At 65.8% G+C, this 57671-nt stretch carries 45 protein-coding genes (2 of these 45 running past the window's edge); 9 read left to right on the top strand and 36 right to left on the bottom strand.

What is annotated here, in order from left to right; translation table 11 throughout:
* The 4 genes from galK to SOM61_RS07825 all read right to left on the bottom strand — a co-directional run.
* Nucleotides 1-729, bottom strand: the 5' portion of a protein-coding gene (gene galK / locus SOM61_RS07840; protein WP_320473562.1) for a galactokinase. Its footprint begins 372 nt before the window's first position; the window shows 729 of its 1101 coding nt (coding positions 1-729); it begins with the start codon at nt 727-729; the stop codon falls past the left edge of the window.
* Complete coding sequence (locus SOM61_RS07835; RefSeq protein ID WP_320473561.1) at nt 726-1814, bottom strand: M24 family metallopeptidase; 1089 nt, start codon at nt 1812-1814, stop codon at nt 726-728. The genes galK and SOM61_RS07835 overlap by 4 nt, the downstream gene beginning before the upstream one ends.
* 11 nt (nt 1815-1825) lie before the next feature.
* The gene (gene galT, locus SOM61_RS07830) at nt 1826-2920 is read right to left on the bottom strand and encodes a galactose-1-phosphate uridylyltransferase (RefSeq protein WP_320473560.1); all 1095 of its coding nucleotides are present in this window, start codon (nt 2918-2920) and stop codon (nt 1826-1828) included.
* 427 nt (nt 2921-3347) lie between these two features.
* On the bottom strand, nt 3348-4877 hold the full coding sequence (locus SOM61_RS07825) for a dipeptidase (protein WP_320473559.1): 1530 nt from the start codon (nt 4875-4877) through the stop codon (nt 3348-3350).
* Nucleotides 4878-5003: 126 nt separating this feature from the next.
* Between SOM61_RS07825 and SOM61_RS07820 the strand changes: the two genes are divergently transcribed.
* Nucleotides 5004-5870, top strand: coding sequence for a pirin family protein (locus SOM61_RS07820; RefSeq protein ID WP_320473558.1), 867 nt, complete (start codon nt 5004-5006; stop codon nt 5868-5870).
* Here SOM61_RS07820 and SOM61_RS07815 read toward each other — a convergent pair.
* Nucleotides 5856-6233, bottom strand: a complete 378-nt coding sequence (locus tag SOM61_RS07815; RefSeq protein ID WP_320473557.1) for a hypothetical protein — start codon at nt 6231-6233, stop codon at nt 5856-5858. The genes SOM61_RS07820 and SOM61_RS07815 overlap by 15 nt on opposite strands.
* A gap of 35 nt (nt 6234-6268) precedes the next feature.
* Entirely contained in the window at nt 6269-6667 is a 399-nt protein-coding gene (locus SOM61_RS07810) for a hypothetical protein (protein ID WP_320473556.1), read from the bottom strand.
* Nucleotides 6668-7088: 421 nt separating this feature from the next.
* Here SOM61_RS07810 and SOM61_RS07805 point away from each other — a divergent pair, with 421 nt between their 5' ends.
* Nucleotides 7089-8126 (top strand): asparaginase, encoded by a 1038-nt coding sequence (locus SOM61_RS07805; RefSeq protein WP_320473555.1) that lies wholly within the window; start codon nt 7089-7091, stop codon nt 8124-8126.
* A 130-nt stretch (nt 8127-8256) separates the two neighbouring features.
* Nucleotides 8257-9858, top strand: coding sequence for a methyl-accepting chemotaxis protein (locus SOM61_RS07800; protein ID WP_320473554.1), 1602 nt, complete (start codon nt 8257-8259; stop codon nt 9856-9858).
* 422 nt (nt 9859-10280) lie between these two features.
* On the opposite strand, the gene SOM61_RS07795 is transcribed toward SOM61_RS07800, so the two are convergent.
* The 10 genes from SOM61_RS07795 to SOM61_RS07750 form a co-directional block, all read right to left on the bottom strand.
* The gene (locus SOM61_RS07795; protein ID WP_320473553.1) at nt 10281-11138 is read right to left on the bottom strand and encodes a hypothetical protein; all 858 of its coding nucleotides are present in this window, start codon (nt 11136-11138) and stop codon (nt 10281-10283) included.
* 294 nt (nt 11139-11432) lie between these two features.
* Nucleotides 11433-12122, bottom strand: coding sequence for a fumarylacetoacetate hydrolase family protein (locus tag SOM61_RS07790; RefSeq protein ID WP_320473552.1), 690 nt, complete (start codon nt 12120-12122; stop codon nt 11433-11435).
* A 68-nt stretch (nt 12123-12190) separates the two neighbouring features.
* The gene (locus SOM61_RS07785; RefSeq protein ID WP_320473551.1) at nt 12191-14419 is read right to left on the bottom strand and encodes a hybrid sensor histidine kinase/response regulator; all 2229 of its coding nucleotides are present in this window, start codon (nt 14417-14419) and stop codon (nt 12191-12193) included.
* 182 nt (nt 14420-14601) lie between these two features.
* Nucleotides 14602-15543 (bottom strand): LysR family transcriptional regulator, encoded by a 942-nt coding sequence (locus SOM61_RS07780; RefSeq protein ID WP_320473550.1) that lies wholly within the window; start codon nt 15541-15543, stop codon nt 14602-14604.
* Nucleotides 15544-15598: 55 nt separating this feature from the next.
* Entirely contained in the window at nt 15599-16549 is a 951-nt protein-coding gene (locus tag SOM61_RS07775; protein WP_320473549.1) for a glycoside hydrolase family 43 protein, read from the bottom strand.
* Between the two features lie 16 nt (nt 16550-16565).
* Complete coding sequence (gene yjfF, locus SOM61_RS07770) at nt 16566-17546, bottom strand: galactofuranose ABC transporter, permease protein YjfF (RefSeq protein WP_320473548.1); 981 nt, start codon at nt 17544-17546, stop codon at nt 16566-16568.
* Complete coding sequence (locus tag SOM61_RS07765) at nt 17543-18637, bottom strand: ABC transporter permease (protein WP_320473547.1); 1095 nt, start codon at nt 18635-18637, stop codon at nt 17543-17545. Before SOM61_RS07765 ends, yjfF begins: the two co-directional genes overlap by 4 nt.
* Nucleotides 18634-20157, bottom strand: coding sequence for a sugar ABC transporter ATP-binding protein (locus tag SOM61_RS07760; RefSeq protein WP_320473546.1), 1524 nt, complete (start codon nt 20155-20157; stop codon nt 18634-18636). The genes SOM61_RS07765 and SOM61_RS07760 overlap by 4 nt, the downstream gene beginning before the upstream one ends.
* 7 nt (nt 20158-20164) lie before the next feature.
* Nucleotides 20165-21136 carry an ABC transporter substrate-binding protein gene (locus SOM61_RS07755; protein ID WP_320473545.1) on the bottom strand — a complete coding sequence of 324 codons (972 nt, stop codon included), beginning with the start codon at nt 21134-21136 and terminating at the stop codon, nt 20165-20167.
* A gap of 144 nt (nt 21137-21280) precedes the next feature.
* Nucleotides 21281-22258, bottom strand: coding sequence for a ferritin-like domain-containing protein (locus SOM61_RS07750; RefSeq protein WP_320473544.1), 978 nt, complete (start codon nt 22256-22258; stop codon nt 21281-21283).
* Between the two features lie 241 nt (nt 22259-22499).
* Here SOM61_RS07750 and SOM61_RS07745 point away from each other — a divergent pair, with 241 nt between their 5' ends.
* Entirely contained in the window at nt 22500-23087 is a 588-nt protein-coding gene (locus tag SOM61_RS07745) for a sigma-70 family RNA polymerase sigma factor (protein ID WP_320473543.1), read from the top strand.
* Nucleotides 23084-23788 carry an anti-sigma factor gene (locus SOM61_RS07740; RefSeq protein WP_320473542.1) on the top strand — a complete coding sequence of 235 codons (705 nt, stop codon included), beginning with the start codon at nt 23084-23086 and terminating at the stop codon, nt 23786-23788. The genes SOM61_RS07745 and SOM61_RS07740 overlap by 4 nt, the downstream gene beginning before the upstream one ends.
* 10 nt (nt 23789-23798) lie before the next feature.
* Here SOM61_RS07740 and SOM61_RS07735 read toward each other — a convergent pair whose 3' ends face one another.
* From SOM61_RS07735 to SOM61_RS07680, 12 genes are all read right to left on the bottom strand, one after another.
* Nucleotides 23799-26144 (bottom strand): glycoside hydrolase family 127 protein, encoded by a 2346-nt coding sequence (locus SOM61_RS07735; protein WP_320473541.1) that lies wholly within the window; start codon nt 26142-26144, stop codon nt 23799-23801.
* Nucleotides 26141-27160, bottom strand: coding sequence for an arabinan endo-1,5-alpha-L-arabinosidase (locus SOM61_RS07730; RefSeq protein WP_320473540.1), 1020 nt, complete (start codon nt 27158-27160; stop codon nt 26141-26143). The genes SOM61_RS07735 and SOM61_RS07730 overlap by 4 nt, the downstream gene beginning before the upstream one ends.
* 1 nt (nt 27161) lies before the next feature.
* Nucleotides 27162-28709, bottom strand: coding sequence for an alpha-N-arabinofuranosidase (locus SOM61_RS07725; RefSeq protein ID WP_320473539.1), 1548 nt, complete (start codon nt 28707-28709; stop codon nt 27162-27164).
* Nucleotides 28710-28748: 39 nt separating this feature from the next.
* Complete coding sequence (locus SOM61_RS07720; RefSeq protein WP_320473538.1) at nt 28749-30665, bottom strand: glycoside hydrolase family 97 protein; 1917 nt, start codon at nt 30663-30665, stop codon at nt 28749-28751.
* Nucleotides 30666-30817: 152 nt separating this feature from the next.
* On the bottom strand, nt 30818-31573 hold the full coding sequence (locus SOM61_RS07715; protein ID WP_320473537.1) for an SDR family NAD(P)-dependent oxidoreductase: 756 nt from the start codon (nt 31571-31573) through the stop codon (nt 30818-30820).
* Nucleotides 31574-31628: 55 nt separating this feature from the next.
* Entirely contained in the window at nt 31629-32621 is a 993-nt protein-coding gene (araD1, locus tag SOM61_RS07710; RefSeq protein WP_320473536.1) for an AraD1 family protein, read from the bottom strand.
* Nucleotides 32622-32667: 46 nt separating this feature from the next.
* Complete coding sequence (locus SOM61_RS07705; RefSeq protein WP_320473535.1) at nt 32668-34410, bottom strand: IlvD/Edd family dehydratase; 1743 nt, start codon at nt 34408-34410, stop codon at nt 32668-32670.
* A 195-nt stretch (nt 34411-34605) separates the two neighbouring features.
* Nucleotides 34606-35487, bottom strand: coding sequence for an SMP-30/gluconolactonase/LRE family protein (locus SOM61_RS07700; RefSeq protein WP_320473534.1), 882 nt, complete (start codon nt 35485-35487; stop codon nt 34606-34608).
* Nucleotides 35484-36539, bottom strand: a complete 1056-nt coding sequence (locus SOM61_RS07695) for an aldose epimerase family protein (protein WP_320473533.1) — start codon at nt 36537-36539, stop codon at nt 35484-35486. The genes SOM61_RS07700 and SOM61_RS07695 overlap by 4 nt, the downstream gene beginning before the upstream one ends.
* A 25-nt stretch (nt 36540-36564) precedes the next feature.
* Nucleotides 36565-37515 carry a glycoside hydrolase family 43 protein gene (locus SOM61_RS07690; protein WP_320473532.1) on the bottom strand — a complete coding sequence of 317 codons (951 nt, stop codon included), beginning with the start codon at nt 37513-37515 and terminating at the stop codon, nt 36565-36567.
* A gap of 20 nt (nt 37516-37535) precedes the next feature.
* Nucleotides 37536-38894: an MFS transporter gene (locus SOM61_RS07685; protein ID WP_320473531.1), complete on the bottom strand. Its 1359-nt coding sequence runs from the start codon at nt 38892-38894 to the stop codon at nt 37536-37538.
* Nucleotides 38895-38900: 6 nt separating this feature from the next.
* Nucleotides 38901-41594, bottom strand: a complete 2694-nt coding sequence (locus tag SOM61_RS07680) for a TonB-dependent receptor (protein ID WP_320473530.1) — start codon at nt 41592-41594, stop codon at nt 38901-38903.
* A 614-nt stretch (nt 41595-42208) separates the two neighbouring features.
* Here SOM61_RS07680 and SOM61_RS07675 point away from each other — a divergent pair.
* Nucleotides 42209-43243: a porin gene (locus SOM61_RS07675; RefSeq protein WP_320473529.1), complete on the top strand. Its 1035-nt coding sequence runs from the start codon at nt 42209-42211 to the stop codon at nt 43241-43243.
* A gap of 117 nt (nt 43244-43360) precedes the next feature.
* Here SOM61_RS07675 and SOM61_RS07670 read toward each other — a convergent pair whose 3' ends face one another.
* From SOM61_RS07670 to SOM61_RS07655, 4 genes are all read right to left on the bottom strand, one after another.
* A complete protein-coding gene (locus SOM61_RS07670) occupies nt 43361-44329 on the bottom strand; it encodes an IS1595 family transposase (protein WP_320473528.1) in 969 nt (322 codons plus the stop codon).
* A 94-nt stretch (nt 44330-44423) separates the two neighbouring features.
* Nucleotides 44424-46064: a methyl-accepting chemotaxis protein gene (locus tag SOM61_RS07665; protein WP_320473527.1), complete on the bottom strand. Its 1641-nt coding sequence runs from the start codon at nt 46062-46064 to the stop codon at nt 44424-44426.
* Nucleotides 46065-46782: 718 nt separating this feature from the next.
* Entirely contained in the window at nt 46783-48492 is a 1710-nt protein-coding gene (locus SOM61_RS07660) for a methyl-accepting chemotaxis protein (protein ID WP_320473526.1), read from the bottom strand.
* A gap of 13 nt (nt 48493-48505) precedes the next feature.
* A complete protein-coding gene (locus tag SOM61_RS07655) occupies nt 48506-48976 on the bottom strand; it encodes a chemotaxis protein CheW (RefSeq protein WP_320473525.1) in 471 nt (156 codons plus the stop codon).
* Nucleotides 48977-49237: 261 nt separating this feature from the next.
* Here SOM61_RS07655 and SOM61_RS07650 point away from each other — a divergent pair, with 261 nt between their 5' ends.
* Both SOM61_RS07650 and SOM61_RS07645 read left to right on the top strand, forming a co-directional pair.
* Nucleotides 49238-49768, top strand: coding sequence for a GNAT family N-acetyltransferase (locus SOM61_RS07650; RefSeq protein ID WP_320473524.1), 531 nt, complete (start codon nt 49238-49240; stop codon nt 49766-49768).
* 125 nt (nt 49769-49893) lie between these two features.
* Nucleotides 49894-52491, top strand: a complete 2598-nt coding sequence (locus SOM61_RS07645; protein ID WP_320473523.1) for a hybrid sensor histidine kinase/response regulator — start codon at nt 49894-49896, stop codon at nt 52489-52491.
* Between the two features lie 14 nt (nt 52492-52505).
* Here SOM61_RS07645 and SOM61_RS07640 read toward each other — a convergent pair whose 3' ends face one another.
* A complete protein-coding gene (locus SOM61_RS07640; protein ID WP_320473522.1) occupies nt 52506-54140 on the bottom strand; it encodes a M28 family peptidase in 1635 nt (544 codons plus the stop codon).
* A gap of 95 nt (nt 54141-54235) precedes the next feature.
* On the opposite strand from SOM61_RS07640, the gene SOM61_RS07635 reads away from it, so the two are divergent.
* Nucleotides 54236-54643, top strand: coding sequence for a putative quinol monooxygenase (locus SOM61_RS07635; protein ID WP_320473521.1), 408 nt, complete (start codon nt 54236-54238; stop codon nt 54641-54643).
* A 35-nt stretch (nt 54644-54678) separates the two neighbouring features.
* Here SOM61_RS07635 and SOM61_RS07630 read toward each other — a convergent pair whose 3' ends face one another.
* The 3 genes from SOM61_RS07630 to SOM61_RS07620 form a co-directional block, all read right to left on the bottom strand.
* Entirely contained in the window at nt 54679-54951 is a 273-nt protein-coding gene (locus SOM61_RS07630; RefSeq protein WP_320473520.1) for a HigA family addiction module antitoxin, read from the bottom strand.
* Between the two features lie 85 nt (nt 54952-55036).
* Nucleotides 55037-55729: a two-component system response regulator KdpE gene (kdpE, locus tag SOM61_RS07625; RefSeq protein ID WP_320473519.1), complete on the bottom strand. Its 693-nt coding sequence runs from the start codon at nt 55727-55729 to the stop codon at nt 55037-55039.
* Nucleotides 55722-57671, bottom strand: partial view of a DUF4118 domain-containing protein gene (locus tag SOM61_RS07620; RefSeq protein ID WP_320473518.1) — the 3' portion only. 759 nt of this gene lie beyond the right edge of the window; the window shows 1950 of its 2709 coding nt (coding positions 760-2709); its start codon lies beyond the right edge, outside the window — the gene reads right to left on this strand; the stop codon is at nt 55722-55724. Before SOM61_RS07620 ends, kdpE begins: the two co-directional genes overlap by 8 nt.

Raw genomic sequence — 57671 nt, 5'->3', positions numbered from 1 at the left:
CAGGCTCTCCACCGAGGATGGGTCGGCCACGTCGCGCAGCGCCTGCACGCCGAGCTTCTTCGCGCCCTCCTCGCACTCGGCGCGGCGCTCGTTGTACTTGCTGGCCGCGAGCTTGCGCGCCACGCCCGAGTCCACCACGATCAGCTCGGTGTCCGGCGGCAGCGGCACCAGGCGGTGTTCCAGCGTGCGGGCGTCGATGAACAGCATATTGCTCTCGTCGGCCAGGCTGGACGCCATCTGGTCCATGATCCCGCAGTTCACACGCGCATACTCGATCTCGGCGCGCTGGGCGATGCGGGCCAGCTTGACGTCGTCCAGTTCGAACCCCAGCAGCGCGCGCATGGCGCGCAACGTCGCCACCTCGAGCGCAGCCGAGGACGACAGGCCCGAACCGACCGGCAGGTCGGTCTCGACATACACGCGCAGCGGCGGCACCTCGATCCCCTCCGCCTGCACCAGCCGGACGCAGCCCTCGATATAGCTGCCGAAGCCTTGCGGCGCGCTGCCGTCCCTGGTGAAGGTCACGGTCGCATCGAGGTTCGGCGAATAGAAATGAAAATGGTCGTCGCCGCTGCGGCTGATCGCCACCATGGTGCGCTGGGGCGTGGCCACCGGCAGCATGAAGCCGTCGTTGTAGTCGGTATGCTCGCCCAGCAGGTTGACCCTGCCCGGGGCCGAGGCGTTCACTTCGGGCGCGCCGCCAAAGAAGGTGTCGGTGCTCAGGGTCATGCTTGCGCCTCCAGCCACAGCGGCCGCTTGCGGCCATGGACGTCGAGCGCCGGCCAGCCGGGATCGCACGTCAGGTTTTCCAGCCCCTGCGGGCCGAGCAAAAAGGTGTCTTCGATCTTCATGCCGCCGAAGCTGGGATTGAAGGCGAAGGCCATGCCTTCTTCGATCTGAGTGGCGGTGCTGGCGGTGGCGACGATCTCGCGCGCCAGGTAGCCGGTGATGCCGCCCTGGTGGTGCTCGCGGATCGCGCCTTCGACGTCGGCGTGGTGGTAGGCCTGGGCCAGCGCGTGGTACACGCTCGACAGCGATTTACCCGGCGCCACGGCGGCGAGACCCGTGGCCTCGACGTCCATCAGCGCGCGCTGGGCCTCGGGCGCCGAACCCGCGCCGCCGAAGCTCACGAAACGGGTCAGGTTGGCATACAAGCCATGGCGGCGCGCGCAGAACACCAGCATCGCGCGTTCGCCGATTGCCTCGTGCGACGGCGTCGCGTGGCGGTACAGGGGCTGGCGGCGCGCGCCGGCCGCCAGCACCAGGGCCGGATGGATGCCGCGCCGCCACAGCGCCTCGGCGCCGGCGCCGGCCAGCTGCTGCTCGGTCCAGTCGGGACGGGCACGGTGCAACACCTCGGTCATCGCTTCGGCCGCCTCGCGGCCCAGCAGGCGGTAGCGCACCTGCTCGGCGTCGCCCAGCACCAGCTTGCGCTGACGCAGCGCCAGCGGCAAGGGCCGTTCCTCGCCCACCGGACGGTCGGACAAGACAGCGCGGCCCTGGGCCGCGCCGGCGACGAAGCGCTCGCGCAGCTCCGGCTCGGCCCACGGTTCGATGTGGAAGGTGAAGCCGCCCGGGACTTCTTCGGCGCGCAGGCGTTCGCCCTCGATCGCGTCGGTCAGCACGCAGGCGTCGTCCGCGGTGACGAGCACCTCGGCGATGCCGACGTCGGTCGTCAGCAGCACCGCGCTCGAGCCGCCGGCCGTGACCCAGGCGAACCAGTCGGTGCCGCGCAGGCGCACCGCGCCGGCCCCTTCCTGGGCCAGGGTGGCGCGCAGCAGCGCCAGCTTGTCGGCCACCTCAAGGGCACGCATATCCATTTCCGTCATGCGGCGTCCTCCAGGTTCACTTCGACCTGCTGCAATTCATAGGCCGTGGTTTCGGGCAGCACGTCCATCGCGAACATGCCGGCCGCCAGCTCGGTGCCGGCCAGGTATTTCAGGCGGTCGCGCGTGCGGTAAGGCGGATAGAACTGGGCGTGCAGCTGGGTTTCCGGGTGCTGCGCACCGTCGGTCGGGGCCTGGTACCAGGCCATCAGGTAAGGGAAAGGCCGGTTCCACAGGGTCTCGTACTTGAGCAGCACGGTCTTGAGCGCGCGCGCCAGGGATTCGCGCTGCGGCGGCGTGAGCGCGGCGAAATCCTTGCATGGCGCGATCGGCATCACCCACACCTCGTAGGGATAGCGCGCGCAGGCCGGCACGAAGGCGATCGCATAGTCGTCCTGGTACAGCACGCGCCGGCCGTCGGCGGCCTCGTCGCGCGCCATATCGCACAGCAGGCTGGCTCCGTGCTGCAGATAGTATTCGCGCTCCTGCGCCAGCATGCGCGCCGGCACCGCCGGCACGAAGGGATAGGCATAGACCTGGCCGTGCGGATGGTGCAGGGTCACGCCGACCTCGGCGCCGCGGTTCTCGAACGGCAGCACATAGTGGATGTTCTGGTGGTTGCCGATGCGTGTGGTGCGATCGCCCCAGACCTGCAGCAAGAGCTCGATGCGCGACAGCGGCAGGTGGGCCAGCGCCGCACTCGGATCCTGCGTGAACACCACCACTTCGCAATGGCCGTTGGCCGGCGCGGTCGGCACCGTCGCCAATGGCGGATCGTGCGACTCCAGCGCCAGCGAGGGAAAGCGGTTGTCGAACACGGCGATCTCGTAGTCGCCGGCCGGCATCTCGGTCGGATGTTCCGCGTCCACGGTCGGCGCCAGCGGGTTGTATTGCGGCGGCGGCTGGTAGGTGCGGTTCTGGCGAAAGGCCGCATAGGTCACCCACTCGCCGCGCAGCGAATGCCAGCGCAGGTGCGGATTCGCATGCTGCGGATCGGGGAACGGGCTGGTCGCAACGATGCCGTCCGGGATCGGCACATTGCTGTACAGCGTGAGATTGCGTCCGTCCGGCTTCTTGAGTTCTTTACTATGCATGGGCAACAGTTCAGGTTCGGTCGAGCATTCGGTCAATCGGGCGCGAGCGTGCACGCCGAATGCCAAGGCATCGGCGCGCTCGCGGCACGAGAAACCGATCCTAGCATGCTGTTTTCGCCACACTTTCCACCCAGAATTTGCGCACTTTCCGGGCATCAATACTGCTGTGTCACAGGGGCGAGACAGCCCTCGGCATACGGCGTGGATTCGCAAGGGACAGCGCGTGGGCAGACGCCAGTCGGCAGGATTATTGTAGTCCCGCACCTACGCAATGATTAGAATTTTTTACACATTTCGGCGAGCAAAACGCCTAGCTGCTCATCGTAGGCAAGAGCGGCGTTTCAACCGAGAGGGAGAGGTCGGATCGGAGGGAATGCGGCCAGCCCGGGAGTCGGGCTGGCGGAAGCGACAAGCTTGTTCGGCTGGCTTATTTGGCCAACTCAACCAGCACCGCAGTATACATCTGCAGGTTCAACAGCAGCTGCTTGGTGGTGATGAATTCGTGTTCCGAGTGACCGGTGTACTTCTGGCCCGGCATCGATGGACCGAAGCTGACCGCGTTCGGGAACAGGCGCGAATTGGTGCCGCCGCCGATCGCCACCGGCCTGGCGTCCTTCATGCCGGTGAAATACGAAAAGGTCGACAGCAGGGTCGGCACCTGCGGCGCATTCTCCAGGATCCACGGCTCGCGCACGCCGACCTTGATGTTCGCCAGTGGCAGCCGGCGCGCCTGCCAGTCGGCCAGGGCGGCCTCGATCTCGGACGTCAGCTGCGCGGTCGATTTGCCGCGCGGCCGGCGCACATTGATCGCGACCTCGATGCCTTCGTCCAGCTGGCGGATCACGGTCGGCTTGAAGGTCATCGGCCCCATGAAGCTGTCGCGGTAGGCGATCTTGCCGAACTTCTCGCCGTGATAGCCGGTGCCGACCAGATCGTTCAGGTAGTTCACCACGCCGCCGGCCACGGTATTCGGCCAGCTGCGCACCGCCAGCGCGTCGGCAAGCATGCTGACCGCGTTCACGCCTTCCTGCGGCTTCGACGAGTGGGCCGACACGCCCTTCGCGATCACCTTCAGGTTCGCGCCCTGGCGTTCGAAGGTGTAGCGCATGCCTTCCTGCGCGGCGGCGCGCGCGCGGATCTGCTGCTCGATCTCCGGCGTGGCATTGGCGACCAGCGCCTCGGCGTCTTCGGGGATCTGGGTATTGAAGGAGCCGCCCCTGAATTCGGCGACCTGCGCTTCACCGGCTGCGGGAATCGCGGCGCCGGCCTTCGGGATCGTCACGGCCACGGTGCCGCCGCCCTTCTCCGCCGTCACCACCGGATACTCGGCGTCGAGCGTGATGCTCATTTGCGGCGGCACGTGGGTCTTGAGGAATTCGGTCAGGGGTCCCCAGTCCGATTCCTCGCCCATGTACACATACAGTTCGATGCGCTTGCTCAAGGGGATCTGGCGGTCGCGGATCGCCTTCATCGCATACAGCGCGGTGGCGATCGGTCCCTTGTCGTCCTCGGCGCCGCGCGCGATCAGCTTGCCCGGCTCGCTGGTGCGGTCCAGCACGAACGGCGACTTCTTCCATTTGGCCGGGTCGACCGGCTGCACGTCGCCATGGGTCACGATGCCGACCCGCTCGCTGCCCTTGCCCAGACCGACGATGACGGTCCAGCCATGGTCTTCGACATCGAGGCCGAGGCGCTCGGCCTCCTCTTTCAATGCGGCCTTGAACGCGATGTGGACCGGGTTCTTGTCGGACGGGTAGCGCGCATCGGCCACCGTATTGAAGCTGACCAGTTTGGCCAGGGTGTCGACCACGTCGTTACGGTAGGTCTGGACCGCATACTTGGCGGCGCTGACGGCGGTCTCGCTCGGGGCCGGCGCCGATGCGGTGGCGGGGGCGGCGGATGCGACAGCGGTGGTCCACGCCAGCACCAGGCTGGCAAGCAGGGCTTTCTTGTACATATGGTGCCGGTCTCCAGGAAGTCAGCGCAAGGTTGCAAAAGCGCAAGGAGTCTAGCACAGGCATGTGTGCACCCGAACCACGTTTTCCGCGTATCGTTACGCGCTTCGACCAGGAGAAAACGCGCCATGACCGACAAGACCATCCGCCGCCTGCACCCCGCCCTGCGCGACGATATCGGCGACCTGTTGACGCAGCGTCCCGTGCCGTCGGAGCAGCTCGAGCAGATCGATCCCTTCCTGTTCCTCAACCATCACGGCCCGCAGGTCTACGGGCCGCACAACCGCGGCCTGCCGTTCGGACCGCATCCGCATCGCGGCTTCGAGACGGTCACCTTCATCGTCGACGGCATGCTGGCGCACCGCGACAGCGCCGGCCACGAAAGCGTGATCCACGCCGGCGGCATCCAGTGGATGACGGCCGGCAGCGGCATCGTGCACGCCGAGGTGTCGCCACGCGATTTCCTGGAACACGGCGGCCCGCTCGAGATCCTGCAACTGTGGGTCAATCTCCCGTCGCGCCTGAAGACGAGCGCGCCCGCATACACCGGCCTGCAGCGCGACCAGATCCCCGCCCTGCCGCTCGACGACGGCAAGGTGACCATGCACCTGATCGCCGGCCAGTGGGAAGGCACGACCGGACCGGTGCGGTCACTGACCGGCGTGTTCATGAGCACGGTCGCGATGCAGGCCGGAGGACAGTTGACGGTGTCCAGCCTGCATGGACGCAACGTGCTGCTGTATGTGGTGCGCGGACGCATCGGCGTGGGCGATCACGGCGATCTCGTCAACGCTTACCAACTGGTGGAACTGGATGAGGACGGCGACGCCCTGCACATCAGGGCCGAGGCCGATACGCTGCTGTTGTTCGGCCACGCCGAACCGATCCGCGAACCGGTGGTGGCGCACGGCCCCTTCGTCATGACCACCCGCGACGAGATCGTGCAGGCGATCGCCGACTACCAGGCCGGGCGCTTCGGTTCAACGCAGGCTTGACGCCACCCGGCGTTCTGGCCCGCTCTTGAGCACCACGGCGTAGGGGTGCGGGCCGCCTTCGAAGTTGAGGCTCAGGTCGCTGCCCACCGCTTCGAAGCGGTCGTCGCCGATGTGCACGATCTCGACCGGCCCGGCGCCGACGTCCGCATACAGCTTGCGGCTCCGTTCGCTCACGCGCAGGATGCGGCCGTCGTCGAGCCGGTAGACACCCTGCATGCGCTTGTTCATCAATGGATCGAGGTAGGACTTCTTCGCCTGGACGGCCTCGGCGCCGCCGCTGTCGGCGGATGCGGCCGGCGCGGCGAGAGCGGGCAGCGCCGCCAGGGCCGCCGCGGCAAGCAGCGCGAGATGCTGGATACGCATGGTGCTCCTCCGGTCAGGTCGGGTGAGCAAGCGGATCAGCGCTGGGTCGCGGCCAATGCGCGGTTGCCGGCTTCGCGCACGTACACGGTATGCGCCGCGCGCTCGCCCTCGAAGCGCATGTTCAGGTCCTTGCCCACAGCGACGAAGCGCTTCTTGCCGACGTGGATGAGTTCGACCGGGCCGTCGCCCAGGTCGGCGTACAGCGTGCGCTTGCCGTCCTCGACCTTGCCTTTGACCTCCAGCACGCGGCCATCCTCGAGCGCGTATTCGCCCTGCACGCGGTCGTAGGCGAACGGCGGCATGCGCACCTGTTGATGGGAGCTGCGCACTTCCACCACTTCCTTGCCGGCGCCCTGCGGGGCGGCAAGGCTGGGCAGCGACAGGGTGGCGGTGGCGGCGGTGATGGCGAACAGGGCGATGTGCTTGATGCGCATGATGTCTTTTCCTTTCAGGTCGGATGCGAGAGAAGAACCGGTGCGGCAAGCGTTCGATCGCTCATGAAGAGGCCGCGTGGTTCACATGTTTCGTCGTCGCCAGGGCTGCTGTTTGTCTGGCGATGAACCCAGTCTAGCCAGACTTCGCGCGCACTCAAGCGGCAGTGGGATGAAGCGCTGAAACGCGCGATGAAATGCTGAAAACGCGAAGTGAACGGGAGGTGCATATGCGTGTCTTTCGTACACGTCTGCACCCCGTCTGCATGCGTGTTTCCAGGCTTGTTGCCAGGCTTGTTTCGAGGCCGGTTACCTGTGCATATCGAGGCTCGGCGAGGCTGCCGAGGCACCCTGTCAAACGTGTGTCTGCATTGCGTGCAGATGCCGTACATTAGGGCCATCGACAACGAACCAGACCCTACCCATGCAAGCGATTCCCCTCGTCGCGACCACGCGCGGCTATCCCGACTCCGGCAACGTGATCGAGAACGTCCACTGGGGCTCGGTCGCCGTGGTCGACACCCGCGGCCGGCTGTTGTGGTCGGCGGGCGACCCGGACTATCCGACCTTCACCCGCTCCGCGCTGAAACCGTTCCAGGCCCTGCCCTTCATCCTGTCCGACGGCCCGGCGCGCTTCGGTCTCACGCAGGACGAAGTGGCGCTGCTGTGCGCCAGCCATTCGGGCGAGGGCATCCACCTCGAGGGCGTGCGCGCGATCCTGGACAAGATCGGCCTCGAACCCGGCCACCTCGAATGCGGCTGCGCGCAGCCGCTGCACTACGAGTTCACGGGATTGACGCCGCCGCCGGACGCGCAATGGACGCCGCTGCACCACAACTGTTCCGGCAAGCACAGTGGCTTCCTGGCCTGGTGCCGCCTGCACGGCGCGCCGACCGCCAACTACGTCGACCGCGGCCACCCGCTGCAGCAGGCTATCCGCGCCGCGCTGGCCGATGCCGTGGGCCTGCCGGCGGACGCCATGCCGACCGGGATCGATGGCTGCTCGGCGCCAAACTATGCGCTGCCGCTGTCGTCGCTGGCGCACCTGTATGCGCGCCTGGCGCATGGCAGCAGTGATCCGCAACTGGGCGGCGCGATGGGCATCCTGGGCGAGGCCATGACGGCGCGGCCGGACATGGTCTCGGGCCAGGAGCGTACCGACCTGCACTGGATGACGGCGGGCGGCGGCGACTGGGTGGCCAAGATCGGCGCCGACGCGGTGCAGGCGATCGGTGTGCGCTCGGCCGGGATCGGCATCGCGATCAAGATTGCGGACGGCAACAGCCGCGCGCTGCATCCGGCCGTGTACGCCGTGCTCGACCAGCTCGGCCTGCTCGACGCAGGGCGCAAGGCCGCGCTCGAGCGCTACCGCCAGCCGGCCATCAAGAATGCGCGCGGCACTGTGGCGGGCGATATCCGTCCCCTGTTCACGCTGCAGGAGCCGGGAAGAAGCGGCGCGTAAAGGTGTGAATTCGCCGATTTAACATACGATGCGTCCATACAACAGCTAGCACATCGGGAGATTTCATTTTAGGTTTAAACAGGTGATACTTGCTTAGCGGAATTTTCCGTTTCTACGGGTTATTGACATCGTGTTAAAAAATCTACGCATCGGCTCGCGCCTGACGCTCGCGTTCGCCACGATCCTCGTTCTCTCCCTGGCCGGCACCGCCTTCGCGCTGTACACCACGCGCAGCAGTGCCGAAGCGACCCACCAGATGATGCAAAATCCCCTGGCCAAGGAGCGCCTGGTGTCGGACTGGTATGTCCTCACGTATTCAGCGATTGCCCGTACCTCGCTGATCGCGCGCAGCACCGACAGCACCTTGTCGACCGTGTTCGCCAAGCCGATCAAGGACAGCGTCACCGACACCACCGCGATTTTGAAGAAAGTCGAAGTCCTGCTCGACTCGCCCGAAGAAAAACAGACGCTGCAAGAGATCCTCGGCCTGCGCAAGCAATACCAGGCCGCCAAGGAAGTGGTGATGAACGCCCGCACCGCGGGCGACGCCGCCGGCGCCGAGCAGGCCTATGAAGCAGTGTTTTCCCCGGCCGCTGCCGCCTATGGCGCGCGGGTGCTGAGTCTGCTGCAGATCCAGCGCAAGTCGATCGACCAGATCGCGCTCGACATCGAAGCCGCGAACGAGCGCAGCACGCGCCTGGTCATCCTGCTGACCGTGCTGGCCACAGTGCTCGGCTCGGTGGCCGCCGTCATGATCACGCGCAGCATCACCCGGCCGCTCGACAGCGCCCTGGACGTGGCCAGGACGGTCGCGGCGGGCAACCTCGGCAATACCTTCGTCACCTACCCGAAAGACGAAGTGGGCGACCTGATGCGGGCCCTGGAAACCATGAACGGCGCCCTGGCCCGGGTCGTGGCCGAGGTCCAGCAAGGCACCACCGCCATCTCCACCGCATCGGGCGAGATCGCGGCCGGCAACCTCGACCTCTCGAGCCGCACCGAACAGCAGGCCAGCTCGCTCGAAGAGACGGCGGCCTCGATGGAAGAACTGACGGCCACCGTGCGCCAGAACGCCGACAATGCGGTGCAGGCCAATGGCCTGGCCCAGGCAGCCTCCGAAGTGGCGGCGCGCGGCGGCGCCATCGTCGGCCAGGTGGTCGACACGATGGGCTCGATCGACGCCTCGGCACGCAAGATCGTCGACATCATCGGCGTGATCGACGGCATCGCCTTCCAGACCAATATCCTGGCCCTGAATGCGGCGGTGGAAGCGGCGCGCGCCGGCGAACAGGGCCGCGGCTTCGCCGTGGTCGCGAGCGAGGTGCGCAACCTGGCGCAGCGCTCGGCCAGTGCGGCCAAGGAAATCAAGGGCCTGATCGGCGACTCGATGACCCAGGTGAATGCCGGAACGACCCTGGTGCAGCAGGCCGGCACCACCATGCACGACGTCGTGACCAGCGTGGCGCGCGTGACCGACATGATGTCCGAGATCACCTCGGCCACCCAGGAACAGCGCACCGGCATCCACCAGGTGAACGAGGCGATCACGCAGATGGACCAGGTGACGCAGCAGAACGCGGCGCTGGTGGAACAGGCCGCCGCGGCTGCGGCCAGCATGCAGGAACAGGCGGCGCGCCTGGCCGAGGTGGCGGCAGGGTTCAGGCTGGGCAATGCGGATACGGCGACGCAGCCGCGCCTGGCGCTGCGCAAGAGCCCGGCGCTGGCGATGTGATGGCCAGCCCGTCACTCCTGCCACTGGCAGGAATGACTTCCCGCGCAGGCGCGCAACCAGCACGTCATTCCCGCGCAGGCGCACTAGCGTCCGGAATATTTATACGCAACGTATGCATCGTCATCCCCGCGGAGGCGGGGATCCAAGTGAAGTCACAGAATGTTCATGCTCTTGCGTTGCCCGAACGTTCATCGGAGGTCGATGTCTAGGCCACTGGCCGGGTACACTTGGGTTCCCGCCTCCGCGGGAACGACGTGGTTTTTCCTATGAAGCGGGCTTATTCAAGCGCCCGAAATTATTCCGGACACCAGTGCGCGCAGGCGGGAATCCAAGGCCGTAGCGTAGTTGCCAGCTCAAGCTTCATTGGCCGAGCATGAAACTTGGATTTCCGCCTGCGCGGGAATGACGGTGAGTGGGCTGGCCTAAGCCGCCAGCCGGCGCAGCATGGCGGCGATCGCGTCCAGCACCGCAGCGTCTTCCCAGTAATTCTCGTGCGACAGCGGATTCCAGCTGCGCGCCAGCAGGCTGCCGATGCCGCCGCTGGCATTGATCGCGCGGTCCTCGACCAGCGCCCGGTAACCACCCGACAGCGGCTGCAGCGGCCAGCCCAGCACGTCGTCCGGATCGTAGAAATTGATCCACTTGAACAGCGAGGTGGGCGGCGCGATCGGGATGATGTCCATCTCCTTGTGCGCGGCGACGAAGATCGGGATATTGCAGCCGGTGGTGACCAGGCCGGCGCAGGTGCCGCCTCCCAGGAACACGCGTTCGCTCGCGGTCAACGGCCGGCCCAGCGCACCGGATGCCCAGGCGTCGACGTTGCGCCAGATGCCGGCGCCGACCGGCCTCCCCACGGCCGCCTTCTGGGCGTCGTACAGATAACTCGACAGCACCTGCCCGCCCAGCGACTGGGCGACAAATACCACCGGCATGTCGGGGCGCACCGCGTGCGCCGACAGCAAGGCTCTTGCGATTTCTCCCTGGGCCAGCTCATACACCGAGCCGGGAATCTCCTTGCGGGTTTCCAGTCCGGCGGCGTCGCCCAGGCCGTACAGCACGAATTTGCGCAGGGCGTCGTAGCGGACCTTGCCGGCGGCGGCCGTGCGCTCCCAGACCTGGCGCTGGTTCTCGTGCAGGATGCCCTGATAATAGACCGAGCGCATCGTCACGTGGGTCGCCAAACCGCCCAGGCGGCTGCGCAGCTGCGCCATCAACCCGTCCGCATACGCGGGCAGAGTTTCCCCCATGCCATGCACGGTGATCAATGCGACTTGCGACATGACAACCTCCGCTCGATCTGGCGCAAAGTGCGTCGTTATCGCTAGCGTATCAGTTCATGCGCACTGACGCATCTCAATGCATTGAGTGGTACATGGCTATATAAGGCGCAGCTCGTGTTGGCTCAGCGGGCGGCAAGCTCGGCGGACAGGAAATCGTCGATCAGCTTGACGGTGGCGTCCGGATCATCTCAACCTGACCCTAGCTTTCTAGCTTTCTATCGAGCAAGACCAACGGCGCGCAGCTCGATGCGGCGCGCGAGGCCTTGCGGACGCAGATGGAAATCTGACGGACGGTCAGCGGATCTCGAGTTCGAAGGTCTCGACGCCATCGACGCCGCCGCGCACGCGGTCGCCCGGCTTGAGCGCCGCCACGCCCGACGGCGTGCCCGAATAAATCAGGTCGCCCGGCGCCAGCGTCACGAAGCGCGACAGGTAGGCGATGACGTCGGCGATCGGCCAGATCAGTTCATTGAGGTTGCCTTCCTGGCGCAGGGCGCCGTTCACCTCGAGCCAGATGCGGCCTTCGGCGGGATGACCCACGGCGCTCACCGGATGCAGGGCGCTGCATGGCGCCGAGGCGTCGAATCCCTTGGCCATGTCCCAGGGACGGCCGGTGTCCTTGGCCACCGCCTGCAGGTCGCGCCGGGTCAGGTCCAGGCCCACGCCATAGCCCCATACCAGGTCGAGCGCGTTGGCCGGATCGACGTTGGCGCCGCCCTGGCCCAGCGCCACCACCAGCTCGATCTCGTGGTGCAGGTCGTCGGTCGACGGCGGATATGGCACCGCACCGCTGGCCGGCACCACGGCGTCGGCCGGCTTGGTGAAGAAGAACGGCGGTTCGCGGTTCGGATCGCTCCCCATCTCGCGCGCGTGCGAGGCGTAGTTGCGGCCGACGCAGAACACGCGGCGCACCGGGAAACGGGCTTCAGAACCGGCCACGGCCACCGATGGCGTTGCGGGAGCGGTGATGACAAATTCGGACATGCTCATCCTTTCATTGACGGAAGCACAATCATACTCCCGCCACGGATGGCCGTGGTCCGACGATCGATTCAGGCCGGCGCCATCGCCTCTTCGGATTCGGACGCCGAGGCCGGCTTGGACGTCGTGGGGGCCGCCTCTGCCTGCGCCTCCGCTTCCGCCACCGCCGCGAGCGCCGCGCTGGACTCGAGAATGCGCGCCAGCGCCGTCATGTCGACCGGCTTGACCAGGTGGTGGGCGAAACCCGCCTGCAGCGCCCGTTCGCGGTCCTTGGCCTGGCCGTAGCCGGTCACCGCGACCGGCACCGTGGCCGCCGTCTCGGGCAGCGACCTCAGCTCCTGCGCCAGCTGATAGCCGTCGACGTCGGGCAGGCCGATATCGATCAGCATCACGTCGGGCCGCTCGGCGCGCGCGCGGCGCAGGGCCGACTGGGCGTCGTACTCGACCGAGGTGGCATGGCCCTGCACCTGCAGCAGGGTGGACAGGCTGTCGGCGGCGTCGCTGTTGTCGTCCACGATCAGCACCCGCAGCTTGCGCTGCAGGACGGCGCGCGCGGCTTCCGGATCGCCCGGCTGCGCGTCACTGCCGTTGCAGGCGCCCGCCACGCAGGGCAAGGTAAGCGTGAAGGTGCTGCCGAAGCCCACGCCTTCGCTGTGCGCCGCCACCTCGCCCTCATGCATGTCGATCAGGCGCTTGACCAGGGTCAGGCCCAGCCCCAGCCCGCCCTGCGAGCGCGCCAGCGTGCGCGCGCCCTGCGTGAACAGGTCGAACACGCTCGGCACCAGGTCGGGCGGCATGCCGGACCCGTTGTCGCGCACGCGCAAGACCATGCGGCCATCGACCGCTTCGAGCGCGAGCGCGAGCTGGCCGCCTTTCGGCGTGTACTTGGCGGCGTTGTTGACGATATTGGCCACGCTCTGCACCAGGCGCGTCTGGTCGCCGCGCACCCACACCGGCGCATCGGGCAGCTCCACCCGCACCTGGTGCGATTTTTCCAGCACCAGCGGGCGGGTCTGGTCGAGCGCCCCGGTCACCACCTCGCGGAAGTCGACCGTCGCCAGCTTGAGCTTGACCAGGCCGCGCGTCACGCGCGAGACGTCCAGCAGGTCGTCGATCAGGCGGCTCATGTGCTTGACCTGGCGGCTGATGATGGAACTGGTCTGGCAGATGCGCGGTTCGGTGGCGAACTGCATGCTCAGCAGGCTGGCCGAGCTGCTGATCGGCGCCAGCGGATTGCGCAGCTCGTGCGCCAGCATGGCCAGGAATTCGTCCTTGGCGTGACTGAGGCGCTCGGCCTGCACCCGCGCCAGGCGCTCGCTCTGCAGCAAGGCGTCGCGCTCGATCGCCGCATCGCGCAGGGTTGCCTCGAGGCGGGAGCGGCGCACCACCTCGCGCGTGTGGCGCGCCACGTCCTCGGCCATCGCTGTTTCTTGTTCGGTCCAGTGACGCGCGAACGGCTCGTGCAGGTAGAACACGGCCGACAGGCGCGCCTCTTCGATGATCGGCACGATCACCACCGCGCGCGCGCCGATGCCGGCATAGGCTGCGGCGCACGGCGCCGAGCGCGCATCGGTCCGGACGTCGTCGATGCGCACGGTGCGTCCCTGGCGCAGCATGTCGGCAACCTCGGGACCAAAATTATCCAGCGCATGCGACATCCCGGCCAGGCTGGCCATGCGGCCCTCGGTCCAGTCGCGGTCGATGCTGACGGTGCGGCCGGCGGGATCGATCTCGCCATAGCCGACGCGCGCCACGCCCAGGGTCTGCCCGGTCATGGCGCTGGTGGCCTTCATGATGTGGACGGCGTCGTCCAGGCCGTCGAGGGTCTCACCCAGCTTCTGGTGGAAGGCGTGGCGGTGCTGGGACAGCACGTCGGACGTGGTTTCGGTGAGCACGCAATAGACGCCGGCCACTCGCCCCGCATGGCGTACCGGCGACAGCGAGACGGAAAAGAAACGCCGCTCGCGCTTGCCGTTGCGCTCGAATTCCATCAGGGCGTGCTGGAGCTGGGTCGCTTCGCCGGCCAGCACGAGTTCGAAATAGGGACGCAAGCGCTCCCACAGCTCGGGGCGCACGCTCGCATACGGCGCGCCGCGGGCTGCCGGGTGCTTGTCGCCGAGCAGGTCGGAATAGGCGTCGTTATAGAACAGGCGCAGGTCGGGGCCGATGGCCAGGAACATCGGAAAGCGCGAGGCCAGGATCAGGTCGCCAATGGCGCGCAAGCCCTCGGGCCAGGTGTCTGGCTCTCCCAGCGCCAGGCCGCCGACGGCCGCCGGCGGGAAACTGCTCAGATTGCTCATCAGGATTGCCCAGTATGGTTCTTGCAAAGCTGGCCGGGCTTAATACACTGGAACGTTTCCCCTCACGTTCTTATTGCCCCGCCGCCAACATTTTCTTATTGTTGGCGATTATATAGAGCAAATTGATTGGGCTGCGCTCGTTACACATCTGTGACTTTTGGTGGTTGTATCGGTGACACAATTCAGTAGATTTCGGCGGCGGCGGCCCGTACGGCCTTCAGCAGCAGGTCGGCGCCCGGCGACAGCAGGTGGTCTTGCTGGCGGATGATGCCGAACGCATCCATCTTGCACGGCAGCTCGATCGGCAGGATGCGCATCACGTTCAGCGAGGCGTAGTACTGCGCCACCTCCTGCGGCATCACATGCAGGGCGTCGGTCTGCTGCAGCAGCGCTGTCACCAGCAGGATCGCCGTGGTATCGACCACGTTGCCGGGTGGCGCCAGGCCGGCGCGCCGGAACATCATGTCGAAGCGGTGGCGCAGGATGCTGCCCGGCGACGGCAGGATCCACGGCCGGGCCGCGATATCCTCCAGGCTCAGGCCGCGCCGCTCCAGCAGCGGATGACCGGGCCGGACGACGGCGCAGGCCGGCTCCTCGCTCAGCTCCTCGTAGATCAGACCCGTCGAATCCTCCTTGTCCAGGATGCGGCCAATCATGAAGTCGAGGGTGCCGTGCTTGAGCTTGTCGAGCAATACATTACTCGATTCGAGCTGCACGCCGATGCGCAGCAGCGGCGCCTGCTCCTTGATGCGCGCGATCGCGCGCGGCAGCAGCGCCATCGCCGGCGCCATGATCACGCCCACCTCGACCTGCCCCGCCAGCCCGGCCTTGAGCGCGACGATGTCGTCGTGCGCCAGCGCCAGGCTGGTGAGCGCCATGCGCGCGTGGCGGATCATGGTCTCGCCGTAGATGGTCGGCTCCATCCCGCGCGGCAGGCGCTCGAACAGGCGCACGTCGAGCATCTCTTCCAGGTCCTTGACCTGCTTCGATGCCGCCGGCTGCGTCATGTGCAGCTCTTCGGCCGCGCGGTGGATGTTGCGGTAATCGTCCAGCGCGATCAGCAGCAGCAACTGGCGCGTCTTGAGGCGCGCCTTCAGGAACCAGTTCGGGTTTGTCGTATCCATCAGGAAATCATATCAGCGTGGATGACGACCCGGCGGTGTTCACGCGAGGCGGCGCTCACTTGCAGCCCGGCGCCGGATTCGCAGCCGGGCCTTCGGCCGTCTGCGGCACAGGGAGGATGGCGCCGTCCGGGCCGTAGCGCAGCTCCTCGACCGCGACCGAGCGCCGGTATTCGCCGCCCGTGGGTAGCTTGCCGTTATGGTAGAAGATGTACGACTTGTTATTGAACTCGACGATGGCCTGGTGGATCGTGTTGACGTTGGTGTTCTTCTTCATGATCACCCCGCCCATGGTCCAGGGCCCGGTGGCCGTGGGGCCGGTCATGTACACCGTCTCTTCCGGGAAGTGGCGCGAGTAGGTCAGGTAGTAGGTGCCCTTGTGCTTGTGCAGGTAGGCCGCCTCGACGAAGTGTTCCAGGCCGACGGTGTGGATCGGGCCATCCAGTTCGACCATATTCGCTTTCAGCTTCGCGTACTTCATGACCGTGTTGCCCCAGTACAGATAGGCCTGGCCGTCGTCGTCGATGAACACGGCGGGGTCGATGTCGTCCCACAGGATCTTCGTCTGTTTCGTCATGTCGTTCGAGACCAGCGCCTTGCCGAGGGCATCCACGAAGGGACCGGTCGGGCTATCGGAGACGGCGACGCCGATCGCCTTGCCGGGAATGGTGGCGTGATCGACGGTCGAATAGAAATAGTATTTGCCGTCCCGCTTGACGATGTCCGAGGCCCAGGCATCGCGCCCGGCCCATTTGAAGGTCGAGTAGCGCAGCGGCGAACCGTGATCAAGCCAGCGCTTCATGTCGCAACTCGAATACACGCGCCACTCGTTCATCACATAGTCCTTGCCGCCGACCGGGGCTTCGTCCTTGCCGACGTAGACGTAGACGCGGCCGTTGTCGACCAGCGCTGCGGGATCGGCGGTGAAGATGTCCTTCACGATCGGATTGCCGGCATGCGCGCAGGCTGCCGCGCACAGGCCGGCGGCGAGGATGGTGTGCTTGAACATCGTGTCTCCGAGTGTCTTATTTTGATTTGAAGGCCATCACGCGCTGCACGACGCAAAACACGAACAGCAGGCCGCCGATCACGATTTTGGTCCACCACGAACTGAGCGTGCCGTCGAAGGCGATCAGGGTCTGGATCGTGCCCAGCACCAGCACGCCGGACAGCGCACCAAGGATGTAGCCGTAGCCGCCGGTAAGCAGGGTGCCGCCGATGACGACGGCGGCGATCGCATCGAGTTCCGTGCCCTGCGCGTGCAGGCCGTAGCCGGACAGCATGTAGAACGCGAACAGCAAGCCCGCCAGCGAGGCGCAGAAGCCGCTGAAGGCATACACCAGGATCTTGGTGCGACCGACCGACAGGCCCATCATCGCGGCCGATTGCTCGTTGCCGCCGACCGCATACACGGCGCGCCCGAAGCCGCTGTAATGGGCAAGCCAGACCGCGCAGGCCAGCATGGCGAGCGCGATCAGGGCCCCGGGCGAGAGAAAGCCGCCAAAGAACGGGATCTGCGTCTGCGACATCGCCACGAACAGCGGATCCTCGATCGTGATCGACTCGATGCTGATCAGGTAGCACAGGCCGCGCGCCAGGAACATGCCGGCCAGGGTGACGATGAAGGGCTGCAGGCGAAAATAATGAATGACGGCGCCCATGCCGCCACCGAACACGAAACCCAGCGCCAGCACGGTGGCGATCACCGCCAGCGGCGGCCAATGCGCCACCTGCAGCAGCCAGGCCGCGATCATGGTCGATAGCGCCAGCACGGCGCCGACCGACAGGTCGATGCCGCCCGACAGGATCACGAAGCCCATGCCGATCGCGATCACCAGCAGGAAGGCGTTGTCGATCAGGAGGTTGAGCATCACCTGCAGCGAGAGAAAACCTTCGTACAGGGCGCCGCCGACCAGCAACATCGCGGCCAGAAGGAAGACCGTGACCAGCGAGGTGAAGGATGGCGCGCCTGACAGCTTGCGTGCGTGCGCGACGACCGCGTTCATGCCGCCCTCCGCTTCCACAGGCTCTTGAACTGGTCCGACTGCGAAACACAGACCAGGAACACGACGACCGACTTGACGACCATATTGACCTCGGGCGGCACGCCCAGCGAATAGATGGTGTAGGTGAGCGTCTGGATGATCAGCGCACCGATGATGGAGCCGGCCAGGCTGAACTTGCCGCCGGCGAGCGAGGTGCCGCCCAGGGTCACGGCCAGGATGGCGTCGAGTTCCAGCATCAGGCCGGCGTTGTTGGCGTCCGCGCTCTTGACGTTGGAGCTGATCATCAGGCCCGCCATGCCGGCGCAGCACGCCGCGAACACGTAGACGAACACGATCAGGGCCGCGGTGCGGATGCCGGCCAGGCGCGCCGCAACAGGATTCACCCCAACAGCCTGGATGAACAGCCCGAGCGCGGTATGGCGCAGCAGCAGCGCGGTGACGCCGAATACCGCCGCCACCACGAACAGCGCGAACGGCAGGCCGAACAGGTAGCCGCTGCCGAGGAAGAAAAAGGGTTGATAGTAGACGGTGACGATCTGGCCGTCGGTGAGCAGCTGGGCCAGGCCGCGCCCCGCCACCATCAGGATCAGGGTCGCGACGATCGGCTGGAGGCCCAGGCCGGCGACCAGCGCGCCGTTCCACAGGCCGCACAGCAGCGCCGCGCCAAGGGCGGCGGCCATCGCCAGCAGCATCGGCGTCTCGGCCACGTAGACCGGCACGCCGTCCTGGATCACCATCGTCCCGCCAATCAGCATCGAGGCCACGGTGCCGGACAGCGCCACCACGGCGCCGACCGAGATGTCGATGCCGCGCGTGGCGATCACCAGGGTCATGCCGATCGCCGCCAGCATCAGCGGCGCGGCGCGGTTGACGATGTCGACCAGCGAGCCGTACAGGTGACCGTCCTTGATCTCCAGGCGGAAGAAGCCGGGGATCAGCAGGAAGTCGATCAGCAGCAGCGCGGCCAGCGCGGCCAGGGGGCGGAACAGGTGGTGGGCCAGCGCCCGCGAGAGCAGCGAGGCGGGAATGGGAGCGACGGGTTTCACAGCCGGCGTGGCCGCTGCCACGGGCGGTTGTTCCTTGACGATCATTGGCAGCCCTCCCCTGCGATCACGTGCAGCACCGAGCTGTCGTCCAGCTCACCGCGGCGGTACTCGCCACAAGCCTTGCGGTCGCGCATGACGACGATGCGGTCGGAGACGCGCAGCACCTCGGGCAGTTCGGACGAGATGAACAGGATGGCCATGCCCTTGCGGCACAGCGTGGTGACGTAGTCCATGATTTCCTGCTTGGCCCGCACGTCGATGCCGCGCGTGGGTTCGTCAAGTATCATCAACTTCGGCTCGGTGACCAGCCAGCGCGCCAGCAGCACTTTTTGCTGGTTGCCGCCCGAGAGCGTGCCGATCGGCGTTTCGATGCTCGCCGTCTTGATCCCCAGTTGTTTGACGTAGTAGTCGGCCAGCTCCTGCTGGCGCCGCAGCGGGATCGCGCGCAGCAATCCCTGGCGCGCCTGCAGGGCCAGGATCAGGTTCTCGCGCACCGACAGGTCCAGGATCGCGCCCTCGTGCTTGCGGTCTTCGGAGCAAAAGCCGATGCCCTCGCGAATCGCATCGCGCGGCGTGGCAAAGGTAGTTGAACGGCCGCCGATCTCGATCGCGCCAGCGTCGGCCTTGTCGGCGCCGAACAGCAGGCGCGCGGTCTCGGTGCGGCCGGAACCCAGCAGGCCGGCAAGACCCAGCAACTCGCCCTGCCTGATGGTCAGGTCGAGCGGCGCCAGCACGCCGCGGCGCGCCAGTTCTTTTGTTTGCAGCAGGGTCGGGCCGGCCTGGTGGCCTTCTTCGATGCAGGTCTGCGGCTGCTCCTGGCTGTCGGCGGCCACGCCGATCATCTTGTTCACCAAGGCCAGGCGCGACAGCTCGCTGCACAGGTATTCGCCTTCGCGCTCGCCGTTGCGCATCACGGTGATGCGGTCCGAGATCGCATAGGTCTGCTCGAGGAAGTGGGTGACGAACAGGATCGCCATGCCCTGCTCGCGCAAGTTCTTCAACACCGAGAACAGCAGTTGCACCTCGGCTTCGTCGAGACTGGACGTGGGTTCGTCGAGGATCAGCACCTTGGCCGAGATGTTCAACGCGCGTGCGATGGCCACCATCTGCTGGATCGCCAGCGGATAGCTGGCCAGCGGCTGGCTGACGTCGACGTTGACCTGCAAACGTGCCAGCAGCTCGGCGGCATCGCGGCGCATGCGGCGCCAGTCGATCATGCCGAAACGGCGCGGATAGCGTCCGATGAAGATGTTCTCGGCAACCGACAGGTTCGGGCACAGGTTCACTTCCTGGTACACCGTGCTGATGCCGAGATCCTGGGCGTGCTGGGTCGAGCGTGGTTCGATCCGTTCCCCATCCAGCACGATGCTGCCGCGCTCCGGCTGGTAGACGCCCGTCAGCACCTTGATCAGGGTGGACTTGCCGGCCCCGTTCTGGCCCATCAAGGTATGCACTTCGCCGGGATACAGGCGCAGGCCCGCATCCGACAGCGCTTTCACGCCCGGGAACTGTTTGTGGATGCCGGAGACGTCGAGCACCGGCAGCGCCGTGGTCGAGGCGAGCATGGCCGCCTCAATATTTGCGGTTCGGGAATTCCTTGGCTGCGACTTCGGCCGGGAAGACACCTTCTTGCACCACGATGCGCTTCGGCAGCGGCTTGCCGGCCTTGGCCGCCTTGGCCGCTTCCATCAACTGCGGGCCGAGCAGCGGGTTACATTCGACGGTCACGTTCAGCTTACCCTGCAACATGGCCTCGAACGCGCCGCGCACGCCGTCGATCGACACGACCAGGATGTCCTTGCCGGGCTTGATGCCGGCTTCCTCGATCGCCTGGATGGCGCCGATCGCCATATCGTCGTTGTGCGCGTACAGCACGGTGATGTTCTTGCCCTCGGACTTGAGGAAGGCTTCCATCACTTCCTTGCCCTTGGCGCGGGTGAAGTCGCCGGTCTGGGAGCGGATGATTTTCAGGCGAGGTTCGGTCTTCATGATTTCCGCGAAGCCGGCCTTGCGGTCGATGGCCGGGGCCGACCCCACGGTGCCCTGCAGCTCGACGATGTTATAGGCGCGGTTCGGGTTCTTCTTCGCGTGTTCCACCAGCCAGCGCGCGGCGCGGCGGCCCTCTTCCACGAAGTCGGAACCGAGGAAGGTGACGTACAGCGACTGGTCGCTGACCTTGACTCCGCGGTCAGTCAGGATGACGGGGATATTGGCGCGCTTGGCTTCGCGCAGCACGGTATCCCAGCCGGATTCCACGACCGGGGAGAAGGCGATGACGTCGACCCGCTGGGCGATGAAGGAACGGATCGCCTTGACCTGGTTTTCCTGGCGCTGCTGGGCGTCGGCGAATTTGAGGTTGACGCCGGCCTTTTTGGCGGCGTCCTTGATCGAGGCGGTGTTGGCGGTGCGCCATTCGCTTTCGGCGCCAACTTGCGAGAAGCCGATGGTGAGGGGTTTGGCGGCGAAGGCGGTGGCCGGCGCGATTGCGGCGGCCACCGTCGAGGCGACTGCAGCGCCCAGGACGTTCCTGCGGGTGAGTCTCATCACTTTGTCTCCGGTATTGTTGTTCTGCAATCCTAGGACAAAGCGAGATACTGATCCAATCAATTTTTTGAGAGTTGCGATATGTTTTTGAATATCGATCGCGACCTGCCCCTGTGACCGGCGGGCAGGTCCTCCGGTCACGGCTCAGGAATATGCCGAGCTCATATTCAACACCCCATTCGCCCCGCGCGGGAAGAACCCGCCCATGGTCACCGACTCCCTGGTCAGATAAACGATATTGAGCACATCGCCCGGCGTGCGGCTGAAGGCAATGCCGTCCTTGTCCAGCGGTACGATGTTCGACACGGTCGCATCCGACGCGTGCACGATGCCCTGGTCCACATCGCTCGTCCCATCGAGGCTGTCGCGCGCATCCGAGATCGCGCCGGCCGCGGTGCGCAGCGACGGCGTGCTCAATCCCTTCGAGTACAGCACCGTGCGCACCAGCCCCGCGTGGTAGGCCTCGGCCGCCAGGATGCCGGCCGCCGCCTCGAGGAAGGTTTTGTTCTGGATGAGCGGCGACGCGCCCTTGTAGGCGGTCACGCCGACGTCTTCGAAGATGAAGGCGCCGAGCAGGAAGTTTTCATCGCTGGCATACGGGTCGAAAGCGACGCCCGGGCCGACCAGGCCGGCCGCGCGCGCCGCGCTCGAGAACGCGCCGTTCGGATCGGTGCCGCCGATGTCCAGCGCCGGCTGGGCCACCGCCGCCGCGCCGAGCGCGCCGCGCAGGAATGCGACGTGGGCGATCTCGTCCTGCGCGATTTCCTTCGCATACTGGGCCACCAGCGGATCCTTGAACTGCACCTGGCGGCCGCCGGTCACCGCACCCTGCGTACCGGCGCCGGTCAGCAGATTGGCCGGAAGGCCGACACCCAGCGCCGCATACGAATAGAACTGTGCCTCCAGGTACTCGAGATTGAGCGCGAAATTGAGGATGTCGACATCGGTCGGCGCCGCAGCCTGGGCGATGGCGTCCTTGACCGAGCCGCCGCAGGCGCTCAGGAAGGTGCCGCCCACCATGCCGACGCTGATGCCGCCGACATTCTTGAAGAAGGATCGCCGTTTTTCGAGCTTCTGCTTGCGTGATTCGAGTAGTGCCAAGGTCACATTCGTGTCTGTCATGGTAGTTCTCCTGTTGGTATAGCAATCAAGAAACTTCGCCAGCGCATGCTTGAGAATTTCAAACAGGAAATCTGCTTGAGACCGGCGACACAGCGCATGCAGCTTGTACTCGCGCCAGCTGCGTTCGGTTTCAACTATTTGACGACACGCGCGGCCGATCGCGTGCGCGTGCTCGGCGATAGCGCGTGATATTGTCGAAACAAGCAGATTTCTTTCCAACGCGCTAACGTCAAGGTGCCCGGTGCCAGACTCCCACCCGATCGATCCCGAACAGCTCAGGGGCTGGCTGCAAGCAGCAGCGCGGCACGACGCGCACGCGTTTCGCCTGCTCTACGACGCCACATCGTCAAAACTGTTTGGCTTCGCGCTGCGTATACTGGGTAAGCGGGAATTGGCGGAGGAAGCCCTGCAGGATGGCTTTGTCGCGATCTGGCATGGCGCCGCCAGTTATCAGGCACACCTGGCCGCGCCCATGACGTGGATGACGACCATCGTGCGCAACAAGGCGCTCGACCTCCTGCGCAGGCAAGCGCACGATGCCGGTATCGACGGCCCGGTGTTCGACGAGCGCGTCATGGCCGCCCTGCACGATCCGCGCGCGACGCCGATCGATGCGCTGCTCATCAGCCGCGACGCCAAGGCGCTGGCCTACTGCATGTCGATGCTCGAGGGTGAGCACCGGCAAGTCGTGGGACTGGCATTCTTCCATGACCTGTCGCACAGCGAGGTAGCGATACAGATGGCCATCCCCATCGGCACCGTCAAGACCTGGATCCGACGCAGCCTGGAACGTCTCAAGGCCTGCCTGGCGAAAGGCGAACGGGCATGAAGCTGCGCGACCATCCCGCCCTGTGCGACAAACTGGCCGCCGAGTACGTCCTGGGCACGCTCAAGGGCGGCGCGCGGCGCCGCTTCGAGACCCATCTGCGCGACGACGCGGTCCTGCGCCGCCTCGTGCACGAATGGGAAGAGCGCCTGGCGCCGATGGCCGAGTTCTCGTCCCCGCACCCCGCGCCCGAGCGGGTCTGGCTGGCCATCGAACGGCGGCTTGGATTGCGGCGCCGTCACGCCGCATGGCAGTTCTGGCGCAGCGAATCGCTGGTCTTCTGGCGCACGATGGGGCTGGCCTCGATGGCCTGTGCGCTGCTTCTGGTGGGCGTGCTCAGTTCGTCGCTGCTGGACCGTCCACGGGTCGACTACCTCGCCACACTCCAGGACGACAAGGCCCGCACCGCACTGCTGCTGACCGGCGACAGTCGCCGCCAGGTGCTGACGGTGCGTCTGGTCGAGCCGGCCCCGGTCGCCGCCGACCGCAGCCTTCAACTGTGGGCCGTGCCGAAGCAAGGCAATCCACGTTCGCTGGGCGTGCTGTCCGACCGCGGCGTGATCGAACTCGGATTGAGCCGGGCGGCGATCGGCGACGACGTGGCGCTGCTCGCCGTGTCGCTGGAACCGCGTGGAGGCTCGCCGAACCCGGACGGGCCGACCGGGCCAATCCTCTACAAGGGCAACTGGGTGCGGATGCTGTAGCTGCCGCCCCTTATCTTAGTAACCGCAAGCCATACAGCCGGCCAGTCACCGAACCCGGCCTGGCGACGAAGCGCACGCTCAGCTTGCCCTGGGCGGCCTGGCGCATCGACGCGGGAATCGGATAATCCACGGTGTAGATCTGCTCCTGCGCATCCGCCGCCAGGGTGACGCTCGCCAACGGCTGGCCATTGAGCAGCACATCGAAGCGCCGCCCCGCATCTTCCCTGGAAAACGTTAGCCGCAACACCCTGGCCTCACCCTTCCGGTCGTTCAGCTCATAGCTGAACCACTTGCTCGCATGCCGCCAGTGCCGGCCGTTGTCGATCCCGGCCTCACTGCCCTCACCCTTGAAGAAGTGATCCGACTCCGGCTGCTGCTCGCCCGGCGCCACCCGATCGATGGTCCTGGCGTTGAGCGCGATCCGGTCCGCCTCGCGCGCCGCATTCGCGGCCTGCTGCGCCTTCAGGCCGCCCGGAGTCGCATGCTGCCAGTACATCGTGTAGCGCGATTCGTGCAGGCGAAAGAAGGGAATGAACTCGGTGCGCGGCCCATCCGCGCCATGGACGAGCCCCGGCGCGCTGAAGGTCAGCAGCTTGCCGGCCACCGGCTTGAAGCGGGCGATGAAATCGGTCGAATCGCTGACGAACATCGGCGCCGCCTCCAATGGGCAGGTCGGCCCCGAGGCGATATGCCCCATGCGCGAGTCGTCGGCCAGGTAATTGAGCTTGTCGTCGCCGAACATGCGCGTGCGCGCCGCCAGCACCACCGGCCCATGCAGCACGGCGTAGTAATTCGACTTGCCCGGCATCTGTTCTAGATGCGTCGTCATCGGCAGCCGCACATCGACCCGGTCGCCCTTGCGCCAGCCGCGCTCGATGGTCGCATAGCTGCCCGGCCGGGCATCGATCTTCACCGCCGCGCCATTGACCTTCACCTCCATGCGGCCCGGCGCTACCCATGCCGGGTAGCGGATCTTCATCGCGAACCGGCCGTCGCCATCGACCGTCAGGCGCGTGGTGTCGGCATCCGGGAACGTCGTGGCCTGGACGATCCTGACACCCTTCTCCTTCCAGTCCAGGGTGGAGGCGACGAACAGGTTCACGAACAGCGTGTCCTTGCCGTGCGCGTAGATGAACTCACCGTACTTGGCGTGGCTTTCGATGCCGGAGCCGACGCAGCACCACATGCCCTTGTCCACCTGCGAATACACGCGGTAGTGGTTCGGCCGCATCGGCGTGAAGTAGACGAAGCCGCCCTCCGGCCGCTGCGACGACAGTATATGGTTGTACAGCGCCCGCTCGTAGTAGTCGCCGTATGTGCCCTTCTGCTCCGACCGGAACAGCATCCCGGTCAGCTTCAGCATGTTATAGGTGTTGCAGGTCTCCGGGCCTTCGACCTCGTGCACCATGGGCTCGAAGTCGTCGGTGCTGTGGAAGTGTTCCTTGACGCTGTTGCCGCCGATCGCCACCGTGCGTTTGTCGACCACGGTCTGCCAGAAGAAGCGCGCCGCGTCGCCCATGTCCTGCCGCCCCGTCAGGTCGGCGATGCGCTTGAAGCCGATCACCTTCGGGATCTGGGTGTTCGCGTGCAGGCCGGTCAGCTGGTCCTGCCTGCGCGCCAGCGGCTGCAACACGGCCTGGTGCGAGAAGGCCAGCGCCAGGTCGAGGTATTTGCGCTCGCCCGTCATCTCGGCCACGTCGACGAAGATCTCGTTCATGCCGCCATGTTCGCTGCGCAGCATGGTCTGCATCTGCTGTGGCGACAGCTTCGAGGTCAGGCCCAAAGCCCAGTCGGACAGATGCACCAGCATGGCCTTCGCATCCTCGTTGCCGGCGTAACGGTAGGCGTCGCGCAGGCCCGCGTACACCTTGTGCAGGTTATACCAGGGCACCCACTTGCCGTTGACCGCGAAGTTATCGGCTTCCAGCTTCCCGGCCGCGATGTCGCGCCAGGCCTGGCGTCCGCCGGGAATGCCGCCGATATAGCCGTCGCCATTGGCCTGCTGCGCGCGTTTGAGCTCGGCCACGAAGTAGTTCAGGCGGCGCAGGGCTTCCTGGTCGCCGGTCGAGGCGTGCATGAGCGCCAGCGCCGACAGGTAGTGGCCGCCCATGTGGCCATCCAGGCCGGTCGACTCCCAGTTGCCGTAGCTGGGCTGGCGCGGCTGCAGGCCGGCTTCGCGCAGGAATGGCGCCAGCAGGCGGTCGGGTTCCATCGCCATCAGGTAGTTCAGGTTGGTGGTCTGGGCGTCGAGGAATGGGCCCGCTTGCAAGCGCACGGCAGACAGCGGGAACAGCTCGGCCGCCTGCGCACAGGCGCCGGCGACCATCAGGCTAAAGGCTGCGATGTGGATTTTCATTGTTGCAGGACGCTCTGGTAGCGGTTCAGGTCTTTCTGGTCGAGCATGGGCCAGCCTTCGCTATCCCATGTCATGTCGAGCACCTTCAGCTTTTGCCGGTACTTATCAAAGGTCTCGTAGGCGTGCAGCACCATATAGTCCTTGCCGTCGAAGGCATAGGCGCTGTTGTGGCCGAGCGCCTGCCAGTCGCCGTCACCCTGGATCACGAGCGAGCCGCCGCCCCTGGCCATGTCGACGCCATTGCGGTCGAGGTAGGGGCCGGTGACGCTCTTCGAGCGCCCCACCACCACCTTGTAGGTGCTGTCCCTGCCCTTGCAGCACAGGTCCCAGGACGCGAACAGGTAGTACCAGCCACGCCTGGAGAAGATGAACGGCGCCTCGATCTGCGCCGGCGCGGCTTCTTCGTCGGGCGTAAAGGCCGGACGCTCGCGGCGCGCGATCGTATGCCACTCCTGCGGCTCGGCCAGGCGGGTGCGGCTGGCGTCGAGCTTGACCAGTTTGAGGCCGCCCCAGAACGAGCCGAACGACATCCACGGCGTGCCCTTGTCGTCGTCGATCACGTGCGAGTCAATCGCATTCCACAGGTCGCGGCCCGGCACCGACTGCACCACCAGTCCCTGGTCTTCCCATTTATAGCCGGGCGCACGCGGATCCAGGGTGCTGTTGACCGTCACACCGATGGCCGAGGTGTTCTTGCCGAAGCCCGACACCGAGTAGTACAAGTAGTACTTGCCGTCATGGTGATAGATGTCGGGCGCCCAGATATGACCGTTGAAGCTCGGCGCGGCCTTGGTCGCCCACGCCGGGCCGTCCGGGAACACGCGGCCCTCCGGCTTCCAGGTCTTCATGTCGCTCGAGCTGTAGAAGGTGATGCCGGGGCCGGTGCTGAACAGGTAGTAGCGGTCCTTCTCCTTCGCCATCACTGGGTCGTGCACGCCGACCTGGGCGGCATGCGCCGCACCGGTCAGCGCCGCCGACGCCGCCATCGCTACTGCGATTGCGCGCGCGGCCTTCACATCACGCCTCGACGGCGAAGACCATCACGGCCTTGGCCGGCACCTTGATCGTCAGCTTGCCGTCGGCCGCCTTTGCGCTGAACGCTGCCGGCTTGACCGCCTGCGGCTGCTCGAAGGTGTTGTGGGCATCCATCTTCTCGGCCGTCAGCACCTGGCCCGAGACGCTGCCCACATTCAGGCCGGACACATTCAGCGCCACGTCGCTGGCGCGGGTCGGGTGCGTGTTGACCAGGGCGACATAGACCCTGCCGTCCTTGCCGCGCGCCGCCGTGGCGCTGATGCCTGGCACCGCCTTGCCATTGCTCGAATAGGCCACGTCGTTGTCGACCGCCACCGGCAGCTTGGTCGCGTCCTGGAACGGGATGTACATCTTGTAGGCGTGGTAGGTCGGGGTGAGCAGCATCTTGTCCTTGTCGGTGATGATCATCGCCTGCAGCACGTTGACCATCTGCGCGATATTCGTCATGCGCACCCGCTCGGCGTACTCGTGGAAGATGTTGAAGTTGAGCGCCGCCACCACCGCATCGCGGATCGTGTTTCGCTGGAACAGGAAGCCTGGATTGGTGCCCGGCTCCACGTCATACCAGGTGCCCCACTCGTCGACATAGAAGCCGATTTTCTTCTGCGGATCGTTCTTGTCGAGGATGGCGATGTTCTGCTTGATCTGCTGGTCGATGCGCAGGGTCTGCTGGATGGTCGAGAACCATTCCGATTCCGGGAAGCCCGTCGCGGCACCCTTCTTGTCCCACACGCCGGTCGGCAAGGTGTAGTAGTGGTAACTGATGCCGTCGGTGCCGCGCGCGGCCTCGCGGCTCAATACCTCGGTCCACCTGGTGTCGTTGTCGTTGCCGCCGCTGGCGACGATCTTCGGCCGCGCGCCCGGCGGCGTCTTGAGGAAGGTGGCGTAGTGGTTGTACAGGTGAGCGTAATACTCCGGCTTCATATTGCCGCCGCAACCCCAGGCCTCATTGCCGATGCCGAAATAGGCGACTTTATAGGGCTCCTTGCGGCCGTTCTTGCGCCGCAGTTCGGCCAGCGACGACTTGGTATCCGAAGTCATGTACTCGAGCCATTCGGCCATCTCTTGCGGGGTGCCGGAACCGAGATTGCCGTTGACGTAGGCTTCGGTGCCCAGCAGCTCGACCAGGTCGAAGAACTCATGGGTGCCGACCGCGTTGTCCTCGGCCACGCCGCCCCAGTGGGTGTTGACCTTGACCGGACGCTTGTTGCGCGCGCCGATGCCGTCGCGCCAGTGGTACTCGTCGGCGAAGCAGCCGCCCGGCCAGCGCACCAGCGGCACCTTCAGTTCCTTCAGCGCGCCGACCACGTCGTTGCGCCATCCGCGGGTATTCGGGATCCTGGAATCCGGCCCCACCCACATGCCCTCGTAGATGCCGGTGCCGAGGTGTTCGGCGAACTGGCCGTACACGTTCTTGTTGATGACCGGGCCCGGCTTGGTGGTGTCGACCGACACGCTTACCTGGGCGAAGGCCAGGGCCGGCAAGGCGGCGAGGCTGCATGCGAGGATGATGGGCTTGAGTGCTTTCACTGACGTCTCCTGGTTTTATAGTGGGTTTTATATTGGGTTTTATTTGAATACCGCGACGAAGCCGCCGCGCGGTTTGATGCTGATGCTGGTCTTGCCGGCCCGGATCGGAGCCTGGCTGAATGCGCGTTCGCCATCGCCGTCGGTGGTCAAGATCCCGCTGCGCCCCTCGATGAACGAGAGGTCGAGATCGACGTTGCGCGCTTCAGTGTCGGCATTGAATCCGGCCACATACCAGCTGTCGCCGCTCTTTCGCGCGATGACCGCATGGCGGGCCGGGTAGCCGTCGATGAGGCGCACGTCGTCCCAGCTGCGCGGCAGGTCGCGCAGCAGGTTCTTTACATACTCGGGAACGCCCGCCATGCCTTCGGGCCGCTCGGCGAAGTGCTGGATCCCGGACAGGAACAGCACCGTCTCGGCCAGCTCGAAGCCGTTGCGCGTGACGCGCTTGATCTTGGGGATGTCGCCGAACGCCAGCGGCGTGTAGTCCATCGGGTCGAACAGGTTGCGGCTGAACGGCAGCATGGCGGCGTGCGGCGGCATCGCATCCTGGTCTTTCTGGTCGAAGGTGGTGAATTCGAAGCCCTTGACCGCCTCCACCGTCATCAGGTTCGGGAAGGTGCGCGACCAGCCGCGCGGCAAGGTGGCGCCGTGGAAGTTCACCAGCAGGCCGGCATCGGCCGCGTCCTGGAGCATGTCGACGTAATAGGCGACCATCGACTTGCCGTCGCCGGCGAAGAAATCGACCTTGACGCCCTTGACGCCCATCTCGCGCAGCCGTGCGAACTCGCGCACGCGCGCTGCGCGGGTGAGCAGCGCGCCCTTCGGGCTGTAGGGCGTCTTGTTCCAGGCGCCGGACGAGTTGTACCAGACCAGGATGCCGATCTTCTTCGCGGCCGCATAGTCCACCAGCTCACGTAAGCGCTCGAAGCCGATCTTGCGGTCCCAGTCGGCATCGACCAGCGTGTAATCCCAATGCATGTCCGCGGCGTAGTCGACGAAGCGCTTCTGGGTCTCGATATAGGTGCCGTCGTCCTTGAGCAATGCCCAGCTCCAGGATGCATGGCCGGGCTGGATTTTGGCCTTGTCGAAGGCGATCGCGGGCGCCGCGAGGTCGGTTCCGAGGGTCGATTCGACCAGCGTGCGCAGGCTGCCCAGCGCGACGATGCGCCACGGTGTGATGAGATCGCCCTTTGACTCGGCCAGCAGCGCGCCGTTGGTAAACACCTCCGGCGCGGCCGGGATGTCGAGGCGGTAGACGCCGCCGCGCGAATCGGTGTGTAGGCGCGAGGCGTGGAAGCTGCCGTCCAGGTTCGCCTCCGTAAGCGCGACCCAGGTCTCGCCGGTGCGGAACAGCGCCGGGAACACCCAGCCGGCGCCGAGCGTGGATGGGGTGCCGACCGGGATCTCGCGCTGGTAATGTTCTTCGTAGGAGGGATTGGTGTTCGACCAGCCGGTCTGGGCCACCGCCATCGGCTGCAGCCAGGCTTTCGTCGACTTGTCGAAGGCGAAGCCCGTGGTCTCGCGGACGAATTTCAGGTTCTTGCCCGCGACGCGGTAGCGGAAGGCGACACCGTCGTTCGAGACGCGGAAAGTCACGTCCATCGCCTGGCCCTGGGCATTGCGCACGGTGTGGGTCTGTTCGTTGGCGCGGTAGGTGATGTGGCGTTTCTTGGCGGTGGCCAGTTCGTAGCGGTCTTCGATCGGTTTGACCGGCGAGCTGGCTGCCAGCGTCAGGCCCTGGGTCAGGTCGGCGCCTCTTACTTCAATGCCCAGGCCAGAGGGCAGGATGACGGGCTTGCCGTCGCGGGTGACGGCATAGGTCAGTGTGCCTGTTGGGGACACTGTGACGTCGACCGCGATATGGCGATCCGGGCTGGTGAGCGGTGCAGCGTGCGCATGTGCGCAGAAGGTTCCAACGACGAGCAATGCGGTGCGGGTGCGGCAATATGCAGTCATGGCAAGCTCCAGTACGTCGTACCCGCGTAGGCGGGTACCCAAGGCTGCGCGATTGGCCGGCGAAATTGGATTCCCGCCTGCGCGGGAATGACGTTGTTTGAATGAGGAGGGAACGCTAGCGTTAACGAGTCCCGCGTTTCAGCTACAGACGATCAGGTCCAACCAGCATCCACGACAAAATCCTGCGCCGTGCACATCCTGCTGTCGTCGGCGCCGAGGAACAGCACCATGCGTGCGACGTCGTCGGGCATCAGCTTGCCCGGCAGGCACTGCGCTTTCTTGATCTCCACTTCGGCCGCCGCGTCGACCCACAAGTCGACCTGGCGCTGGGTCATGACCCAGCCCGGCGTGACCGTGTTGACCCGCACGCCGAACGGGCCAAGATCGCGCGCCAGGCTACGCGTGAGGCCGATCACGGCCGCCTTGGTGGTGGCGTAGACCGGATACCCGGCGCCCTTGGCGTGCCACGACATCGAGCTGAAATTGATGATGGAGCCGCCGCCCTTCTTCTTCATCCCCGGCAGGACCGCCTGGCAGGTGAAGAACATGGGACGCTGGTTGATGGCGATGCGTTCGTTCCAGTAGTCGATCGAGACGTCCTGGATGTCATGGCGCTGGTCGTTCGCCGCATTGTTGACCAGGACGTCGAAGTCGCCCAGCTGCGCGGCCAGTTCCGCCATCGTGCGCTGCAACGCCGGGATGTCGGTGATGTCGCAATAACGGTAAACCGGGGCATCTGCCAGCCGCGCGCACAGCGCCTCGCTGGCCTGCTGCGCGATGTCGACGAAGGCGACAACAGCGCCCTGCTCCACGAAGGCCTGCACGATCGCTTCGCCGATGCCGGTGCCGCCTCCCGTCACGAATACCCGCTTGCCCCGCAGGCTGGGGTAGTTCCCCATCTGTTCCATGCTTGTCTCCATCTATTATTATTTTGCCGAGGCCTCTGCGGGCCTGCTCAAGGCATCATAAGCCCATCACCTTCACGTACGGGGCATCCAGCACCGCCAGGCGGTTGCGCAGGGCAGGACCGAAGGCCGGCGATTCGACCTCGAAGATCTCGCCCGCCTTGACCTGCACGCCGTCGGCAAAGCTCAGGGTCGCGGTACCGAAGAAGTGGACGTGCACGTCGCCGGGGCGCTTGAACAGGCCATACTTGAAGTGGTGGTACTCCAGGTTTTCCAGCGTGTGCGACATATTCTGCTCGCCGCTGACGAAGGCCTTCTCCCAGCGCACCTGGCCATCGAGGCCGATAACGCGCGACACGCCCTCCACGTGGGCCGGCAGCTCGCCGACCAGCAGCGCGGGGCCGACACCGCAGTTGCGCAGCTTCGAGTGCGCCAGGTAGAGGTAGTTCTGGCGTTCGGTGACGTGGTCCGAGAACTCGTTGCCGATCGCATAGCCCAGGCGGTAGGGCTGGCCGTCGTCGCCGATCAGGTACAGGCCGGCGATTTCCGGCTCCTCGCCGCCGTCGAGCGAGAAGGCCGGCATGTCGAGGTCCTGGCCGCTGGCGCGCAGGATCGAGCCGTCGCCCTTGTAGAACCATTCCGGCTGCACGCCGGGCGTGCCGGGCGCCGGCTTGCCGCCTTCGACGCCCAGGCGGAACATCTTCATGCTGTCGCTCAGGGCCTCCATGTCGCCGCCAATCTTCTTGTGCATGCTGTCGCGCGTGTCGGCGCTGCCCAGGTGGGTCAGGCCGGTGCCGGTGACGTAGCAGTGGGCAGCATCGGGATGGTCGACCGGTGGCAGGATACGGCCAGCCCTGGCCAGGTCGTCGTAGTCGACGTGACCGGCGCCGGCCGCCGCATCGGCGAGTTGGGCCAGGCCCTGGCCCTGAGCGATCGCGGCGCGCGCCAGTTCCAGCGTGGTGGCGTAGCCGTCGATGATGCGGATAGTGGCGTCGTTCAGGATGCCGACGCGGCGTTCATTCGATTCGGTCAGAAATTGGACGAGCAGCATGGTTCGGGTCTCCTATGTTTTTTGTGATTGGATGCTTCCCATCGACTCAATGCGAATGCTTGGGCACCGCCGAGCCGCGGCATCCCACAAGAAAATCGAAGTCGCACCCATCATCGGCCTGCATCACGTGATCCAGGTACAGCCGCTGGTAACCGCTATGCTGCACGGGCGCGGCTTTCTCGGCCCGATCCGCCAGCCGCGCGCGGATCTGCTCATCGCTCAGCTCCACATTGAGCAGGCCGGCATGGCAATCGAGCTGGATCATGTCGCCATCCTGCACGATGCCCAGCGGACCGCCGTCCATCGCCTCCGGCGCCACGTGCAACACCACGGTGCCGTAGGCGGTGCCGCTCATGCGCGCGTCCGAGATGCGCACCATGTCGGTGATGCCCTTGGCCAGCAGCTTGGGCGGCAGGCCCATATTTCCCACTTCGGCCATGCCCGGATAGCCCTTCGGCCCGCAGTTCTTCATCAGCAGCACGCAGTTCTCGTCCACGTCCAGGTCGGGATCGAGGATGCGCTCCTTATAGTGGTCGAAGTCCTCGAACACCACCGCGCGGCCGCGATGCCGCATCAGGTGCGGCGATGCCGCCGACGGCTTCAGCACCGCGCCGCGCGGCGCCAGGTTGCCGCGCAAGATGCAGATGCCGCCGTCCGCGATCAGCGGATTGTCCAGCTGGCGCACCACCTCGTCGTTGTAGATCGGCGCATCGACGCAGTTCTCCCACAGCGACTTGCCGTTGACCGTCAATGCGTCCTGATTCGGAATCAGGCCGCCCTCTCCAAGGCGCCGGATCACCGCCGGCAGGCCGCCGGCATAATAGAATTCTTCCATCAGGTAGCGGCCCGACGGCAGCAGGTCGACCACGGTCGGGGTGCCCTTGCCGATGCGGGTCCAGTCCTCGAGTTCGAGCGGCACGCCAACGCGGCCGGCGATCGCCTTCAGGTGGATCACGGCATTGGTCGAACCGCCGATGGCCGCATTCACGCGGATCGCGTTTTCAAAATTCTCGCGCTTGAGGATCTTCGAGATGCGCAGGTCTTCGTGCACCATCTCGACGATGCGGATGCCCGACATATGGGCCAGCACGTAGCGCCGCGCATCCACAGCGGGAATCGCCGCATTGTGCGGCAGCGAGGTGCCCAGCGCCTCGGCCATGCAGGCCATCGTGGACGCCGTGCCCATGGTGTTGCAGGTGCCGGCCGAACGCGAGTGTCCCGCTTCGGCCGACAGGAATTCGTGCATCGTGATGGCGCCGGCCTTGGCTTGTTCATGCAGCTGCCAGACGGCGGTGCCGGACCCGATGTCCTTGCCGTTCAGTTTACCGTTGAGCATCGGGCCGCCGGTGACGACGATGGTTGGCAGGTCGACGCTGGCCGCGCCCATCAGCAGGGCCGGCGTGGTCTTGTCGCAGCCGACCAGCAGCACCACGGCGTCCATCGGATTGCCGCGGATGGACTCCTCGACGTCCATCGAGGCCAGGTTACGGGTCAGCATGGCGGTCGGCCGCAGGTTCGATTCGCCGTTCGAGAACACGGGGAATTCGACCGGGAAGCCGCCGGCTTCCAGGATGCCGCGCTTGACGTGTTCGGCCAGCTTGCGGAAATGGGCGTTGCAAGGGGTGAGTTCGGACCAGGTATTGCAAATGCCGATGATCGGCTTGCCCTGGAATTCGTGGTCGGGAATGCCCTGGTTCTTCATCCAGCTGCGGTACATGAAGCCGTTCTTGTCTTGCGTGCCGAACCACGCCGCCGAGCGCAGCGGCGTCTTTTTCTTTTCCCCGGACATGCAGTTCTCCTGTCGATTCTTTACTGGGCGAGGCGTCCAGCCCTGGCCCATGTCTCCTGATTACTGAGAGTAATGGTAAAGATCGGCCAGATAACTTTCCAATCACATTTTTGGCGACATCGATACCGTTTTTAGTATCGATAACCACATTGGAGTGCCAGGAGAGGGAGCGGCGTCTGCCGCCCCGGGTGAAGATCAGCGGTGGAGAAAACGCGCCTCGGGCAGGCCGCGCACGTCCTGGGATAGCTGGAACACAGCACCCGACAGCGGCGCCGCATCCCGGTCGCCCGCCGTCATGCCCACGTGGGCGCTGGTGACGAACAAGGTCGATAGATCTGGCCCGCCAAACGCCGGGCAGCTCGGCTGCGGCGCGGCGAGCGACACCACCCGATCCAGCCTGCCATCCGGTGCGAAGCGCATCACCTGCCCCGCGCCCCAGCGCGTGCTCCACAGATAGCCCTCGGCATCGACCGTTGAGCCATCCGGTTCGCCCGGCGCGGCATCCGCCGCGACAAAGGTGTGCACCCGCCCGACTTCGGCGCTGCAGGGGTTGTAGTCGGCGTACAGGATGGCCTTCTTTTGGGAGTCGGCGAAATACATGCGCCGGCCGTCGGGGCTGAAGCAGATGCTGTTGGCGATCGCCGCATGCGGCAGTGGAAGCGACTCCAGCGACAGGTCGAGGTTCAGGCGATAGAAGCCGCCCACCGCACGCTTCGGATTCTCGTCCTGGTTGAACATGCCGAACACGAAGCGTCCCTGGCGGTCGCAGCGTCCATCGTTCAGGCGCGTCGATGGATTATCCGCCTCGACGTCGACGATGCGCGTGACCTTGCCGCTCGAGAAAGTGAAGAAGGCCAGGCCGGAGGCAAGCCCCAGCAGCAGGCGATCGTCGCTGCCGGTGAGCGCGAAACAGCACAGGCGCTCGGGCATCTTCCAGCTGACGGTGCGCCCGCTGGACGGCGAATGCGACCACAGGGTGGCGGCCGGGATGTCGGTCCACAGCAGCCGGCCCGTACGCTCGCACCACAGCACGCATTCGCCGAGCTCGTGCCCGGCGTCGAGCAGCACGTCCATCATGCGCCCGGCTCCACCAGGAAACGGAAGCGCGACTCGGTCTGGTACACCTGGCCCGGACGCAGGATCGTGTTCGGGAATGGCGGCTGGTTCGGCGAATCCGGGAAATGCTGCGGCTCCAGGCAGAAGCCGCTGCGGTGCTGGTAAGTCCTGCCCTTGCCCGCGAGCGAACCGTCGAGGAAGTTCCCGCTGTAGAACTGCACTCCCGGCTCCTCGGTCCACAATTCCAGCACGCGGCCAGAACCCGGATCGTACGCACGCGCCGCGCGGCTCAAGGATTTCTCCTGCGGCTTGTTGAGCACGAAGTTGTGGTCGTAGCCGCCGCCATGGCGCAGCTGCTTGTCCGGCTGGCCGATGCGCTCGCCGATCGCGCGCGGCAGGCGGAAGTCGAATGGCGTGCCCGTCACCGGCGTCAGTTCGCCGGTGGGGATCGATTCGGCGTCGATGGCCACGAAGGTGTCGGCCTCGATGCAGAGCACATGGCCGAGGATGTCGCCGTCGCCGGCCAGGTTGAAGTAGCTATGCTGGGTCAGGTTGACCGGCGTCGCCTTGTCGGTCACGGCGTGGAACAACACCACCAGCTCGTTATCGTCGTTGAGCGTATACGTGACCGTCGCATCGAGGTTGCCCGGATAGCCCATCTCGCCATCGACGCTGCGATATTGCAGGCGCAGGCTGGCGCCATCGACCATGGCCTCCCACTTGACGCGGTCGAAGCCATCCGGCCCGCCATGCAGGTGGTTGCTGCCGTTATTGACGGGCAGCTTGACCTCGCTTCCGTCGAGCGTAAAGCGTCCGTGCCGGATGCGGTTGCCGTAGCGGCCGATCAGCGCGCCGATATATGGGCTTTCGGTGCAATAGGGTTCGAGCGTGTCGAAACCCAGCACCACGTCGGCGAAGTGGCCGTCGCGGTCGGGCGCATGCAGCTCGGTGATGACGCCGCCATAGTCGATGATCTTCGCCACCATGCCTTTGGCATTGGTCAGCGTAAACTGGGTGATGGCCCTGCCGTCGGGCAGCTGGCCGAATGGCGCTTGCGTGATACCGGTTTGCACGTTGTTCGAATCCTCAATCAACACATCAATAAGTGGAAGGACGGCCGAACACCGGCATGCCCTGTTCATCCCAGCGCAGCGGTTTCACGAAGGTGTGGCGGTCCGGATTCCAGAGCGGATCGCCGACGATCTCGGTATAGGTGCGCGCATGGTAGACCAGCATGACGGTGTCGTCGTCTTCGGCATAGGTGAAGCTGTTGTGGCCCGGGCCATAGACGCCGTGATCGTAGCACGACCGCAAAACGGGCTGCGCCGACTTGGTCCACGACCCCGGGTCGAGCAGGTCGGCATCCTCGTCGGCCCACAGCAGGCCCATCGCATAATTATGGTCGGTGGCGCTGGCCGAATAGCTGATGAAGATCTTGCCGTTGCGGCGCAACACCGACGGCCCCTCATTAACCCAAAAGCCGATGGTTTCCCAGTCGTGTTCCGGCTTGCTGAGCAGGACCGGCTCGCCCTCGATCTGCCATGGCGTCTTCATCGGCGCGATATAGAGGTTCGAATTGCCTTCGATCGCGACGTCCTTCTGCGCCCACAGGTAGTACAGCCGGCCCTTGTGGGTGAAGGTGGTGGCGTCCAGGCAGAAGCTGTCGATGCCGGTATCGACCTGGCCCATGAATTCCCACTCCCCTTCCAGCGGATTGGCGTTCGTATTGCGGATCGCGTACATGCGGTGCTGGAACAGCTGGTGCCTGATCTCGCGGCTGGGGGCGGCGGCGAAATACAAGTACCAGGCGCCCTCGTTGAAATGCAGCTCGGGCGCCCATACCAGTTCGGAGTACGGGCCGGTATCGGGTTTGATCCAGGCGTCGACCGTCGGCGCGTTCGCCAGCCCGTCGATGGTGGTGGCGCGGCGCAGCTCGATGCGGTCGTACAGCGGGACCGATGCCGTGAAATAGTAATAGCCGTCGCCGTGCTTGTAGATATGGGGATCGGCGCGTTGCTCGATCAGTGGTGTCAGGATCGTCTCTGGCATGTGGTCTCTCGATTCGTGGTTCATGTGACGGCGTAGCCCTGGGCGCGCATGTCTTCCTTGACGGTGCTGTAATAGTCGTCGCTGATCCGGTACTTGAACATCAGGAGCCCCATCAGGAAGTGGAAGAACCCCGGGATCACCGACAGCATCAGCGCGATGCCCTGCAGCGCCAGCGCCGATTGCTCCTGGTTCGGCTGGTACTGGAAGACATCGAGCAGCACCCCGACCATGCCGCCGGCGATGGCCATGCCGGCCTTCTGGCACACCGAGATGCCGCCGAAGGCGAAGCCCGAGACGCGCTTGCCGGTCTTGACCTGGCCATAGTCGATGGTCTCGGCGATCGCCGACCAGAACACCGGCGCATGCAGGTCGACCACCAGCGACAGCAGGAAGTACAGCGCGAAGGCCAACACCAGGTCGCCGGGCTGCACCAGGAAGTAAAGCATCAGGCTGAGCACCGCCACCATGATCTGCGAATTGCGGAACAGCTTGACCTTGCAATAGAACTTGGTGGTCCAGGTGGACACCACCATGGCCAGGATCGCCGCCGCCACGCCGGCCGAGAGAAACGCCGACACGGTGGCGGTGTCGCCGTGCAAATAGTACTTGGCGTAGTAGATCGCCACCGAGCCGCGGATCACGTAGCCGATGGTGCCGGTCACGCACACGGCGCACAGGATCAGCCACTGGTCGTTCTGCAACAGCACCCTGATTTGCTCCATCAGCGGCTGCTTCTCGACCTTGTGCACCACGCGCTCGGCGGTGGTGAAGAAGCAGAAGACAAACAGGGCGACACCGACGGCCGCCATCACCGCCATCGCGGCCTGGTAGCCGGCCGCCGGGTTGGCGCCACCCCATTCATTGGCCAGGAGCGGCACCACGATGGTCACCATGAAGGCGCCGATCTTGGCGAAGAACAGGCGGTAGCCATTGGCCGACAGGCGCTGCTGCGGGTCGGACGTCAGGCCGCTGATCAGTGAGATATAGGGGATGCCCACGCCGGCCGTCATCAGGGTCATCAGGATGTAGCTGGCGTAGGCCCAGAGCAGTTTCGCGTCATAGCCCCAAGCCGGCGTGCTGAATACCAGGAACACCGACACGCCATAGGGCAGCGCGAGCAGCAGCAGCCAGGGACGGTAGCGCCCCCAGCGCGTCAGCACCGCGTCGTTGACCTGCCCCATCGCCAGGTCGGCCAGCGCCCCCACGACTTTCACCACGATGAACAGCGCCGCCAGGTCGGCCGTGCGCAGGCCGTAGATGTCGGTATAGAAGAAGGTGATGATCAACATCATCGACGAGATCACCACATTGAGCGCCATGTCGCCGGCGCCGAAACCGACTTTTTCGAGAGTCGAGAGCTTTTGCGTGTGCACGTTCATCGCCCTTTAGTTACGCCACCGGAGCGCCAGCCCCACCACCCGGTCATAGCGGCGCACGTCGCGCGGCAGCTGCGGCACGCTGTGGTAGTCGTGGTAGGCCTGGTCCAGCAGGTTGCTGCCGTCCAGGGTCAGGGTCAGGCTGTCGGTCAGCTTGTACGACACCGACGCGTCCAGGGTCTTGAGCGGATCGACGACGATGTTGTAGGGCAGCGCGCGATAGTTGTACTCGGCGGTGAACTTGTCGCGCCAGCTGTAGGCCAGGCGCGCCGACCACTTGCCGTACTCGTACAGGGCAACCAGGTTGGCCGACAACTTCGACATGCCGGCGAAGGTATTGATGGTGCCGTCCGCTTCGGCCAGGCCGCCGTCCATCCAGGTCACATTGGCCTGCATGCCCAGCCCGCCCAGCCAGCCCGGGAGCTGGGTGTAGAACTGCTGGTAGGCCAGCTCGGCGCCCTTCAGCTTGCCCTCGACCGCGTTATACGGACGGCTGACGTTATAGGTGTCGCCATCGTGCACCTCGGGCCGCGCACTGCGGCGCAGGTAGTTGTCGTAGTCGTGCTGGAACAGCGTGCCGGTGATCGAACCGGCCGGCGCGAAATACCATTCCAACGCCAGGTCGACGTTGCGCGCCTCTTGCGGCTTGAGGTTCGGGTTGCCGGCGGTGCCGGTGGCCAGGGTCGTCGTGGTCGACGGGAACAGCGCCAGGCCCGGGTTGAAGTCGGCGAACGGCGCACGCTCGATCGCCTTGCTGGCCGACAGGCGGCCGATCAGGTCCTGGCGAAAATGGGCCCGCATCGACAGGCTCGGGAGCACGTCGCTGGTGGTGGACGAGACCGTGGTCGGCGACACCACGCCCTCGAGCGCCGAGAAGCCTTCGACACGCTGCTTCGTCTTCACGTAGCGCAGGCCGGCAGTGCCGTCGATCGGCAGCGACCAGGCGTCGAAGCCGAAATTGGCCTTGAGGTAGATGGCGCTGGTCTTTTCGCGGTCGGCGTAGAACGATTGCGGATTGTCCGGCCGCGGATCGCGATCACCGCGGATCGCCTGGCGGATGTCGCCGGTGTGATCCAGCAGGTAATCCATGCACGGCGCGTAGAACTGGTTCATGCCGTAGTTGCCGCCGGTCTTGGGGCTGGTGCAATTCAGGCCCGGGAAGTCGGTCACCTTGACGGCATTGGGCGACCACAGATTGGGAGCCGGCGAGTGGCCATTGAGCTCGTGGACAAAGGTGGCGTCGCGTTCGGCGTAGCGCAGGCCGGCGCTCAGTTCCCTGAAGAAGCCGTCGTTCTCCGGGGTCCAGGCCACGTCGCCGCGCCAGTCGTTGGCGGCGCCGCGCGAGCGGTTGTGGTTGTCGAACAGGGCGAACATGGTCCAGTTGGCGGGGTCCGTCATATCGGTGCCCGGGTACTCGAGGTAGCCGCCGCCGTCGCGCACCTCGGCGTGGATGGCCTTGGAGCGGTCCATCACGGTGTCCAGGATCGGGTTCTTCATGCCGTGCTTGCTGATCGTGCGAACCAGTTCGGTGCTCACGCGCACGCCGGGCATCGCCTTCCAGATCGCGCCGACCGCCGCCTGGTGGGTCTCGGCGACCTCGCGCCGCGCCTGGGTCGAGCTCAGGGTGAAGGTATTCACGCCCGGGTGGCTGATCGAACCCAGGTAGTTCGAGCCGGGCATGGTGGTGACCGTCGACCCCGGGTTATTGATCGGCAGGTCGCCCACGAAGAAGATGCTCTGCGAATCGTGCTCGATCCTGGTCGAGAAGCTCTCGGCATAGACCTCGAGGTCTTGCGTCGGCCGCCACTGGAGCGACAGGTTGCCGGCCAGGCGTTCGCGGTCGCCGCCCGTCATCACCCGGCCCATCGACGGCGCGCCGACCACGCCGCTGTCGAGGGTGCGCGGCTCGCCCACGAAGGCGGTTTCGTCGTGGTAGCGGCCACGTTGGTAAGACAGGCCGCCCAGCACGCCGATCTCGCCGATGCCGGTCTTCCAGCGGTTCGACAGCAGGCCCGAGACGTTGGGGTCGACCTTGTCGGCCTTGTCGCGGTGCTCGCCGCGCACATTGAAGGCGGCCTGGGATCCCTTGAAGTCGAACGGCCGGTTGGTGCGCACGTCGATCACGCCCGAGGTGCCGCCTTCGACCATGTCGGCGCCTTGCGATTTATAGACATCCACCCGCTGCAGCATCGCCACCGGCACGTCGGCCAGAAACAGGCTGCGGCCGGCGGCGGTGAACATCTCGCGGCCGTTGTACAGGGTGACGATGCCGCCCAGGCCACGAATGACGACGTTGCCGGCTTCGCCGTTCTGGCGGATCACCTGCACGCCCGGCACCCGGCCCAGGATCTCGGCCACGTTCTTGTCGGGGAACTTGCCGATATCGTCGGCCACGATGGAGTCGAGCAGCTGCTCGGCATTGCGCTTGATGGCCTGGGCGCTCTGGGCGGCCTGGCGGGTGCCGGTCACCGTCACCACGGCGCTGCGGTCTTCCGCGGCGTTGTTGCCAGCGTTCGACGGCGTGCTCGCGCTGGTGTCGGCGGCGGCGGTTTCCTGGGCGCCCACGGTGGCGGCGCTCAGCAAGCCGGCGCCGGCAAGGGCTGCAACCGTGGCGCGCAGTGTGTGCACGCTGGAGCAGCGGCGGGAAGAGCGAGAGGCGGGGGAAAGTACGGGCGTGACGAAGCCCGGTGCATACCGTTTCATATGTCTCCTTTGTCGTTATATGCCGGTATCCGGCTGTATTTATGTGCTGCTCGACAATGATGGTAGGCGGCGCCTCGAGAACGTTCCAATCAATTTTTCTGGCGCTCCGATACCGATTTATGTATCGAAGCGCCTGTCAAGTCCCGGGCGCGAAAACGCGCCGGCGAGCCTGGCGGCGATGCACCGCTGCGGTGCAAAAAACGCATATGCATAGTGCGATGCCAAATATGGGGAACGTCAATTTGTGTTCGGCAACGGCGAAGAGTGTGTCCAGGCGCGCATCGCCGGCCGCTGCCGCGTTCGACCAGCACGCATGGGCTCGCACCGTTATTGCGCACTGCAACAGATGTCAAGAACGAATATGTGGCGTTATTGCAACGCAATAAGTTAACGTTGGGCAATAATTCAGGCGTGCCGTTCAGGCCTTTACGCATCTCGCGGAAACCCCGCCAACACAGGGTTCTCCTATGAAAACGCTGTCACACAGAGGCGATTTGCGCTTGTCAATTGGGAGTTTCGACCCCGTTCCGATTGGACGTCGACCGATGACAAATGTCCGTCTGGCATGTCATCATAAATAGGCTATTTCACAAACATACACTGGAGAGACATCCATGAAGCACAAAATTCTTGCCATCGCCCTCGTGTCGGCACTGCCACTGGTCGCCCAAGCACAAACCAGCGTCACCATGTACGGCCTGATCGACGCGTCGATCGGCGTCGAAAACACCGATGCGCCAGGCGAAAGCAGCCGCACCGTCGTGTCGTCGGGCACCCAGTCGGCAAGCCGTATCGGCTTCCGCGGTACCGAAGACCTGGGCAATGGCCTGAAAGCACTGTTCAACATCGAGGCAGCTGTCGCCGCCGATACCGGCGCGACCAACTCGCGCGTGTTCGACCGCCGCGCTGTCGTCGGCCTGCAAGGCGCCTTCGGCACCGTGACCGTCGGCCGTGAATACGGCCCGATCGCCGCCGTCGCCAGCGCATCGGACACCCTGGGCCAGGGCTTCTACGGCTCGAACCTGGCAGCCTTCGGCGCCAACCGCCTGACCCGCCGCCTGGACAACTCGGTCAACTACCAGAGCAACGCCCTGAACGGCTTCACCCTGCGCGCAGCCTACGGCGCGGGCGAGCGTAACGAAACCGCCCTGCAAGACACCGGCGACATCACCGGCGTGGCGCTGGAATACGCGAACGCGGGCTTCTACATCGGCGCTGGTTACCAGAACCGTGAAGACCTGCCATCGGGCGACAGCAAGGAATACAACCTGGGCCTGGGCTACAAATTCGGCAACTTCGAAGTGCGCGGCGGCTACATGGCAGCCGATCCTGAATTCGCTAACCGCATCGACAACAAGTACGAGCAGATGAACGCCGGTGTGTCGTACGGCTTCGGCGCCAGCCGCGTCTACCTGAACTACCAGCAGCAAGAGCAGGAACTGGGCGATGCTGAAGGCAAGGCAGTCACCCTGGCCTACACCTACACCCTGTCGAAGCGCACCAACGTGTACGCTTCGTACGCCAAGCTGCGCAACAACAGCACCGGCGTGTTCACGCTGGCCGGTTCGGGCAACGCGATCGCCCTGCCTGCAACCGCCTTCGGCGCGGACCCACAGGTCTACAACGTCGGCCTGCGTCACTCGTTCTAAGCAACGCCGCATCTCGCCGGGTGCTCGTCACCCGGTGCGAAGCGCAAAAAAAAGACGGCAAGCCTTGCGGCTTGCCGTCTTTTTTTTGGCCGTTCGATTTGTTCGGCGCTGTCACCGTTATCTGTTGATGACTCTGAATGCAATACGCAGCAATTGCTCGACAGAAGTGACTCGCCCGCAATCGAGCGCCCAATGCCAGCCCAGGTAGTTGGATAACCAGCGTGACGCCACGCCATGGAAGCGCGCCAGCCACTCCTTGAAACGCCGGTGATAGGCGTTCACATTTTGAACGTGGATGGCGCCTTCGGCGCCGTTGCGGACGCGTTCGCCGGCGCTGAGATTGACGGCATGGTGGGCAATGCCATGGGTACGGGCGAAGGCGGGGTAGGCTGCGTTGGCGTCGGTGACCAGCAACGCCTGGGGATCGAGCTTCGGCAGCAAGTGCTTGACCAACTGGGCTACCTTCAAGGCGCCGCGTCCGGTCACGGCGTCGATGGTCTGGCCGCTGCGGTCGCGGGCCACCAGGATGCAGTCGAGGTGATGCGAAATGCCGCGCAAGGCGGCCCTGCCGCCACGCTTGCGCGGCCGGCGATCGAGCTTGCGTGCCCCCTTCCGCGATTCGAGCAGGAACATTTCGTCGGCCTCGACAATGCCGACCAGGCGTAGAGGCCGATCGTCTTTGACCCGGTCGAGAAAGCGGTGGCGCCAGCGAAAGGTCGTGTTGGGGTGCACGCCGACACGCTTGGCCGCAGAGCGGACCGTGCGCGAATCGAGCACCGTGTCCAGATAATCAAGCCACTTGCCCTTGTGCCTGAGCCGCGCCAGCGTCGTACCCGTCAGGTCGTTGAAGGTGCGGCCGCACGCGCAGCAGCGATAACGTTGCAGGTCGTTGGCCTGACCGTGCCGGTGACAACGCTCGCAGCCGCAATCGGGGCAGCAGCGCCCCTTTGACCGGATCTCGCCGATAAGGGCGACCACCCGGTCGAGTCCGGCTGCCGGATGCAGGGCGGCGACGACCTGATGACGCTGCGGCTGGTTCAGTTGAGGCAGCTGGGCGAACGGTTTCGCAAACTTCGGCGCTTTCATCGTACGCTCCCGATCGATGACGATCAGGATTGGACCGCGGGTCAGCTCAGCAGTTCAATGCTCATCCATATCTAACGATGACAGCGCCATTTGTTCAGAATGCCGGCGCCGCCGCAGGACCGGCAACCGCCGGGCGCCTGGACACCCGCGCCTGGACCACGGCCCTTGGCGCCTCGGAGGCCTGGACCGCGGCGATCCGGAATACCGCCACCGCCTGCGCCAGCCTGGCCGCCTGCTCCTGCATCGCATTCGACGCGGCGGCGGTTTCCTCGACCAGGGCCGCGTTCTGCTGCGTGCCTTCGTCCATCTGCGCCACCGCCCCGTTGATCTGTTCGATGCCGGCGGTCTGCTCCAGGCTGGCCGCGCTGATCTCGGCCATGATGTCCGTCACGCGGCGCACGCTGTCGACGATCTCCTCCATCGTGGCGCCGGCCTGGGCCACCAGCCGGCTGCCATTGGCCACCTTGTCGCTCGAGTCGCCGATGAGCACCTTGATTTCCTTGGCCGCCGCCGCCGAGCGCTGGGCCAGGTTGCGCACCTCGGTCGCCACCACCGCGAAGCCACGTCCCTGCTCGCCGGCCCTGGCCGCCTCCACGGCCGCGTTCAGCGCCAGGATATTGGTCTGGAAGGCGATGCCGTCGATGACGCCGATGATGTCGCTGATCTTGCTGGAAGACGCCTGGATCTCGTCCATCGTGTCGACCACCTGGTGGATGACTTCACCGCCGCGCGCGGCCACGCCGGACGCCGATTCGGCCAGCGTGTTGGCCTGGCGCGCATTGTCGGCGTTCTGGCGCACGGTCGAGGTCAGCTCTTCCATCGACGACGCGGTTTCTTCCAGCGCGCCGGCCTGCTGCTCGGTGCGGCTCGACAGATCCAGGCTGCCGGCGGCGACCTGCTCGGCCGCCACCGCGATGGTGTCGGTGCCGGCGCGCACGGCGCCGACGGTGCGCGCCAGGCTTTCGTTCATGGTCTTCAGGGCCTGCAGCAGCTGGCCCGTTTCGTCGCGGGTGGTGACGTCGATGCGGCTGGTGAGGTCGCCGGCGGCGACGGTATTGGCCACGTCCAGCGCACGTCCGAGTGGACGCGTGATCGAGCGCGTGATCCAGAAGGCGATGCCCGCGGCCAGCGCCAGCGCGAACAAGCCCAGGCCCCAGGTCTGGCGGATGGTGCTGCCGTAGGTCGCGGCCGCGTCCTGCGCCGCCGCTGCGCTGAACTGCTTCTGCAGCGCCAGCTCGGCGCCGGTGGCCTCCTGCAGGGCACCCAGGCGCGGACGCAGCTCATTGACCAGATAAGCCCTGGCCTGCGCGTCCTCGCCCGCCTGGATCAGCTTGACCAGCTGGTCGGCGCCGGCCAGGTAGCTGGCGCTGGCCGTTTCCATGCGGCGCAGGATGCCGATCGATTCGGCATGCGCCATCAGGGTCGGCTCGATCTCGGCCAGGGTCGCGGTCATCACCTTGCGCGCATCCTCGATCGCCTGGACCTGACGCTGGCGGTCGGCGGGATCGTCGTTGAGCATCATATTGCGCAGGGCAATGGCGATGGTGCTGATCTGGGCCTCGATCCGGTTGCTCATCTCGATGGCCGGGATGCGGTGTTCGACGATCTCCTTGGTGCCGTTGTTCAGGCGCAGGATGGAAGCGTTGCTCAGGGCGCTGATCAGCACCAGCATCAGGCCGACGGCGCCGAAACCCAGCGCCAGGCGCTTGCCGATACTCAGGTTTGCTAACTTCATGGTCGTTCTCCTCATTTCCGTTCTGATAATAGATATTGCAAATCGGAAATTAGAGTAAGTTCTGGTTCGAACTATGACGATGTGTGCACGCTAACAAAACGGGAGTATTGGCCTGATCGTCATGTTTTCTGGACGATATGCAAGGTTTTGACAATCGATAATGTCAAAGATAAAAAAAAGACGGCAAGCTAAGCTTGCCGTCAGACGTTCAGTTCCTTGAGTTCAGAACTCTTCCCACTGCTATCACGGACGTGAGCATATGCTCAGCGTCGCCTTCCTGCCCCGAACCGTTCTGTTGACCGTGTTCGTATCTGACAGGCCTAACTTTCCCGCCTCCTGCCGACAAATATCGGCAGCAGTGTCTGACGTTACCGCCAGACTCGCCACGGGTAGCGCCGTTGTCGCTGCAAGAGCGTCGGTGGCGGGCCGTGTTGCATATACCAACTCGTTGCTGATCGCATACCATGCACCTCTAACATCTCCGAGCTCTGTTGCTTGGTTTTCGCGGTAAAGATGAGTCATCCGATGGCGTGCTTCATTGCCACCATACTTAGCATCAGACACCGGTGATCGGGCTGGAGTTCCGCCATCTGGCGTCCCTGTGGGTGATGCGCCTGCAAATACGGTGGTTGTAGACGGAAAGCGAGCTTTTAATGGGTCGAAGCCCGCGATCGAAAAAGGCAGGCCGCAGCCTGCCGAGGTGATTACGCTCTGAAAATTAAAACTCTTCCCAGTCACCCGCATCCGCCGTGACTTTCGATCGCGCCGCAGCCGGGCGCGTGGCAGGCTTGGAGCTGCTCGCCACCAGCACCGGGCGCACTGGGGCCGGAACCGCGGCCCGCACCACGTCCACCGAAGCGGTCGACGCCGCCAGCATCTGCTCGCCGTCGATCCGGAACACCGACACCGCCTGCGCCAGCCGGGTCGACTGCTCGCGCAGCGCCGCCGCCGCGGCCGCCGCTTCCTCGACCAGGGCCGCGTTCTGCTGCGTGCCTTCGTCCATCTGCGCCACCGCCACGTTGATCTGCTCGATGCCCTCGGTCTGCTCCAGGCTGGCGGAGCTGATCTCGCCCATGATGTCCGTCACGCGGCGCACGCTGTCGACGATCTCCACCATCGTGGCGCCCGCTTCGGCCACCAGGCGGCTGCCGTCGGCCACCTTGCCGCTGGAGTCGCCGATCAGGCCCTTGATTTCCCTGGCCGCCGCCGCCGAGCGCTGGGCCAGGTTGCGCACCTCGCTCGCCACCACGGCAAAGCCCCTGCCCTGCTCGCCGGCCCTGGCCGCTTCGACCGCCGCGTTCAGCGCCAGGATATTGGTCTGGAAGGCGATGCCGTCGATGACGCCGATGATGTCAGTGATCTTGCTCGAGGAGGCGTTGATCGCGTCCATGGTGCCTACCACCTGCGCGATCACGGCGCCGCCGCGCGCCGCCACATTCGATGCGGCGTCGGCCAGCACATTGGCCTGGCGCGCGTTGTCGGCGTTCTGGCGCACGGTCGAGGTCAGCTCTTCCATCGAGGATGCCGCTTCTTCCAGCGCCGAAGCCTGCTGCTCGGTGCGGCTCGACAAGTCCTGGCTGCCCACCGCCACCTGGCCGGCGGCCACGGCGATGGTGTCGGTGCCCACGCGCACGGTGCCGACGGTGCGCGCCAGGCTCTCGTTCATGGTCTTGAGGGCCTGCAGCAGCTGGCCCGTCTCGTCGCGGCTGGTGACCTCGATGCGGCTGGTGAGGTCGCCGGCGGCGACGGTATTGGCCACGTCCAGCGCACGACCCAGGGGTTGTGTGATCGAGCGGGTAATCCACCATGCCACCAGGGCCGCCAGCACCAGGGCGCCACCGCCCAGGCCCCACATCAGCAGGCTGGTGCTGCGGTAGGTGGCTTCGGCCTCGAGCGCCGCCTGGTTGGCGATCTCGTTCTGCAGCGCGATCTGCTCGCCGGTCGCCTGCTTGAGCCGCCGCAGCAGCGGGCGCAGGTCGTCCGACAGCAGCGCGTGCGCCGCCTCCGTGTCGCCGGCGGCGATGTGCTTGATCATCGCATCCTGGCCCGTCTTGTACAGCGTGGCTTCCTTGCTCATCTGTGCGAGCAGTTCGACCGCTTTCGGGTTGGCCAGCGCATCGCTCATCTGAACCAGGATGTCGTCGATCGCCTTGCGCGACGTCATGATGGCGTCCACCTGGCGCGCATGGTCGGCCGCGTCGCTGCTCAATAGCATATTGCGTAGTGCGATCGCGATGTCGTTGACCTCGGCCTGCATCTGGTTGGTCAGCGCGATGCGCGGCATCCGGCCGTGGACGATCTCGTCGGTGCCGGCATTGATCCGGCCCAGCATCGCATTGCTCATCACGATCATCACCACCAGCATGGCGCAGATCACGCCATAGCCCAGGGCGAGCCGTTTTCCGATATTCAGGTTTGCAAGTTTCATATCGGTTTCTCTCTCAAGCCGCACGCGGCAGTGCCGCCACCAGTCCGAGCTCATCGGACTGCATCAGTTTGTCGATATCGAGCAGGATCAGCATCCGCTCGTCCACGGTGCCCAGGCCGAGCAGGCAATTGCCATCCAGCGTGGCCTGCATCTCGGGGGCGGGCCTTACCTGATCCGGGGTCAGGGTCACCACGTCCGAGACGCTGTCGACCACCATGCCGATCACGTGATGCTCGATGTTCAGGATGATCACCACCGTGAAGGCGTCATACACCGCCGCGCCGATGCCGAACTTCAGGCGCATGTCGACGATCGGAACGATGGCGCCGCGCAGATTGATGATGCCCTTCAGGTAGTCCGGCGCGCTGGCCAGGCGGGTCGGGGCTTCGTAGCCGCGGATCTCCTGCACCTTCAGGATGCTGATCGCGTATTCTTCCTTTCCAAGGCGGAAAGACAGCACTTCGTTGTCGTTGCTCGTTTCCATATCGTCATCCATGATCCGGTTGGCTGGTTTTACTGAATTTCCCAAAGGAAAAACGTTACCGGTTTCGTTTTCGGCTGTCGATGGACAAGTGTTAACAACTGTAAAATTTCGTCGAATTCTTGATTTAACTATGGCGTAGCTGCAACGGATTTGACCCGATCATACGAGGTCCTCGGCCGGCGGCTGGCATACATTGTGCTTAGGAAATATCAACTCACAGCGCCCGCAACCGGCGCCCCGTCCACCCACCAGGAGCACCTCATGATCATCCGCCGACTCGACCCGCGCGCCATCGCCGAACGCCGGCCGCAACTGGCCACGCTGTTGCTCGACGCCGTTGCCGATGGCCATTCGCTGGGCTTTCTCAACGGGCTCGACCAGGATCAGATCGACGCCTACTGGCAGGACGTGGCAGATGAAGTCGGCACCGGGCGGCGCGTGCTGCTGGCCGCCGAGCGCGATGGCCAGCTGGTCGGCAGCGCCCAGCTCGACCTGTGCCTGAAACCGAATGGGAATAACCGCGCCGAGGTGCAGAAGCTGCTGGTGCACTGCACCGAGCGCCGCCAGGGCATCGGCACCGCCCTGATGCAGGCGCTCGAGATCGAGGCCCTGGCGCTGCGCCGCGGCTTGCTGTTCCTCGACACGGCGGCCGGCTCCGAGGCCGAGCAGCTGTACCGCAAGAGCGGATACCAGCGGGTCGGCGAGCTGCCCGAATATGCCTGCACCCCGAACGGGCGCTGGCATGCGACGGCGATCTATTACAAGACGCTGTTCACCCGCAGCCGCCCATGATTGGCGGCGGCCGCCGCCATTCCCTTGCAAGCTAGCGTGGCGCCCGCCACACGCTACCGCAAAGCCGGGTGTGCGCCGGCACGATTGCGCGTAGAATCGCCGGTTCAAACGTTCTGGAAAGCAATGTGACTGGCGCCTCATCCACCATGACCCGCAGGCCGCTTCGGGCCTACCTGCTCTGGCTCGTCCTGGCGACCCTGCTGCCAGGGGTGGTCGGCGCGTCGCTATTGTTCATCGATCAATATCGCAAGAGTAGCGCCCAGTACGAACGCAACATCATGCATACGGTGCGCGCGCTGGTCTCCACGCTCGATAGCAAGATGCTGCGCGCCCAGGCGATCGCCCAGACGCTGTCCACGCTCGATGCGATGGCGGCCGGGGATTTCGAGCGCGTCCACCTCCAGGCGCGCGAGGCGCTGGGGCTGGCCGGCACGGGCATGGCCGCCGTCCTGCGCGATGTCCGTGGCCAGCAGCTGCTCAATACTGCCGTGCCGTACGGCGCCGCGCTGCCGCTCGATTCATCCGCACAACTGGCCGAGGTGTTCGCGAGCGGTCGCCCCGCCATCTCGAACCTGTTCATCAGCCACCTGACGAAGCGGCCCGCAGCCAGCATCGACGTGCCGGTCATGGTGAACGGGCGCGTCGCCTACGTGCTCAGCATCCGGATTCGCCCGGATTATTTCAACGACATGCTGACACCCAAGTCGGTGCCCGAGGGCGCCCGCGCTTCTGTGTTCGACCGCGGCGGCGTCATTTTCGCGCGCAACCTCAGTCCCGAGTTGTTCGTCGGCCGGCGCGTCACGGCCCCGCTGTACAACGCGATGATGCGTTCCAGCGAAGGTGCGACCAGGTCGATCTCGCAGGAAGGCGCCGAGCTGAGGACCTTCTATGCGCGGTCGGAACTGAGCGGCTGGCATGTCGGCGTCGGCGTGCCGCGTGCGCACCTGAACCAGGCGCTGTTCGAGCCGCTGGCGGCGCTCCTGATCGGCGTCACCCTGCTGTTCGCGATCGGCCTGTGGCTGGCCTGGCAGATCGGCGGCCGGCTGGCACGTTCGGTCCAGGGCCTGACGGCGCCGGCAGTGGCGCTGGGCAAGGGCGAGGATCCGCCGCGCTTCACCCAGACCTACGTCAGGGAGACCGCCGAGGTGGCCGAGGCGATCGGCGCCGCATCGCGCCTGCTGGGCGAGCGCGCCCAGGCGCTGGCGGTCAAGGAAGCCGAGCTGCGCGACGCTCACCGCATGGCGCGCTTCGGCACCTGGCATCTGACGCTGGCCACCGGCGCGGTCGAGACCTCCGAATCGGTGCCCTATATCTACGGGCGCGAGCTGTCGCCCTACGCGCAGCAGCGCGGCACCCTGCTGCCCGAGGAATCGTGGGAAAAAGTCGACGCCCTGCTGCGCGAACTGGCGCGCGACGGCGGCAATGGCCGCCTGCAGCTGCAGGTGCTGCACGGCGAAGGCCACCGCATCTGGATCGACATGCACTGCGAAGCGGTACAGGATGCCGAGGGCCGGGTGACAGCGGTGCGCGGCACCATCCAGGACGTCACCGACCGCGTCAACGCCGAGGAAGGCTTGCGCGAAGCCGACCGCCGCAAGAACGAATTCCTGGCCATGCTGGCGCACGAGCTGAGAAACCCGCTGGCCCCGATCGCCTCCGGCGCCCAACTGCTGGGCCAGGACAACCTGGATCCGGCGCGCACGCGCCAGATCAGCGCGATCATCGCGCGCCAGGCGCGCCACATGGCCGGCCTGGTCGACGACCTGCTGGACGTATCGCGCGTGACGCGCGGCCTGGTGGCCTTGTCCAAGGACCGCATCGACATCAACGAGGTGGTGCTGGAGGCGCTGGAACAGGTGGGCGAACCGCTGCGCCAGAAGCGCCACCATCTGCAGAAGGGATTGCTGCCGGCTCCGGCCTGGGTAATGGGCGACCGCAAGCGCCTGGTGCAGGTGGTCGGCAACCTGCTGCACAACGCGGTCAAGTTCACCCCGGCGTCAGGCGAGGTGAAGGTGGCGCTCGAACTCGACGAGAAAACCTTGCGCATCGTGGTTGCCGACAACGGCATCGGCATGCTGCCGCACGAACTGGAACGCGCTTTCGAGATGTTCGTGCAGGGCGAACGCACGCCGGACCGCACCCAGGGCGGCCTGGGCATCGGGCTGGCGCTGGTGCGCAGCCTGGTCCTGCTGCACGGCGGCAGCGTGGCGGTGGAGAGCCCCGGCCAGGGCCAGGGCAGCACCTTCACGGTGACCCTGCCGCGCTGCGCCGAGCGCAGCGTGGGCGCGCCCGGCGCCGGGTTCGACGCGGCGCAGGCGGCAACGGCGCGCGCGCTGAAGGTGTTGGTGGTGGACGACAACGTCGACGCGGCCCAGGTGCTGGCGATGTACGTTGGCGCCGCCGGCCATGAAGTCGCGGTCGAGCACGACCCGTTCGCGGCGCTGGCGCGCGCCGAGGCCTTCGTACCCGACGCCTGCCTGCTCGACATCGGCCTGCCCGGCATGGACGGTCACGAACTGGCGCGCCGGCTGCGCGCGCAACCAGCCACCGCCCGGGCGCTGCTGGTGGCGGTCACCGGCTACGGCCAGGCCCAGGACCGCGAGGCCAGCCGCAACGCCGGCTTCGACCATCACCTGGTGAAGCCGGTCGACATGGTCGAGCTGGAACGCATCCTGGCGGCGGCCAGCGTGGTCAACGCCGCCAGCGGCGGCGCAGAGACCTAGATCAGCGCTTCACCTCAGCGCTTCACGCTGCCGAAGGCTTCGCCCTTCTTCCAGGTCGGCATGGTCGGCGCATTGGCGACGGCGTAGCCGAGGTTGAGCGTGAACTGGGCCTGCTGCACCATGCCCGACAGGTCCCATTCCGGACGGTATTCGTCGCTGACCTGGTGGTAGTGCGCCTTGAAGCCCTTGATGTTGGTGCTCGACTCGTGCTGGTGGTGCTCGAACTCGAAGTGGCCGTCGCCCGAGAACACGGCCGAGCCGACGTTGAAGGCCGGGACGCCCGCCTTCGCGAAGGCGAAGTGGTCGGCGCGGAAGTAGGCGCCCGACAGGTCGGGAACGGCCGGCGCGATCTTCAGGCCCATCGATTTCGCCACCTGTTGCGAGGTCTCATACAGCGAGCTGCGCTCGGCGCCGGCCACGCCGATGTCCTTGGTGCGACCCACGAAGTTCAGGCTGTCCAGGTTCAGGTCAGCGGCGGTCTGCGCCAGCGGCCACACCGGCTTGGCGACATAGGCGGCGGCGCCCAGCAGCCCCTGCTCTTCGGCCGCCGGCCACAGGAAGATCTGGGTGCGCTTGGCCGGCTTCTTGACGGCTTCGGCCGCCATCGCCAGCAGTGCGGCGGTGCCCGAGGCGTTGTCGATCGCGCCGTTGTAGATGCGGTCGGCCTTTGGATCGTCGCCGGGCTTGGCGTCGATCATGCCCATGTGATCCCAGTGCGAGGAATAGACCACGGCCTGCTCCTTCAGCTTCGGGTCGCTGCCGGGCACGATGCCGACCACGTTGAACTGTTCGACCGGGCGGATGGTCGAGCGCAGCGCGACCTTGCCTGCCACCTTCAGGTCGACCGGGCGGAAATCGCGCCGCTCGGCCTGGGCGCGCAGCTGGTCCAGGTCATGACCGCCGGCGGCGAACAGTTCGCGCGCGGTGTCTTCGTGCAGCCAGCCTTCCATCGGATTGCCGTTGCCCTTGAGGCCGAAGCGCTCGTTGCCGAAGCCGTTGGCCGGCACGCTCCACGGGTACGAGGCGGATGGCGTGGTGTGGATCAGCAGCACGCCAGCGGCGCCGCGGCGCGCGGCTTCCTCGAATTTATAGACCCAGCGGCCGTACCAGGTGTAGGCCTTGCCGGCGAAGCGTTTCGGTTCCTCGGCGGTGGGCTGCGGATCGTCGACCATCATGACGAGGATCTTGCCCTTGGCGTCCAGGCCCTTGTAGTCGTCCCAGTTTTCTTCCGGCGCGGCGGCGCCGTAGCCGACGAAGACCAGCGGCGCGTCGAAGGCCACGCTCTCCTTGCCGCTCCTGGTGCCCATCACGATGCCCTTGCCGAGTTCCGGCTTGATGGTCTTGCCGCCGGCAGTGAAGGTGGCGCTGCCCTCGACCAGCTTGCTGCCTTCGATCTCGACCTTCTGGCGATAGCCGCCGCCCGGGATCTGCTTCAGGCCGATCAGGGCGGCCTGGGTTTCGAGGTAGCGCACCGTCAGGTCGCCGCCGCGCTGGCCGGTGCCGCGGCCTTCGAGCAGGTCATCGGCCAGGAACGACAGGTGCGCGCGCAGCGCGGTTTCCGAGATGGCGGACGGCTGCTGGGCATGCGCTGCCTGTGACAGGGTGAGGACGACGGCGCTGGCGGCCAGGGCAAGGGGATGAAGTCGCATCGAGGTTCCGTGACGGTGTGGTGAAAAAGACCATCTTAAACCAACACAGCCTTATACTGTCAGTCACGCAGGAATGACGCCCGAAGGAAGCAGGCATGCCCATATCACGACGCACCGCCATCGGCGCCTTGGCCGCCATGCCCCTGGCCGGCGCACACGCCGCCCCCACCACGACCACCACGGAGAAACCCCGGATGTACGGATTGATCGGAAAAATGCGCGCCCAACCTGGCCAGCGCGACGCACTCATCGCCATCCTGCTGGACGGCACCGCCGGCATGCCCGGCTGCCTGGCCTACGTGATCGCAAAGGACGCGCAGGATGCGGACGCCATCTGGATCACCGAGACCTGGAAAGACCAGGCCAGCCACAAGGCCTCGCTATCGCTGCCGTCGGTGCAGGCCGCCATCGCCAAGGGCCGGCCGCTGATCGCCGGTTTCGGCGAGCGGTTCGAGACCGAGCCGGTTGGCGGTCACGGCCTGTCCGCGACTGTCTCCCCATAAAGGAATGAAGGTGCCCGTAGAATGACGGGCAATCCTCAGGCTGTGATGCGTTCGATGCGTGGACGCTCGACTTTGCTGGCCGCGTCCAGGTCATACTGCACCTGCATGCCATACCATAATTCCGGGCTCGTCCCGAACGCGGCGGCGAGGCGAAAAGCCATGTCCGGGGAAACCCGTGCTGCACCGCTCACGACCCGCTGAAGCATGACTCGGTTCACACCTATCTTGGCGGCCGCCTCTTTCACGGTGACATCACCCAAATATTCCTTGATCACCTTGCCTGGGTGTGGCGGATTGTACATGCGCATTCTCCCCCCCTTGAAGATAGTCCTGATAGTGAACTCTATCGCATCCGCATCGCCAAGTCTGAAATGGACTGCGAAATGAAGGTGATTATCCGAGCCAGAGCCGGTAACCAACGCCCGTCTCGGTCAGCAAATGCCGCGGCTGGGCCGGGTCGGCTTCGAGCTTGTGGCGCAGGTGGCCCATGTAGATGCGCAGGTAGTGGCCGCTCTCGGCATGGCCGGGTCCCCATACCGCGCGCAGCAGCTGGGGATTGGTCATCACCCGGCCGGCGTTGGCGGCCAGCACCGACAACAGGCGATACTCCGTTGGGGTCAGGTGCAGGTGCTCGCCGTTGCGGGTGACCGCGCGCGCTTGCGGGTCGACGGTCACGTCGCCGAACTGGATCGTACCGTCGCCGCCCGTGCCGCCCTGGCGCTGGCGGCGCAAGGTGGCGCGCACGCGCGCCAGCAGTTCGCCGGTGCCGAAGGGCTTGGTCAGATAGTCGTCGGCGCCAGCGTCGAGCGCGCGGATCTTCTCTCCCTCGGCCACGCGCGCCGACAGCACGATGATCGGCACCGACGACCATTTGCGCACGTCCTGGATGAAATCGATGCCGTCGCCGTCGGGCAGGCCCAGGTCAAGCACCACCAGGTCGGGCCGGCGCGTGCCGGCGTCGATCAGGCCGCGCCCCATGCTCACCGACTCGTGCACCTGCCAGCCTTCCTGCTCCAGGGCGGCGCGCACGAAGCGGCGGATATGCGGTTCGTCCTCGACCAGCAAGGCGCAGGGAGCATCAGTCATCGTCTCTTTCCATCGAAGGCATGTCGAGTAGTGGCGGCGTCCCGGCCGGCAGCGAGAACACGAAGCCGGCGCCGCCCAGCGGCGAATCGCAGGCCCGGATCGTGCCGCCGTGCGCCTCGACGATCGCGCGGCAGATCGCCAGGCCAAGACCCACGCCGGGCAAGGCCGACTCGCGTTCGCCGCGCGTGAATTTCTCGAAGATCGCTTCTTCGCTGCCGGGGCGGAGGCCCGGACCGTCGTCGTAGACCGTGACGTCGATCCAGGCGCCGCGCCGGCCCGCTGCGATCTCGATGCGCGCGCCATCTGGCGTATATTTTGCGGCATTCTCGACCAGGTTGCACAGCACCCGCTCGATCAGCACCGCGTCGAATCTGACCAGGGGTAGATCTTGCTGCAAACGCACCGTGACCGTGTGATCGCGCAAGGCGGCGCCGCAGGCGCGCAGCGCACTGCCGACCACCTCTTCCAGCGCCTGCCATTCCAGGTTGAAGCGCACTTCCCCGCTCTCGATGCGCGCCATGTCGAGCAGGTTGGCGACCAGGGTGCCCATGCGCACCGCCTCGTCGTGCAGCGACTGCGCCAGCATCCGTGGCTCGCCCGCCAGCGCCTCGCCCCGCAGCAGCGATTCCGACAGCCCGACCAGGGCCGTCAACGGCGTGCGCAGGTCGTGCGACAGTGCCGCCAGCAGCGAATTGCGCAGGCGCTCGGATTCCATGTTCACCAGCGCGGCCTGTGCCACCTCCACGTAGTGCACGCGCTCGAGCGCGATCGCGGCCAGCGCCGCCAGCGCATCGAGCTGGCGGCGCTGCTCGGGCGCCAGCACCCAGCGCCCGCCTTCCGGCGCGATCGCCAGTACGCCGCGGGTGCCCATCGGCGCCACCAGCGGCAGGTAGAACAATGGGCTGGCCGGCAAGGTGTCGGTGCCGAGACCGGCCGGCTGCGCGTGGTCGAAGGCCCACTGCGCCACGCCCGGATCGACGTTGGCTGGCAGCGGTGCGGCTGGGCCGCCATCGTCCGCCGGCGGCATGCCGAGCCGCCCTTCGGCATCCGGCAGCAGGAGGGTGGCATGCGCGCCGAAGGCGTTCTGGATCACGGCGCGGCTCGATTCGAACACCTGCGAGGCCGCCAGCACGCCGGACAGTTCGCGTGCGAACTCGTACAGCGCGCGCACCCGCCGCTCGCGCTCGACGGCGGCGCGCGCCTGGAAGCGCAGGCCGGCGGCCAGGTGGCCGCTGATCAGGCCCACCGCCAGCATCACACCGAAGGTTACCAGGTACTGGACGTCGGTGACGGCGAAATCGAAGCGCGGCGGCACGAAGAAGAAGTCGAAGGCGGCTACGCCGACGCAGGTGGCGGTAACCGCCGGCGCGCGGCCGAAGCGGATCGCCGTCAACAGCACCACCAGCAGGAACAGCATGACGATATTGACCGGGTCGAGCCAGGGCCGCAGTGGGGTGGCCAGGATCGCGGTCAGGATGCTGGCGCCGGCCGCAAGAAAGTGGGGCAATAAGGGCGGCCGTGGCCGCACGGCTGCGTCCTGCGTAGCCACAGGCGTTGCCGCTGGCGGCACCGCCGGCTGGCCGATCTCGATCAGGTCGATGCCGGGCGCCTTGCGCGCCAGGCGCCGTGCCGTACGCGCGCGCCACGGGGACCGGGCACGGCCCAGCGCGATGCGCGACAGGTTGTGGTCGCGTGCATACTCGAGCGTGATAGCCGCGACATCGTCGCCCGACAACACCGCCGTCGTGGCGCCCAGGCTGTCGGCCAGCGCAAGCGTGTCGAGCATGCACTGGCGCGCCGCATCCGGCATCCTGGCAAGGCGCGGCGTTTCCACATACACCGCATGCCAGCCGGCGCCGAGCTGGGACGCCATGCGCGCGCCACTCCTCACTACATGCTCGGCGAGCTGTCCCGGCTCGACGCACACCAGGAGGCCCGCGCC

It is taken from the genome of Massilia sp. CFBP9012, from assembly GCF_034045115.1.
GTDB lineage: Bacteria > Pseudomonadota > Gammaproteobacteria > Burkholderiales > Burkholderiaceae_D > Telluria.
The sequence above is the reverse complement of the archived record's forward strand: the minus strand, read 5'-3'. Positions and strand labels throughout refer to the sequence as shown.

Coding starts and splice junctions, on each gene's coding strand:
- SOM61_RS07765 (WP_320473547.1), bottom strand. CDS start 18,637: ATGATCGTCAAGGAACAACCGCCCGTGGCAGCGGCCACGCCGGCTGTG.
- SOM61_RS07825 (WP_320473559.1), bottom strand. CDS start 4,877: ATGTACAAGAAAGCCCTGCTTGCCAGCCTGGTGCTGGCGTGGACCACC.
- SOM61_RS07665 (WP_320473527.1), bottom strand. CDS start 46,064: ATGAAGTTAGCAAACCTGAGTATCGGCAAGCGCCTGGCGCTGGGTTTC.
- SOM61_RS07805 (WP_320473555.1), top strand. CDS start 7,089: ATGCAAGCGATTCCCCTCGTCGCGACCACGCGCGGCTATCCCGACTCC.
- SOM61_RS07735 (WP_320473541.1), bottom strand. CDS start 26,144: ATGAAAATCCACATCGCAGCCTTTAGCCTGATGGTCGCCGGCGCCTGT.
- SOM61_RS07630 (WP_320473520.1), bottom strand. CDS start 54,951: ATGCGCATGTACAATCCGCCACACCCAGGCAAGGTGATCAAGGAATAT.
- SOM61_RS07705 (WP_320473535.1), bottom strand. CDS start 34,410: ATGTCCGGGGAAAAGAAAAAGACGCCGCTGCGCTCGGCGGCGTGGTTC.
- SOM61_RS07820 (WP_320473558.1), top strand. CDS start 5,004: ATGACCGACAAGACCATCCGCCGCCTGCACCCCGCCCTGCGCGACGAT.
- SOM61_RS07700 (WP_320473534.1), bottom strand. CDS start 35,487: ATGATGGACGTGCTGCTCGACGCCGGGCACGAGCTCGGCGAATGCGTG.
- SOM61_RS07780 (WP_320473550.1), bottom strand. CDS start 15,543: ATGGATACGACAAACCCGAACTGGTTCCTGAAGGCGCGCCTCAAGACG.
- SOM61_RS07670 (WP_320473528.1), bottom strand. CDS start 44,329: ATGAAAGCGCCGAAGTTTGCGAAACCGTTCGCCCAGCTGCCTCAACTG.
- SOM61_RS07785 (WP_320473551.1), bottom strand. CDS start 14,419: ATGAGCAATCTGAGCAGTTTCCCGCCGGCGGCCGTCGGCGGCCTGGCG.
- SOM61_RS07690 (WP_320473532.1), bottom strand. CDS start 37,515: ATGCCAGAGACGATCCTGACACCACTGATCGAGCAACGCGCCGATCCC.
- SOM61_RS07795 (WP_320473553.1), bottom strand. CDS start 11,138: ATGTCGCAAGTCGCATTGATCACCGTGCATGGCATGGGGGAAACTCTG.
- SOM61_RS07635 (WP_320473521.1), top strand. CDS start 54,236: ATGCCCATATCACGACGCACCGCCATCGGCGCCTTGGCCGCCATGCCC.
- SOM61_RS07640 (WP_320473522.1), bottom strand. CDS start 54,140: ATGCGACTTCATCCCCTTGCCCTGGCCGCCAGCGCCGTCGTCCTCACC.
- yjfF (WP_320473548.1), bottom strand. CDS start 17,546: ATGAACGCGGTCGTCGCGCACGCACGCAAGCTGTCAGGCGCGCCATCC.
- araD1 (WP_320473536.1), bottom strand. CDS start 32,621: ATGCTGCTCGTCCAATTTCTGACCGAATCGAATGAACGCCGCGTCGGC.
- SOM61_RS07750 (WP_320473544.1), bottom strand. CDS start 22,258: ATGACAGACACGAATGTGACCTTGGCACTACTCGAATCACGCAAGCAG.
- SOM61_RS07660 (WP_320473526.1), bottom strand. CDS start 48,492: ATGAAACTTGCAAACCTGAATATCGGAAAACGGCTCGCCCTGGGCTAT.
- SOM61_RS07715 (WP_320473537.1), bottom strand. CDS start 31,573: ATGGAACAGATGGGGAACTACCCCAGCCTGCGGGGCAAGCGGGTATTC.
- SOM61_RS07685 (WP_320473531.1), bottom strand. CDS start 38,894: ATGAACGTGCACACGCAAAAGCTCTCGACTCTCGAAAAAGTCGGTTTC.
- SOM61_RS07755 (WP_320473545.1), bottom strand. CDS start 21,136: ATGAGACTCACCCGCAGGAACGTCCTGGGCGCTGCAGTCGCCTCGACG.
- SOM61_RS07760 (WP_320473546.1), bottom strand. CDS start 20,157: ATGCTCGCCTCGACCACGGCGCTGCCGGTGCTCGACGTCTCCGGCATC.
- SOM61_RS07680 (WP_320473530.1), bottom strand. CDS start 41,594: ATGAAACGGTATGCACCGGGCTTCGTCACGCCCGTACTTTCCCCCGCC.
- SOM61_RS07720 (WP_320473538.1), bottom strand. CDS start 30,665: ATGACTGCATATTGCCGCACCCGCACCGCATTGCTCGTCGTTGGAACC.
- SOM61_RS07650 (WP_320473524.1), top strand. CDS start 49,238: ATGATCATCCGCCGACTCGACCCGCGCGCCATCGCCGAACGCCGGCCG.
- kdpE (WP_320473519.1), bottom strand. CDS start 55,729: ATGACTGATGCTCCCTGCGCCTTGCTGGTCGAGGACGAACCGCATATC.
- SOM61_RS07790 (WP_320473552.1), bottom strand. CDS start 12,122: ATGTCCGAATTTGTCATCACCGCTCCCGCAACGCCATCGGTGGCCGTG.
- SOM61_RS07740 (WP_320473542.1), top strand. CDS start 23,084: ATGAAGCTGCGCGACCATCCCGCCCTGTGCGACAAACTGGCCGCCGAG.
- SOM61_RS07655 (WP_320473525.1), bottom strand. CDS start 48,976: ATGGAAACGAGCAACGACAACGAAGTGCTGTCTTTCCGCCTTGGAAAG.
- galT (WP_320473560.1), bottom strand. CDS start 2,920: ATGCATAGTAAAGAACTCAAGAAGCCGGACGGACGCAATCTCACGCTG.
- SOM61_RS07810 (WP_320473556.1), bottom strand. CDS start 6,667: ATGCGCATCAAGCACATCGCCCTGTTCGCCATCACCGCCGCCACCGCC.
- SOM61_RS07775 (WP_320473549.1), bottom strand. CDS start 16,549: ATGTTCAAGCACACCATCCTCGCCGCCGGCCTGTGCGCGGCAGCCTGC.
- SOM61_RS07835 (WP_320473561.1), bottom strand. CDS start 1,814: ATGCGTGCCCTTGAGGTGGCCGACAAGCTGGCGCTGCTGCGCGCCACC.
- SOM61_RS07815 (WP_320473557.1), bottom strand. CDS start 6,233: ATGCGTATCCAGCATCTCGCGCTGCTTGCCGCGGCGGCCCTGGCGGCG.
- SOM61_RS07675 (WP_320473529.1), top strand. CDS start 42,209: ATGAAGCACAAAATTCTTGCCATCGCCCTCGTGTCGGCACTGCCACTG.